Raw genomic sequence first — 56618 nt, forward strand, 5'->3', positions numbered from 1 at the left:
CCTGGCCATGCGCGCGGCGCCCTTCGGGGTGTTCGCCGCCGGGCGCCCCGCGGAGGCGGCCCGGCTGGTGGCGATCGACGGCTCGATCAGCCACGAGGGCGAGGGGATCTACGGCGGACAGGCGGTCGCGGCGGGCGTGGCGGCGGCGATGGCGGGCGCGCCGGTGGCGGTCGTGGTCGCCTCCGCCCTCGCGGTCGTGCCGGACGACTCCTGGACGGCGCGTTCGCTGCGCCGTGCGGTGACGGTGGCCCACCGCGGCGAACGCGCGGTGCGCTCTGCGGTCGTCATCGGCGGCTATCCCTGGACCGACCTGGCCCCCGAGGCGGTCGCCCTCGCCTTCGGCGCGTACGCGGCGGCCGACGGCGACTTCCGCGAGGCGGTCCTGACGGCCGTCAACATGGGCCGTGACGCGGACACCACGGCGGCGGTGGCGGGCGCGCTGTCCGGCGCGGCCCAGGGCCTCGCCGCGATCCCGCCGGCCTGGGCGTCCGCCATCGGCCCCGTCCGCGGCCGCTGCCTGCCCGCCATGGCCGGTCACCACATCCTGGACGTGGCCGAACTCCTCGTACCGGACGAGCCCACGAAGTGGCCCACGCACACCACCCTCCCGGCGGCCGCGCCGACGGAAGTGCCGGCCGGGGGCGAGGCCGGGAAGGGTGAGGCGATCGGCGCGTCGCCGGAGACCCTGTCCGCCGAGCCGCCGACGGCGGGCACCGGCGCCGGTGGCGCAGTCGTCACGCCGCAGCCCCCGGCCCTGACACCCGCCCCCGTGGCACCCGAGCTGCCCCCGACCCCGGCGTCCGCCTCCCGGTCCGCGGTGAGGCCGCTCGTCGGGGCCCGTGACCGGGGGCACGGCGAGAGCGAGCCGGTGTCATGACGGCGCGCCGTATCGAGGGGCTCCTGCTCGGCCTCGCCGCCGGAGACGCCGCCGGCTGGCCCGCCGCACGACACCGCGCCGCCCGCATGCCCGAGTGGACCCGCCGCCTCACCCGCGAACTGGACACCTTCGCCGAGCAGAACACCACCACCCTCCCCGTACCGATCGCACCCGAGCTGCCCCCGACCCCGACGTCCGCCTCCCGGTCCGCCGCGAGGCCGCTCGTCGGGGCCGGTGACCGGGGGCACGGCGAGAGCGAGCCGGTGTCATGACAGCGCGCCGTATCGAGGGGCTCCTGCTCGGCCTCGCCGCCGGAGACGCCGCCGGCTGGCCCGCCGCACGACACCGCGCCGCCCGCATGCCCGAGTGGACCCGCCGCCTCACCCGCGAACTGGACACCTTCGCCGAACACAACGCCACCACCACCCTCCCCGTACCGATCGCCCTGAACCAGCCCCCCGAGCCCCTCCGCCTCGGCCCCTCCGACGACGCCGAGTGGGCGGTCTTCGCCGCCGAGGCGGTGCTGCGGGCCGGTGACGACGACGTCCTCGGCGACCTCAGCCGGGAACGCCGTATGCGTGCCGCGATCGACCTCACCTGGACGGCCGTGGCCTGCGAGGTCGCCGCCGCGGCGGACCGCGCCCCGGAGATCGAGTCCGCCGTCCTCCCGCTGCGCGCCCGCATCTCCGTCCGCGCCGGCCTCGGCAACCTCGCCGCCGGTCTGCGCCCGCCCGCCACCGGCCACGACAACCCGCACTACTTCGACGACGCCGCCTGCGTCCGCGCCTGCGTCCTCGCGGTCGCCCACCCCGGAGACGCCCGACGCGCCGCCGAACTCGCCGAGTTCGACGCCCGCTACACCCAGGACGGCGACGGCGTGCACGGCGCCCGCGCGATGGCCGCGGCCCTGGCGCTGGCCCTCGCCGACGCGGACACCGACACCTGCGTGGCCGCCGCGCTCGCCGAACTCCCCGCGGACACCGAGATCGGCCGCAACGCCCGCCACGCCCTCGCCCTGGCGCGGACCGGCGACTCCGCCTTCGCCCTGGTCCCGCTCCTCGAACACCAGATCGTCGACCACGTCTACAGCTACGGCATCGCCGCCGCCGAGACCGTTCCCGTCGCCCTCGCCCTGGCCACCGCCGCCCGCGGCCGCATCGCCGAGGCCGTGCCGGCCGCAGCCTGTCTGTCCCGGGTGGCGGACTCCGCCCCCGCCCTGGCGGGCGCGCTGACCGGCGCCCTCGGCGGCGGCGACGCCGTCCCGCACACCTGGCGGGACGCCTGCCGCACCCTGTCCGGCTGCGCCCTGCCCCGCCTCACCGGCACCGACCTGGTGGAACTCGCCGGGCTGCTGGAAGCCGCGCAACCGGCCGACCCAGGAGGATGATTCGGGGCATGACGCCCGAAGTAGTCGAACAGTCGCAAAAGGCTGGAGAAGCAGACGGCCACGGCGGCCCGGCGCCGCATCCGCTCGCCGAGCGGATCACCGGCGCGCTGGTCGGAGCCGCCGTCGGCGACGCCCTCGGCGGCCCGGTCGAGGGCTACTCCCCCGACCAGATCGCCGAGCGCCACGGCGGCCGCGTGCAGGGCATCGTCGGCCCCTGGCACGGCGACGACTGGCGCACCGCCCGCCCCATCGCCCCGTACCACAAGGGCGACGGCCACGTCACCGACGACACGTTGCTGACCCACGCCCTGATCCGCGTCTACGACCGTGTCCGCGACCATCTCGACGCGTACGCGATCGCCGAGCACCTGGTCCCGGACCTGATGACCGAGCCCCGCTGGATCCCGGAACTCCAGGCCGAGGCGCTGCCGCTGCACCGCGTCTTCCTCGCCGAGAAGTGGCTGGTGGCCCGGCTCGCCTACGGGCACGTCGACCCCCGGGAGGCGGGCGTCGGCAACATCGTCAACTGCGGTGCGGCGATGTACATGGCACCCGTCGGACTGGTCAACGCCGCCGCCCCGGAAACCGCCTACGCCGAGGCGCTGGACATCGCCGGGGCGCACCAGTCGTCCTACGGCCGGGAGGCGGCCGGCGTCTTCGCCGCGGCCGTGGCCGCCGCCACCACGCCGGGCGCGACCCCGGACTCGGTCGTGGCCGCCTGTCTGTCCCTGGCCAAGGACGGCACCCGCACGGCGATCGAGGCCGTCTGCGAAGTCGCCGCACGGCACCGGGACTTCGAGTCGGCGCTCGGTCCCCTGCGCGCGGCGGTGGCCCCCTACGACACGGTCGGCCCGGACTACCGCGCCCCCACGCTGGCCGCGCGCCGCCCCTCCCGGCTGCACTCCATCGAGGAACTCCCCATCGCCCTGGGCATGCTGCTGGTCGCCGGCGGGGACTTCCGGCACGCGGTGCTCGGCTCGGTCAACTACGGCCGCGACTGCGACTCGATCGCCACGATGGCCGGCGCCCTCGCCGGCGCCCTCGGCTCGCCCGTCCCCGAGGACTGGTCGCAGACGGTCGCGCGGGCGAGCCGCCTGGACCTCTGGGAGCCGGCCCGCGCGCTCACCGAGGTCACCCGCGAGGTCTTCGCCCGGGACGTCCGCCGCCGGCGCGCCCACGAGCTGGCGTTCACCGCGCTCGGAGGCCGCCCGTGCTCCGGCTGACCTGGGTCCAGCCGGAGGACCTGCTGGGCCACGAACTGAACCAGGCCCGGCTGGACGGCCGGGAGCCGTCGGCGATCGAGGCGCGCTGGCGGGCGGCCGGCGGCCCGGCGGCCCCGGAGCGGGCGGGAGCCTCCCCGCACCGCGTGTCGCGCTATCTGCGCCTCCTCGCCGAGGATCTGCTGGACGAACTGGCCGAGCTGCCCAGCGTCCTGGCGGAGGACGAGCCGACGGAACTGCCCCGGATCCGGGCCGCGTGCCCCGACTGGCCCGCCGTACGGCTGCCCGCCGACCCGGGCCCGGCCGCCCTGGAGGCCGCCTGGCTCGGCCGGGCCATCGGCTGTCTGCTGGGCAAGCCCGTCGAGAAGCTTCCCCTGGACGGCATCCGTGCCCTGGCCCGGGCCGCCGGCAACTGGCCCCTGACCGGTTACTTCACCGCCCGGGGCGTTCCCGCCTCCCTCCTCGAGACGTATCCGTGGAACCGCCGCTCGGCCACGACCTCCCTCGCCGAGAACATCGACGGCATGCCGGAGGACGACGACCTCGACTACCCGCTGCTGGGCCTGCTGCTGCTCCAGCGCCACGGCAGGACCTTCACCACGACGGACGTGGCCCGGCTCTGGCTGGACGAACTCCCGCCGGGCCGTGCCTTCACCGCCGAACGGGTCGCCTTCCGCAACCTCCTGGCCGGCGTCGAGCCGCCGCACACGGCACGCCACCGCAATCCGTTCCGCGAGTGGATCGGCGCCCTGATCCGCGCCGACGTGCACGGCTGGACCAACCCGGGCGACCCGGCCGCCGCCGCCGAACAGGCATACCGCGACGCGGCGCTGACCCACACCGCCAACGGCGTGTACGCGGCGATGTTCACGGCCGCCGCCATCGCCACCGCCGCCACGGGCACCCACGACGTCCACGCCTGTCTGCGGGCCGGCCGCACGGTGGTACCGCCCCGCTCCCGCCTGGCGCGGGCGATCGACCACGCCGTCCGGCTGGCCGGGACGACGGCGGACTTCGACGACGTCGTGGACGCGCTGCACGCGGCGCACGGACCGACGTACCACTGGGTGCACGCCCTTCCCAACACCGCGCTGATCGCCGCCGCCCTCACCCACGCGGACGGCGACTTCACCGGCTCCGTCTGCCGGGTGGTGTCGGGCGGCTGGGACACCGACTCCTGCGGTGCCACGGCCGGCAGCATCGCCGGCCTCCTCGCGGGCGCCCCCGACGCGCTGCCCGACCGCTGGCGGGCCCCGCTGAAGAACCGGCTCGCCACCACCGTCGCCGACTTCGACGGCACCGGCTTCGACTCCCTCGCCCACCTCACCCACCTGGAGGCGACCCGCTCATGACCCATATCGCCGTCCTCGGCAGCACCAACATGGACCTCGTCACCTATGTCACGAAGGCCCCACAGCGCGGCCAGACCGTGACGGGACGGGAGTTCCGCACGATCCCCGGCGGCAAGGGCGCCAACCAGGCGATCGCGGCCGCCCGGGCCGGAGCCACCGTCTCGATGATCGGCGCGGTCGGCAACGATTCCTTCGGCCTCCGGCTGCGTGACACCCTGGAACACTCCGGCGTCGACACCGACTTCCTGCGCACCGTCGAGGGCCCCTCGGGCACCGCGCACATCGTGGTGGACGACGAGGGCGGCAACTCCATCGTCGTCATCCCGGGCGCGAACGGCACCGTCGACCACCTCTCCCCCGGCGACGAGGGGCTGATCACCTCCGCCGACACCCTGCTGCTCCAGCTGGAGATCCCGCTCGCCGCGGTCGTCGCGGGCGCCGAGGCGGCCCGCCGGCACGGGGTGCGTACGGTCCTCACCCCGTCCCCGGTCCAGCCGCTGCCCCCCGAACTCCTCGCCGTGACCGACCTGTTGGTGCCCAACCAGTACGAGGCGATCACCCTCACCGGCCGCACCGACCCGCGCGAGGCGGCCACCGCCCTGCTGGAACTGGTCCCGGAGGTCGTCGTCACCCTGGGCGCGACGGGCAGCCTCTACCTGGCCCGGGGCGTCGACCCGCTGATGGTCCCCGCGCCCCGGGTGACCGCCGTCGACACCACGGGCGCGGGCGACACCTTCGTGGGCACGCTCGCGGTGGCCCTCGCCGAGGAGAAACCGGTCCACGAGGCGCTGTCCTGGGCAGCCGCCGCGGCGGCCATCTCCGTCCAGCGGGCAGGGGCGTCGGTGTCGATGCCGTACCGCCCGGAGATCGACGCCCGGTACACCGCGTGAGGGCGCCGCGCGGGAGGGAGCCGGGGCCCACACCCCCCGCCCTGGACGGCCTGCGGGTGCTGGACCTCGCGACCCTGTTCGCCGGACCGTTGGCCGCCACGCTGCTCGGTGACTTCGGGGCCGAGGTGATCAAGGTCGAGCATCCCCGGCGGCCCGACCCCTCCCGCGGTCACGGCCCGGCCAAACGGGGCGTCGGCCTGTGGTGGAAGGTGCTCGGCCGCAACAAGCGGACCATCACCCTGGACCTGTCCACACCCGGCGGCCGCGAGACCCTGCTGCGGCTGGCCGCCACCGCCGACGTGGTCGTCGAGAACTTCCGGCCGGGCACCCTGGAGAAGTGGGAACTGGGCTGGGAGGAACTGGCCGCGGCCAATCCGGGGCTGATCCTGGCCCGCGTGACCGCCTTCGGCCAGTTCGGTCCGTACGCCCACCGCCCGGGATTCGGCACCCTCGCCGAGGCGATGAGCGGCTTCGCCGCGATCACCGGGGAGCCGGCCGGACCCCCGACGCTCCCGCCCTTCGGGCTCGCGGACTCCGTCGCGGGCCTGGCGACCGCGTACGCCGTGCTGACGGCGCTGGCCGCCCGGGAACACACCGGCACCGGCCAGGTGGTCGACATGGCGATCATCGAGCCGATCCTGTCGGTCCTCGGACCCCAGCCCACCTGGTACGACCAGCTCGGCTACGTGCAGGAGCGCACCGGCAACCGGTCGGCGAACAACGCCCCGCGCAACACCTACCGCACCGCGGACGGCACCTGGGTCGCCGTGTCCACCTCCGCGCAGTCGGTCGCGGAACGGGTGATGTGCCTGGTGGGACGGCCGGAACTGACCGAGGAACCGTGGTTCGCCACCGGCGCGGACCGGGCGGCACACGCCGATGTACTGGACGAGGCGGTCGGTTCCTGGATCGCCGTGCGCACCCGCGACGAGGTGCTCGCGGCCTTCGAGAAGGCGCAGGCGGCGGTGGCGCCGGTCCAGGACGTCCGGGACGTCCTGACGGATCCGCAGTACCAGGCCCTGGACACGGTCACCACGGTCGCCGACGCCGAGCTGGGCCCGTTGCGCATGCAGAACGTCCTCTTCCGGCTCTCCGCGACCCCCGGCGCGATCCGCTGGGCCGGCCGGCCGCACGGCGCCGACACCGATGCCGTCCTCGCCGAGCTGGGACTCGACGCGGCCGACATCGCCGCCCTGCGCGCGGAGGGCGCCCTGTGACCCGGCCCCCGCTCACCTGGCTCTACGTCCCCGGTGACCGACCGCACGTCGTCACCAAGGCGCTGACCGCGGGAGCCGACGTGGTGGTGATCGACCTGGAGGACGCGGTCGCCCCGGACCGCAAGGAGTACGCCCGCACGGCCACCGCCGAACTGCTGCGCGCGCCCCAGCCGGTGCCGGTGCACGTCCGCGTCAACGCCCTGGACGGTCCCTGGGCCGCCGCCGACCTCGCGGCGCTGGCCACACTGCCGGGCGTGTCCGGGCTGCGGCTGCCGAAGGTGACCTCGCCCGAGCAGATCAGAGGGGTCGCCGTGAGCACGCCCGTCCCGCTGTACGCCCTGCTGGAGTCGGCTCTCGCGATCGAGCGCGCCCACGCGATCGCCGGCGCCCACCCGGCCCTGCGGGGCATCTCCCTCGGTGAGGCCGATCTCCGGGCCGACCTGGGCGTACGGGCCGACGCGGGCCTGGACTGGCCGCGCTCACGGGTGGTCGTCGCCGCCCGCGCGGCGGGACTCGCCCCGCCGCCCCAGTCGGTGCACCCCGACATCCGCGACCTGGACGGCCTCGCCCGGACCTGCGCCCACGGCCGCGCCCTGGGTTTCCTCGGCCGCGCGGCGATCCACCCGCGGCAGCTCCCGGTCATCGAGCGGGCCTATCTGCCCACTGCGGCGGAGCTGGAACAGGCCGAGACGATCATCAAGGCGGCGGCGACGGACCAGGGCGCCCAGGCTCTGCCCGACGGCCGCTTCATCGACGCGGCGGTGGTCGCCATGGCCCGGCGGACGCTGTCCCTGGCCCGCAGGCACTGACCGGGCGGCGGCCCGCCGCACACGACGAGGGCGCCCGGGGATCCCCCGGGCGCCCTCGGTGTCGTCGCGATCGGCCGTCAGCTCTTCCCGGTCACCGACCCGGCGCCGTCCTGGGCATCCCCGGCGGCGTCCTCGGCGTCCTCGGCGTCCTTGCCGCCGGTCTCGGCCTCCCGCTCCGGGCCGGTCTTCCGTTCCCCCTCGGCCGCGGTCCGCACGCCGTCGGAGTCACGGTCGACCGTCTCGTCGGAGACACCGGGGACGCCGTCGGCCGAGCCGTCCTGGAGGTCGTCGGCCGCGCCCGGTTCCACGACCGCCTCGCGCCCCGGCCGCTTCTTCGACGACACCACCATGTACGTCACGGCCAGCAGGAAGACGATCAGCGCGGTCCAGTCGTTGAGGCGCAGACCGAGGATGTGGTGGGCGTCGTCCACACGCATGTACTCGATCCAGCCGCGGCCCACGCAGTACGCGGCGACGTACAGGGCGAAGGCCCGGCCGTGGCCCAGCTTGAAGCGGCGATCGGCCCAGATGACGAGGAAACCGACGCCGACGCACCACAGGGACTCGTAGAGGAAGGTCGGGTGGTAGTAGCCCGGCACCCGGCCGCCCTCGGCGGAGGTGATGTGCAGCGCCCAGGGAACATGCGTCTCGCGGCCGTACAGCTCCTGGTTGAACCAGTTGCCCCAGCGGCCGATGGCCTGCGCGAAGGCGATACCCGGCGCGACGGCGTCGGCGTACGCGGGCATGGGCACGCCACGGCGCCGCGCGCCGATCCACGCGCCCAGCGCGCCGAGGGCGATCGCGCCCCAGATGCCCAGGCCGCCCTCCCACACCTTGAAGGCGTCCACCCAGTCACGGCCGTCGCTGAAGTACAGCTCGTAGTCCGTGATCACGTGGTAGAGCCGGCCGCCGACCAGGCCGAACGGCACGGCCCAGACCGCGATGTCGGCGACCGTGCCGGACCGTCCACCGCGGGCGATCCAGCGCTTGTTGCCGAGCCAGACGGCAACGAAGACGCCGATGATGATGCAGAAGGCGTAGCCGCGCAGCGGGATGGGGCCGAGATACAGCACCCCGTGCGACGGGCTGGGAATGTAGGCAAGTTCCATGGCAGGTCCGACGCTACCGTGCCGGGCCGCGGGGACGGTAAGCAGCCGGGCTACGGGTCCATAACAGGGGCGTGGGAAACGCTCACCCCTTGTCGGCGTCCTCCACCATCTGCTTGAGCTTGGCCGGGGTCATCGTCTGGTCCTGGTAGATGTTCTTGCCGCCGAGCAGGACCGTCGGCGTGCCACTGAAGCCGCCGGACTGGAACGCCTTGTGGGACTTGTCCACCCAGCTGTTGTGGGTGCCGTCGCGCACACACTTCCGGAAGGCCGGCGTGTCCAGGCCCTTCACCTTGCCGGCCAGCTCGATCAGCTTGGCGTCGTCGCCGAAGGTGTCGTCGGTCTCCTTGGGCTGGTTCGCGTACAGCAGGTCGTGGTAGTCGCGGAACTTCCCCGCGTCCTGGGCGCAGGCAGCGGCGTTGGCCGCGCGCAGGGAGCCGCTGCCGCCGAGGTTGCCGTCGATCAGCCGGACCAGGTGGTAGTCGATCCTGAGCTTTCCGGCGTCGACCAGTTCATGCAGCGTCGGCCGGTACGCCGTCTCGAAGGCCTGGCAGGCCGGGCAGCGGAAGTCCTCCCAGACGGTGAGCGTGGACTTGGCGCCGTCCTTGCCGACCGGGATGGCGAGGCTGTCCTTGCCCTGTGCCCCCGAGGGCGCCACGACCGGGCCCGCCTTGTCGCCGCCCTTGTGCTTTCCGGAGTTCGCGGCGACCACGCCGATCACCGCCGCGAGGCCGAGGACGCAGACGACGCTCGCGCCCACGATCAGGGTGCGGCGCCGCTTCTCCGCCGATTTCTGCTTCTCGCGCTCGACCGTCAGCCGCTCCCGGGCCGTGCGCTTTCCGTCACGGTTCTTCTCGCTCACACCCCCAGAACGAACCGGGGAGGCGCAGCGCGCCTCCCCGGTCCGAGGTCCACCCCTTCGGGTGACCGGGTCGTCCGTCGTGAACGCCGACGGACGACCATCGCGTCACGCCTGTCCGCGCACGCCCTTCGCCAGCTCGCCGGCGAGCCGGCGGACCCCCGCGATGCCGGCGGCGTGGTCGGGGGCGTCCAGCATCAGCTTGACGAACGCCGAGCCGACGATGACGCCGTCGGCGAAGCCGGCGACCTCGGCGGCCTGGGCCGGGTTGGAGACGCCGAGGCCGACGCAGACGGGCAGTTCGGTCCCGGTGCGGCGGGTGCGCTCGACCAGGTCCTGCGCCTGCGCGCCCACCGACTCGCGCGTGCCGGTGACGCCCATCAGCGAGGCGGCGTAGACGAAGCCGCTGCCCGCCTCGGTGATCCGGGCGAGCCGCTCGTTCTTGCTGCTGGGGGCGACGACGAAGACGGTGGCGAGACCGTGCTTGTCGGCGTGCTCGCGCCACAGCGCCGATTCCTGGACCGGCAGGTCGGGCAGGATGCAGCCCGCGCCGCCCGCCTCGGCCAGCTCGGCGGTGAAGCGCTCGACGCCGTAGCGGTCGATCGGGTTCCAGTACGTCATGACGAGCACGGGCTTGCCGGTGGCCTCGTGGGCCTCGCGGACCGTGCGCATGACGTCCGCGATCTTCACGCCGCCGCGCAGGGCGATGTCGTCGGCGGTCTGGATGACCGGGCCGTCCAGGACCGGGTCGCTGTGCGGCAGCCCGACCTCGACGACGTCGGCGCCGCCGTCGAAGACGGCCTTGATGGTCTCGATGCCGCCGTCGACGGTCGGGAAGCCGGCCGGGAGGTAGGCGATCAGCGCGGACCGGCCCTCGGCCTTGGCGGCCGCGAGGGTGTCCGTCAACAGCCGGATGTTGCCGCTCACTTGGCGTCCCCCTCGATCTCGGCGGTGTCGGCCGCGTCGGCGGCCACCTCGGCGTCGGTGTCGTACAGGTCGAAGTAACGGGCGGCGGTGTCCATGTCCTTGTCGCCGCGGCCGGACAGGTTGACGACGATCAGGCCGTCCTTGCCCAGTTCCTTGCCGACCTCCAGGGCGCCGGCCAGGGCGTGGGCGCTCTCGATGGCCGGGATGATGCCCTCGGTGCGCGACAGCAGGCGCAGGGCCTGCATGGCGGCGTCGTCGGTGACCGCGCGGTACTCGCCGCGCCCGGAGTCCTTCAGATAGGAGTGCTCGGGGCCGATGCCCGGGTAGTCCAGACCGGCCGAGATCGAGTACGGCTCGGTGATCTGGCCCTCCTCGTCCTGGAGGACGTAGGAGCGGGAGCCGTGCAGGATGCCGGGTTCGCCCGCGGTCAGGGTGGCCGCGTGCTCGCCGGTCTCGATGCCGTGTCCGGCGGGCTCGCAGCCGATGAGCCGGACGCCCTCGTCGGGGATGAACGCGTGGAAGAGGCCGATGGCGTTGGAGCCGCCGCCGACGCAGGCGACGGCCGCGTCCGGCAGGCGTCCGGCCCGCTCCAGCAGCTGGCGGCGGGCCTCGACGCCGATGACCCGGTGGAAGTCGCGGACCATGGCCGGGAAGGGGTGGGGGCCGGCGACCGTGCCGAACAGGTAGTGGGTGTGGTCGACGTTGGCGACCCAGTCGCGGAAGGCCTCGTTGATGGCGTCCTTGAGGGTGCGGCTGCCGGACTTCACGGCGACTACCTCTGCGCCGAGCATGCGCATGCGGGCGACGTTGAGGGCCTGGCGCCGCGTGTCGACCTCGCCCATGTAGATGGTGCAGTCGAGGCCGAAGAGCGCGCAGGCGGTGGCGGTCGCGACGCCGTGCTGGCCGGCGCCGGTCTCGGCGATGACCCGGGTCTTGCCCATCCGCCTGGTGAGCAGGGCCTGGCCGAGCACGTTGTTGATCTTGTGGGAACCGGTGTGGTTGAGGTCCTCGCGCTTGAGGAACACCCGGGCACCGCCGGCGTGTTCGGCGAAGCGCGGCACCTCGGTCAGGGCGCTGGGCCGGCCGGTGTAGTGGACGAGCAGGTCGTCCAGCTCGCGGGCGAACTCGGGGTCGGCCTTGGCCTTGTCGTACTCGACGGCGACCTCGTCCACGGCGGCGACGAGGGCCTCCGGGATGAACTTGCCGCCGTACGCGCCGAAGTAGCCCTCGGCGCTGGGCACCTGGCCGGTGGGATCGGGGATGAAGAACTCGCTGGGCATGCGGAAACCTCACGGTGAGTGCGGAAGAAGATCACGAATCGCCGTGGGGCGGAGGATGTCGAACGGCCTCAGCCGATGTGTGGCCGGCCGCGCGGCTCCCCGCGCCCCTTGGGGGCGCGCTGCCATCGGCGGCCGTTCACCTGCCCGGGTTCGTCGCCGATGACGTACCGCACACGCCGGCCGTGGACGCGCCTCGCCGGGGCGCGGCAGCCACGCGGCCGGCAGCCGCGCGCGAGGCGGGCGTACCGGTCCACGGTCGTCATGGTGGGAGTCATCGGGACCAAGCCTAGCGGGGGATCAGCCGCGCCCGTGCCGGAGCGCGGGGTGCTCGCCCGCGGCGACCAGGTCGGACACGGCGGCCTTCGGGTCGCGGCCGGTGACGAGGGACTCGCCGACCAGCACCGCGTCGGCGCCGGCATTGGCGTAGGCGATCAGGTCGTGCGGTCCGCGCACCCCGGACTCGGCCACCGTGACGATGCCCTCCGGGATCTCCGGGGCGACCCGCTCGAAGGTGCCGCGGTCCACCTCCAGCGTCTTGAGGTTGCGCGCGTTGATGCCGATGACCTTGGCGCCCGCGTCCACGGCCCGCTCGAGCTCGTCCTCGTCGTGCACCTCGACGAGGGGGGTGAGCCCGATGGACACGGCCCGCTCGATCAGCGACTCCAGGGCCGACTGGTCGAGGGCGGCCACGATCAGCAGCGCGAGGTCGGCGCCGTAGGCGCGGGCCTCCCAGAGCTGGTACGACGTGACGATGAAGTCCTTGCGCAGGACCGGGATGTCCACCCGCGCGCGCACGGCCTCCAGGTCGGCGAGCGAGCCGCCGAAGCGGCGCTGTTCGGTGAGGACGGAGATGACGGCCGCGCCGCCCGCCTCGTAGTCCGCGGCCAGCCCGGCCGGGTCGGCGATCGCGGCCAGCGCGCCCTTGGAGGGGCTGGAGCGCTTGACCTCGCAGATCACCTTGACGCCGTCGCCCTTGAGCGCGGCCACCCCGTCCTTGGCGGGCCGGGCCTTGGCCGCGCGCTCCTTGAGCTCTTCGAGGCTGACGCGCGCCTGCCGCTCCGCGAGGTCGGCACGGACTCCGTCGATGATCTCGTCGAGCACACTCACGCGAGCGGCCCCCTTCCTGGCGGTGGTTCCTTCAGGTTTTCCTTCAGGTTTTCGCAAACCCGCGGTCACTGCGATGGTATCCGCAGGAGCGGGTCGGCCTCGCATCCGGTGGACCGCGGTCCCATCGACTGGACATCTCACCGGTCGGTCAGGGGTGCAGCCAGGCGCCGAACGGCAGGTTCCGGACGATCGTGAAGGCCAGCAGCAGCACGCCGGCCGCCCACAGGTGCGCCGGCCCCGGGTCCAGCCGCGGCGGCCGGTTGCCTACCGTGCGGATCACCCAGACGGTCCACAGCACCGCGCAGGCCAGAGAGGCCGCCACCCCGAGCGCGTTGTCCCGCAGGGCGGTGAGCACGTCGCCGTGCAGGAGGGCGTGGGTGGCACGCAGCCCGCCGCATCCCGGGCAGTACAGGCCGGTGAGCCGGTACAGCGGGCAGACGGGGTAGTGGCCGCCTTCGCCGGGGTCGACGACGCCGACGTAGGCGAGGGCCCCGGCGGCGAGCGCGAACAGTCCGCCGGGCACGGCCAGCCGTCGTGCGGGCCCGGTGGGAGCGGCCCGCGAAACCGGCGTCGGGGGCGGGGGCGGGGCCGTACGGCGGTCGGCGGTCACGGCCGCATCCTGACCCGCCGGGCCGTCTCGCGCCCGTCCGGGATGTCCGGCCGGGTGACGGTCCACGCGGGCGCCGGACCGGCCGGACCCGCGCCCGGGGGGGCAGGGGCGGCCGGTCCGCGCCGCGTACGCGACGAGGGGCGGACCGGCGCCCCTGGGGGCGCCGGTCCGCCCCTCGTGGGCAGGCGTGAGGGGTGAGGCTCAGCTCTCGGCGCCGGCCGGCTCGCGGGTCGCGAGGGGGGTGTTGTTCGGGGTGGCGTGGGCCTGCTGCTTGGGCATACCGAGGCCCATGGCGCGCATGATGGCGCCGACGACGCCGCCGAGGACCACGATCACCATGCCGGCCCAGAAGCCGAGCGGCTGGGCCATCACCATGAAGGCGCCCGCGACGCAGAAACCGATGAAGGCGATGGTGACGCCGGTCCAGGCGGCCGGGGTGTGACCGTGGCTGCTGCCCGCCATGACTTTGCTCCTCGTTGCTGTGTACGTGTGGTGTACGTGTCCGTACGGGGCCGTACGGCTGCGAGTCCGCCCGTCACCGTGCGAGCCGGACGCTCACCGTCCATTGTCCCGTACGCGCACGCGTGCCGGACGCGGGGGTGGCGTCTGGTTCACCACACCGGGTCAGGCGCCGGTCGGGTCCTCGCCGCGGTCCAGCGCCTTCCAGATCTCCTCGGGCCGCTCCGGGTCGACCGGCCGGGCCTTGCGGCGCGGACGGTCGGTGCCGCGCTCGTAGCGGCCGGACATGGCGGGCCACAGGCTGCCGTAGCGCAGGGCGAGCAGCCCGGCGAGCAGGATCAGGGCGCCGCCGACGGCCGCGACGTAGGGCCAGCCGGTGTGGCTGAGCGCGCCGACCGTGGCGGAGGTGTCGCCGCTCACCTTGGCCGCCTGCTCGTCCAGCGAGGAGCCGTCGGAGGCGCTCACCAGGGCGGTGGCGACGATGCCGGCACCGGAGAGCGCGAGCAGGGCGGCCACCAGCAGCCGGCCGGCCTTGCGGACGGCGAAGACGGCGACGAGCGCGGCGAGGCCCACTATGGCGAGGGCGGCGGGGACGCCGGTGACGTCGCTGCCCTTCGCGGACAGCGGGAACGCGCCACCGGCCACGGTGGCGGTGCCCTCCGCCCAGCGCTGGCGGCTCGCGAGCAGCGCGACGGCCGCGCCGAGGGCACCGCACAGGAGGGCCACGGCGAGGCTCCGCCGGCCGGACCGGGCGGGAGCGGCGGCTTCGGAACGAGGGTGCGGAACAGCAGTCACGTACTCCACTATCGCCTGAACCCCGGGCGAAGCGTCACCCGGGGCTCGTATGAGAAGCGCCCTACCGGCCCAGCCGGTTGGCGGTGTGCACCGCCCGCAGGACCGCGGCCGCCTTGTTGCGGCACTCCTGGTCCTCGGCCACCGGGTCGGAGTCGGCGACGATGCCGGCGCCCGCCTGCACGTACGCCGTGCCGTCCCGCAGGAGGGCGGTGCGGATGGCGATCGCGGTGTCGGAGTCGCCGGCGAAGTCCAGATAGCCGACGCAGCCGCCGTACAGGCCGCGCCGGGACGGCTCCAGTTCGTCGATGATCCGCATCGCGCGCGGCTTGGGGGCGCCGGAGAGGGTGCCGGCCGGGAAGCACGCGGTGAGCACGTCGAAGGCGGTGCGGCCGGCGGCCACCTTGCCGGTGACGGTGGAGACGATGTGCATCACGTGCGAGTAGCGCTCGATGGACATGAAGTCGACCACCTCGACCGATCCGGGCTCGCAGACCCGGCCGAGGTCGTTGCGGCCGAGGTCCACCAGCATCAGGTGCTCGGCGCGTTCCTTGGGGTCGGCGAGCAGTTCCTCGGCGAGGGCCTGGTCCTCCCGGGGCGTGGCCCCGCGCGGCCGGGTGCCGGCGATGGGGTGCACCATCGCGCGTCCGTCCTCCACCTTCACGAGGGCCTCGGGCGAGGAGCCGACGACGTCGAACCCCTCGAAGCGGAAGAGGTACATGTACGGCGAGGGATTGGTCGCCCGGAGCACCCGGTAGACGTCCAGCGCGCTCGCCGTGCAGGGGGTCTCGAAGCGCTGGGAGGGCACCACCTGGAAGGCCTCGCCCGCGCGGATGCGCTCCTTGACGTCCTCGACGGCCGCCCGGAAGTCGGGGCCGCCCCACAGCGCGGTGTACTCGGGCAGCTCGGAGGGCGGCAGGACGGCCGGGGGCTGGGCCACCGCGCGCGTGAGGTCGGCCTCCATGGCGTCGAGGCGGGCCACCGCGTCGGCGTAGGCCTCGTCCACACCGGTGTCCAGGTCGTTGTGGTTGATCGCGTTGGCGATCAGCAGGACCGAGCCCTCCCAGTGGTCCATGACCGCGAGGTCGCTGGTCAGGAGCATGGTCAGCTCGGGCAGTCCGAGGTCGTCGCGTTCCCCGGGGCCGATCTTCTCCAGCCGGCGGACGATGTCGTAGCCGAGGTAGCCGACCATGCCGCCGGTGAAGGGCGGCAGGCCCTCCTGGTGGGGGGTGTGCAGGGTCTGGATCGTGGCGCGCAGGGCCTGGAGCGGGTCGCCGTCGACGGGGACACCGACCGGCGGGGTGCCGAGCCAGTGGGTCCGTCCGTCACGCGCGGTCAGCGTGGCGGCGCTGCGGACGCCGACGAAGGAGTACCGGGACCAGGAGCGGCCGTTCTCCGCCGACTCCAGCAGGAAGGTGCCGGGGCGCTCGGCGGCGAGCTTGCGGTAGAGCGCGACCGGGGTGTCGCCGTCGGCGAGGAGCTTGCGCGTGACCGGGATGACACGCCGGTCGGTGGCCAGCTTGCGGAAGGTCTCGAGGTCCATGGCCGCGACCCTACTGATCCCGACCGGCGGGACCCGAATCGGCGTCCTTCAGCAGGACGTCCTCGTCGAAGCAGGTGCGCGCGCCGGTGTGGCAGGCGGCGCCCACCTGGTCGACCTCGACCAGCAGGGTGTCGGCGTCGCAGTCCAGCGCGACCGACCTGACCCACTGGTAGTGGCCGGAGGTGTCGCCCTTGACCCAGTATTCCTGGCGGCTGCGCGACCAGTAGGTGCAGCGTCCGGTGGTCAGGGTCCGGTGCAGCGCCTCGTCGTCCATCCAGCCGAGCATGAGCACCTCGCCGGTGTCGTACTGCTGGGCGATGGCGGGGAGGAGGCCGTCGGCGCCGCGCTTGAGGCGCGCGGCGATCTCCGGGTCGAGGCTGCTGGGCCGGGGGGTGCCGGTCGTACGGGTCATGGGTGCCATTGTGCCGCGCCGCACCGGTACGGCCGGGGCCGTGTCCAGGAAATGGTCGCGGCGTCCGGGGCGCCCGCGCGGAGAGGGCCATCGGGGGGTGGTGGCCGGGTGGCGGGTGGGCGGACCGATCATGTGGTCGTAGGCTGACCTCATGTCGACCTTCGCCAAGCGTGAACGGCTTTTGCTGGCTGACCTCTTGGAAACCGTCGGTCCGGACGCCGAGACCCTCTGCGAGGGCTGGCGGACCCGGGATCTGGCCGCGCACGTGGTCGTGCGCGAGCGCCGTCCGGACGCGGCGGGCGGTGCGCTGATCAAGCAGCTCGTGCCGCGCCTGGAGCGGGTGATGGCCGAGTACACCGCCAAGCCGTACGAGGAGCTGATCCAGCTGATCCGTACCGGCCCGCCGCGGTTCTCGCCCTTCCAGCTCAAGCAGGTGGACGAGGCGGCCAACATCGTCGAGTTCTACGTCCACACCGAGGACGTCCGCCGTGCCCAGCGGGACTGGAGCCGGCGCGAGCTGGACTCGGTGTTCCAGGACACGCTGTGGTCCCGGCTGGAGCGCACCGCCCGGCTGGTGGGCCGGGGGGTGCCGACGGGGCTGGTGCTGCGCCGCCCGGACGGCCAGACCGCGGTGGCCCACCGGGGTACGCCGGTGGTCACGGTGACCGGCGAGCCGTCGGAGCTGCTGATGTTCGCGCTCGGCCGGCAGGACGCGGCCGAGGTGGAGCTGGACGGTGACGCGGAGGCGATCGCCCGGCTGCACGAGTCCAGGCAGCTGGGCATCTGAGAGGGGCTCCTGCCGTGATCAAGGTCGCGATGACCGGTGTGTACGTGGACGACGTGGCGACGGCGCACGCGTTCTACACCGGCATCCTCGGTTTCGAGACGCGCCTGCACATGGACCTGGGCGACGACACGCTGTTCGTGACGGTCGGGGCGCCCGAAGGGGCCCAGCCGGACCTCCAGCTGCTGCTGGAGCCGGGCCAGGGCCCCGTCGCCGAGCCGTACCGCCGGGCGCTGTACGAGGCGGGCATCCCGTGCATCGTCTTCTCCGTGGACGATCTGTGGGCGGAGTACGAGCGGCTGCGGGGCCTGGGTGTGCGCTTCACGCACGAGCCCCGGGAGCAGGGGCCGGTGCTGGCGGCGGTGTTCGACGACACGGTCGGCAATCTGGTGCAGCTGGTCCAGCCGAGGCAGTGAGCCTCAGCCGGGCAGTTCCGCGCGGCGCAGGGCGGGGACGACCAGGGCGACGACCCCGCCGAGGCCGCAGACGACCGCGCTGACCAGGTAGACCGGGCCGAGGCCCCACGCCCCGATCGCGGCGGCCGCGAACGGCATGCCGAGCGGGGCGAGGCCGAGGCTGACCAGGCCGGCCACGGCGGAGACCCGGCCGAGGCAGGCGGGGTCGGACTGGGTCTGGAGCAGGGCTCCGCACAGGGCGCCGCTGAGCCCGGTGAGCAGGCCGACGGCCAGGGCCGCCCCGACGGCGGCGGCGAGCGTGGGGACGAAGGCGAGGGCGCCGACGGCCACGGAGCCGGCGACGCACGAGCAGCCGGTGACCAGCCCGGCCCGGGGCACCCGGCCCCGCACGGTCAGCACCAGGGCGGCGGCGCCCGCGCCGACGCCGAACCCGGCGAGCACCCAGCCCATACCCGAGGCGCCCCAGCCGCGGCGGTCGGCGAGCAGGGTCAGGCCGACGTTGAGGGGGCCGACGAAGCCGAGGTCGCCGAGGGCTATGGCCAGCATCAGCGGGGCGAGGACGCGGTGGCCGCGGATGTAGCGCAGACCGGTGGCGAGGTCGCCGAGCGGGGTGCCGGGCCCGGCGTCGGCGGAGTCGTCCCGGGGCAGGTCGCGTGTCCGTACGGAGACCAGCAGCGGTACGGAGACGGCGATGAGCAGCCCGGCGAGGCCGAAGGCGGCCGCCGGTCCGCCGACGGCCACGCCGAGGCCGCCGAGCGGGGCGCCGAGGACGGTGGAGAAGCGGATGGCGAGGCCGCGCATGCCCTGGACCCGGGCGAGCTGGCCCTTGCCGGTGAGGCGGACCGGGAGGGCGCCGACGGCGGGCATGAAGACCGCGTCGACCGTGCCGAAGACCAGCGCCAGCGCGGCGAGCGGCCAGAGCCCGGGGCTGGTGAGGAAGAGCAGGGCGGCCACGGCGAGGACGGCCGCGCAGCGCACGGCGTCGCTGCCGATGACGACCGCGCGCGGGCCGAGCCGGTCGGCGAGGACGCCGCCGCCGAGCATCAGCAGGGCGCGGGGCAGGGCGCTGACGGACATCACGACACCGGCCTGGGCCGGGCTGCCGGCCTGGACGGCGGCCCAGGACAGGGCGAGGAAGTAGACGCCGTCGCCGAGCATCGAGGAGGTGTAGGCGGTGAGCCAGCGCAGGACGTTGGGGTCGCGGTGGGCGGGGCGGTCCTCGGTGAGCGGGGTCGCGGGCGAGATGAGCGCGGCGGTCACGGAAGTCCTCTCAGAACTCGGACACGGAACTCGGACACGGAACTCAGACACGGAACGGGAAGCCGTACTGGATCAGCGCGACGTGTTCGCGCCCCTCGGTCTCACCGGCGGCCTCCGCGGCCCGGCTCCGCTCGTCGTACCGCTGGAGGAGGGCCCGCAACTCCTCTTTGAGGGCGGTGAGTTCGGCCGGGGTCAGGCGCATCCAGGACTCGACGTCCAGGTTCGCGGCGTTCCACTCGGCGCTCCAGGTGGCGCGTTCGTCCAGGTAGCGCCGGTAGCGGTCGGCGCGCTGGTCGTGGAAGAGCCGGGTGGCCGCCAGGTGCGCCGCGGACTTGCCCGGGTCGTCGCGGAAGTCCGCGTCCTGGATGCTCACGCCGTCGGACGCGGGCCGCCACCAGCGCTCCCGCCCGTCCGCGGTCTGCGGTTCGGCCTCTTCGATGAGCCCGTGCCCGGCCAGCCTGCGCAGGTGGTAGCTGACGAGGGAGACGGCCTCGTCCACGTGCTCGGCGAGCTGGGACGCGGTGGCGACGTCCTGGACGCACAGCAGCCGGTACAACTCGGCCCTCAGCGGGTGGGCGAACGCCTTGAGGGTGCCGACATCGGTGATCCGCCGGTTCTCTCTGCCTGCCATGCCCATGACTGTAGATACGAAAGAAAAGTTGCGCAACGAATCTTGCGCAACTTTCCTTTCGTATCCGCGAGATGGCGTTCGGCGGGGATTCAGCGCACGGGGTGTCCCGCCTCGCGCAGCGTCCGCTTCACCTCGCCGATCCGCAGATCTCCGAAGTGGAAGACCGAGGCGGCCAGCACCGCGTCCGCGCCCGCCGCGACGGCCGGCGGGAAGTCGGCCGCCTTGCCGGCGCCGCCCGAGGCGATCACCGGGACGGTGACGTGCTTACGGACGGCCGCGATCATCTCCAGGTCGTAGCCGTCCTTCGTGCCGTCCGCGTCCATGGAGTTGAGCAGGATCTCCCCGGCGCCCAGCTCGGCGGCCCGGTGCGCCCACTCGACGGCGTCGATGCCGGTGCCCCGGCGGCCGCCGTGGGTCGTCACCTCGAAGGAACCCGACTCGGTGCGGCGCGCGTCCACCGACAGCACCAGCACCTGCCGGCCGAACCGCTCGGCGATCTCCCGGATCAGATCGGGGCGGGCGATGGCCGCGGTGTTCACGCCCACCTTGTCGGCGCCCGCCCGCAGCAGCCGGTCCACGTCCTCGGCCGCGCGGACCCCGCCGCCGACGGTCAGCGGGATGAACACCTGCTCGGCGGTGCGGCGCACCACGTCGTAGGTCGTCTCCCGGTTGCCGGAGGACGCGGTGATGTCGAGGAACGTCAGCTCGTCGGCGCCCTCGGCGTCGTACACCTTGGCCATCTCGACGGGGTCGCCCGCGTCGCGCAGGTTCTGGAAGTTGACGCCCTTGACTACCCGGCCGGCGTCCACGTCCAGGCACGGGATGACCCGTACGGCCAGCGTCATGCGGACCCTCCCCGGAACGCCTCCACCTCGACCTCGACGACGAGGCTGGGGTCCACCAGACCGGAGACGATGATCATGGACGCGACGGGCCGGACGGTGTCGAACAGCTCCTTGTGGGCGCGGCCGACGTCCTCCACGTCCCGGGCGTGCGTGAGGTACATGCGCGTGCGCACCACGTCGTCACGGCCGAGGCCCAGCTGGGCGAGCGCGGCCAGCGCGACGCCGAAGGAGTTGACCGCCTGGTCGTAGGGGCCGCCCCCGGCGATCTGGCCGTCCACGATGGACGTGCAGCCCGAGACCAGCACCAGGCCGTTCGGCAGCTCCACCGCACGGGAGTAGCCGAACTGCTCCTCCCAGGGCGCGCCGGTGGAAACTCGTCGTACGTCGCTCACTGAGCCACCGCCTCCAGGGCCTCTTCCAGGGTGAACGCCTTCGCGTACAGGGCCTTGCCGACGATGGAGCCCTCGACACCGAGGGGGACCAGCTCGGCGATGGCGCGCAGGTCGTCCAGGGACGACACGCCGCCGGACGCCACGACCGGGCGGTCGGTGGCGGCACACACGTTCCGCAGCAGCTCCAGGTTCGGGCCCTGGAGGGTGCCGTCCTTGGCGATGTCGGTGACGACGTAACGGGCGCAGCCCTCCTTGTCGAGGCGCTCCAGCGTCTCGTAGAGGTCGCCGCCGTCCCGGGTCCAGCCGCGGCCGCGCAGGGTCGTGCCGCGCACGTCCAGACCGACCGCGATGCGGTCGCCGTGCTCGGCGATGACCCGGGCGACCCACTCGGGGGTCTCCAGGGCGGCGGTGCCGAGGTTCACCCGGGTGCAGCCGGTGGCGAGGGCCGCGGCGAGGGTGGCGTCGTCGCGGATGCCACCGGACAGCTCGACCTTGATGTCCATCGCCCCAGCGACCTCGGCGATCAGCGCGCGGTTGTCGCCGGTGCCGAACGCGGCGTCCAGGTCGACCAGGTGCAGCCACTCGGCGCCGGAGCGCTGCCAGGCGAGGGCGGCCTCCAGCGGGGAGCCGTAGGAGGTCTCGGTCCCGGACTCGCCGTGCACGAGGCGTACGGCCTGGCCGTCGCGGACGTCGACGGCGGGGAGGAGTTCGAGCTTGGCCATGGTCTACAGGGTTCCGATCCAGTTGGTGAGGAGCTGGGCGCCGGCGTCGCCGGACTTCTCGGGGTGGAACTGGGTGGCCCACAGGGCGCCGTTCTCCACGGCGGCCACGAAGGGCTTGCCGTGGGTCGCCCAGGTCACCTTCGGGGCCGCGATCACCGGGTTGTGCGACTCCAGGGCCCAGTCGTGGACCGCGTAGGAGTGCACGAAGTAGAAGCGGGCGTCGTCGTCCACGCCCGCGAACAACTCCGAGCCGGCCGGGGCGTCCACGGTGTTCCAGCCCATGTGGGGCACCACGTCGGCCTGGAGCGGCTCGACCGTGCCGGGCCACTCGTCCAGCCCCTCGGTCTCCACCGCGTGCTCGATGCCGCGCGCGAAGAGGATCTGCATGCCGACGCAGATGCCCATCACCGGGCGGCCGCCGGACAGCCTGCGGTCGATCACCCAGTCGCCGCGCGCCTCGCGCAGCCCCCGCATACAGGCGGCGAACGCGCCGACACCCGGTACGAGCAGGCCGTCGGCGTTCATCGCCCGGTCGTAGTCGCGGGTGATCTCCACGTCCGCGCCCGCGCGCGCGAGGGCCCGCTCGGCGGAACGGACGTTGCCGAAGCCGTAGTCGAGGACGACGACCTTCTTCGGCGTGCTCATCAGCTCCACACCTCCAGCCGCATGACACCCGCGACGAGGCACATGGCCGCGCCGATGGAGAGCAGCACGATGAGGCTCGCGGGCATCTTCTGCTTGGCGAAGGAGATGATCCCGCCGACGAGGAAGAGGCCGACGACGATCAGGATGGTGGACAGACCGTTCATGGGGTTACAGCGCGCCCTTCGTCGACGGGAGGATGCCGGCCGCGCGCGGGTCGCGCTCGGAGGCGTAACGCAGCGCCCGGGCCAGCGCCTTGAACTGGCACTCCACGATGTGGTGCGCGTTGCGCCCGTACGGCACGTGCACGTGCAGCGCGATCTGTGCCTGCGCGACGAAGGACTCCAGGATGTGCCGGGTCATCGTCGTGTCGTACTCGCCGATCATCGGCGCCATCTTCTCGGGCTCGGTGTGCACGAGGTAGGGACGGCCGGAGAGGTCGACGGTGACCTGGGCGAGCGACTCGTCCAGCGGGACCGTGCAGTTGCCGAAGCGGTAGATGCCCACCTTGTCGCCGAGTGCCTGCTTGAAGGCGGCGCCGAGCGCGAGGGCGGTGTCCTCGATGGTGTGGTGGGTGTCGATGTGCAGGTCGCCGTCCGTCTTCACGGTGAGGTCGAACAGACCGTGCCGGCCGAGCTGGTCGAGCATGTGGTCGTAGAAGCCGACGCCGGTGGCGATGTCCGTCCTGCCGGTGCCGTCGAGGTCTATCTCGACGAGGACCGAGGTCTCCTTGGTGGTGCGCTCCACGCGTCCGGTGCGGCTCATGAACCTGTCTCCTTCTTCAACTCGCGGACGGCGTCCAGGAACGCGTCGTTCTCCTCGGGGGTTCCGGCGGACACCCGCAGCCACCCCGGTACGCCGTTGTCCCGGACCAGCACGCCCCGGTCGAGGATCTGGCGCCAGGTCTCGTGGGCGTTCTCGAACCGGCCGAACTGTACGAAGTTCGCGTCGGACTCGACGACGTCGTAGCCGGTGGCGCGCAGCTCGGCGACCAGCCGGTCCCGCTCCGCCTTCAGCTGCTCGACGTATCCCAGCAGCGTGTCGGTGTGCTCCAGTGCGGCCAGCGCGGTCGCCTGGGTGATCGCCGAGAGGTGGTAGGGCAGCCGGACCAGCTGGACGGCGTCCACCACCGCGGGGTGCGCGGCGAGGTAGCCGAGGCGCAGTCCCGCCGCGCCGAACGCCTTCGACATGGTGCGGGAGACGACCAGGTGGGGGCGGCCCGCCAGCAGCGGCAGCAGCGACGCGCCGTGGCTGAACTCGACGTAGGCCTCGTCCACGATGACCATCGACGGCTTGGCCGCCTGGGCCGCCTCGTACAGCGCGACGACCGTCTCCGCCGGGACCGTGTTGCCGGTGGGGTTGTTGGGGGTGGTGATGAAGACGACGTCCGGCTTGTGCTCGGCGACGGCCCGCTCGGCGGCGGCGAGGTCGATGGTGAAGTCCTCGTGGCGCGGCCCGGAGACCCAGGCCGTGCCCGTCCCGCGCGCGATGAGCGCGTGCATCGAGTACGACGGCTCGAAGCCGATCGCGGTGCGGCCCGGTCCGCCGAAGGTCTGCAGCAGTTGCTGGATGACCTCGTTGGAGCCGTTGGCGGCCCACACGTTCTCGGTGCCGACCCGGTACTTGCCGGTCTTCGTCAGATACGCGGCCAGCTCGGTGCGCAGCTCGACCGCGTCCCGGTCGGGGTAGCGGTTCAGGCCGCGGGCGGCCTCGCGCACCCGCTCCGCGATCCGCTCGACCAGCGGCTCGGGCAGCGGGTAGGGGTTCTCGTTGGTGTTCAGCCGTACCGGCACGTCCAACTGGGGCGCGCCGTAGGGGGACTTGCCGCGCAGTTCGTCGCGGATGGGGAGCCGGTCCCAGGGGGACTCGGAGGGGTTGCCGGTCACTTGCTCTCGGGTACCTTCCAGCCGAACCTCGCCTTGACCGCGGCGCCGTGCGCCGGCAGGTCCTCCGCCTCCGCCAGCGTGACCACGTGGTGCGCGACCTCGGCCAGCGCGTCCCTGGTGTAGTCGACGATGTGGATGCCGCGCAGGAAGGACTGCACGGACAGACCGGAGGAGTGGCAGGCGCAGCCACCGGTGGGCAGGACGTGGTTGGACCCGGCCGCGTAGTCGCCCAGCGAGACGGGGGCCCAGGGACCGATGAAGATCGCGCCGGCGTTCCTGACCCGGTCGGCGACCGCGGAGGCGTCGGCGGTCTGGATCTCCAGGTGCTCGGCGCCGTACGCGTCGACCACCCTGAGGCCCTCCTCGACGCCGTCGACCAGCACGATCGCCGACTGCTTGCCCGCGAGGGCGGGGCGGATGCGGTCCTCGACGTGCTTGGTCGCCGCGACCTGCGGTTCCAGCTCCTTCTCCACCGCGGTCGCGAGCTCCGGGGAGTCGGTGACGAGGACGGCGGCGGCCAGCGGGTCGTGCTCGGCCTGGCTGATCAGGTCCGAGGCGACGTGCACCGGGTCGGCGGTCTCGTCCGCGAGGATCGCGATCTCGGTCGGGCCGGCCTCGGCGTCGATGCCGATCTTGCCGGTGAAGTACCGCTTGGCGGCGGCGACCCAGATGTTTCCGGGGCCGGTGACCATGTTCACGGGCGGGCAGGACTCGGTGCCGTGCGCGAACATCGCGACGGCGGTGGCCCCGCCGGCCGCGTAGACCTCGTCGACGCCCAGCAGGGCGCAGGCGGCGAGGATCGTGGGGTGGGGCAGCCCGCCGAAGTCGGCCTGGGCCGGCGAGGCGAGCGCGATGGACTCGACGCCGGCCTCCTGCGCCGGGACGACGTTCATGATCACGGAGGAGGGGTAGACCGAGCGGCCGCCGGGCGCGTACAGCCCGACCCGCTCGACCGGCACCCACTTCTCGGTCACGGCGCCACCGGGCACCACCTGCGTGGTGTGCGTCGTACGGCGCTGCTCGCGGTGGACCAGGCGGGCGCGGCGGATGGATTCCTCCAGCGCGGCGCGCACGGCCGGGTCGAGCCCGGCGAGGGCGTCGGTGAGCGCCCGGGCGGGGACACGGACGGATTCCAGCCGTACTCCGTCGAACCTCTCGGCGAAGTCGATCAGCGCCGCGTCGCCACGATGATGCACGGCCTCGCAGATCGGGCGCACCTTCTCCAGGGCGGCCGATACGTCGAAGTCGGCTCGGGGCAGCAGGTCGCGCAGGGCGGGACCCTCGGGGAGGGCGTCGCCGCGCAGATCGATTCGGGAGATCACGGTTCCAATTCTCTCAGACCGGTGTAGGGAGTCGTCCGCGCGTATCAATGGCTGATACAGAGTGTGGGCCAATCGCCGGTACATAGGGTGGCCGGAACCCGGAAGATCGCCTTCACGTGCTGTGTTCGGCACGTCACGCACCGGGCATGAACGCCAGTACGACACAGGTGACTCACGAGTAGCCCGAACGGGCCAGGGAGAAGGAACAGCGGTGACCGAGGGGACCGGCCTGCGCGCCGGGGACCTGCCGGACGACCTGACCGCGGCCGAGGCGGGCATGTGGCAGGCCTTCCGCAACGGCAGCGTGTACGACCTGAGCAGCGGTGACACCGTGGTGGACGATCCGCACGGCGGCCACCCCTGGGGGCCCGAGCGGACCGTACGGGCGCGCATCGTGTGCTGGCTGCTGCTCGACGGGCCGCCCGCCCTCCCGGGCCGGGTGGCCGCGCTGAAACTGGTCGGCGTGCGGATCACCGACCCGCTGGATCTGTCGGGCGGCACGGTCACGCCCTACGTCGAGCTGCGCGGCTGCCGCTTCGACGAGGAGGTCCGGCTGCCGGAGGCCCGGTTCACGACCGTGCGCCTGGTGGACTGCTCGGTGCCGCGCCTGGAGGCGGCGCGCCTGCACACCGAGGGCGACCTGCATCTTCCCCGGTGCCGCTTCCAGAACGGGGTGCGGCTGACCGACGCGCACATCGGCACCGATCTGATGCTCAACCAGGCGATCGTGTACCGCGACCGCAGCGGGCGGTCGATCGCGGCGGACGGCATGAGTGTCGGCCAGGACCTGCAGGCGGAGCTGCTGGAGTCGCACGGCGAGCTGAGCCTGCGCGGCGCCAAGGTCGGCGTGTCGCTCAGCCTGCGCGGCGCGAGACTCCTCAACCCGTACTCCCGGCTCGCCCTGAACGCGCCCCAGCTGACGGTCGGGCGCACCCTGTACCTGACCCCGGCCGGGGTGGGCAGCCCGCTGCTGAGCGGCACGACACCCGCGCGCGGGACCCGGATCCAGCCGTTCGAGTGCCGGGGCGGGGTGCGCCTGGACGACGGGCGGTTCGGCGACGCCGTCGACCTGGAGCGGGCCCGGTTCACCCTCACCGAGGACCAGGAGCTGTCGCTGCGCCGGGTGCAGACGCCGGAGCTGCGCTTCCTCGGGGACAAGCCGCAGCGCGGCAAGGTGGCGCTGTCCGGGGCCCGGATCGTAACCCTGGTGGACCGTGCGGGCAGCTGGCCGGACGCCGGCAATCTGCACATGGCCGGGTTCGCCTACGAGAACCTGGTCCCGCAGGGCCCCTTCCCGCTGACCCGGCGCCTGGACTGGGTGGCGGCGGCCACCGCCGAGTACGCCCCGGAGCCGTACGAACGGCTGGCCTCGGTGCTGCGGGCGGCCGGGGAGGACGAGGACGCGCGCGAGGTGCTGCTCGCCAAGCAGCGCCGGCGCCGCGAGACGCTCCCGCTGGCCGGGATGTTCTGGGGCTACCTCCAGGACTGGACGGTCGCCTACGGCTACCGCCCCGGGCGGGCCGCGGTGTGGATGGCGGTGCTGTGGGCGGCGGGCACGCTCGCTTTCGCGCACGCCGACCATCCGCCGGTCAACCATGACGGCCATCCGTCGTGGAGTCCCGCCCTGTTCACCCTGGACCTGCTGCTGCCGGTGATCGACCTGGGCCAGGCCGGGCAGTGGCAGCTGCGCGGCGGCTGGCAGTGGCTGGCGGCCGCGCTGATCCTGCTCGGCTGGATCCTGGCCACGACGGTGGCGGCGGGGGCGACCCGACTGCTGCGGCGGAGCTGACCGGCACACCGCACACACCGGCCACACCGGTCCCTCACAAGTTGAACATTCACCCTTTACTGTTCCTTGACCGCTTACCGTACAACCTTACGTAACTTCCCCGGACCCTCTGGCGCGGGCTCGACCTGCGGACTTTCAATGGTCGACACCATGGCTCTGCTGCCCTCGTTCATCCGCCCCACCCGGATGACCAAACGCGCCGCGCGCCCGTCCGGCCGGCCACCGGCCGGCGACGAGGCCGTGCTCGACGCGCCCGACGACCGCCTCTCCCCCGCGCTGGTAGCGGCCAGCCGGGGCGAGTACGCCGCCGCCGCCGAACTGCTGGCCGCCACCCGCGCCGGCGCCGAGTGGGAGAACCGCGACCGGTACGTCGGCCGCCTCGCCGCCTTCGCCCGATCCCGCCCGGAGTGGTTCGAGGAGTGGCGGACGGCGGCCCCGCGCGACCCCGACGCGCTGGTCCTCGGCGCCCAGCTCGCCGTGGACCGCGTCTGGCCCTCCCCCGCCCGCGCCGAGCTGCTGCGCGAGGTGAGCCCGCTCATCACGGCCGCCGCCCGCGCCGACGACCGCGACCCGGTCCCCTGGCGGATCGCGCTCGACCACGCGCGCGGCTCGCGGGCCGGGCACAAGTACTTCGGGGAGCTGTGGGAGGCGGCCGTCCGGCGCGCCCCGCACCACTACGGCTGCCACGTCGCCGCCCTGCGCTATCTGGCCGCGCTCTGGCACGGCGCGCACCACGAGTGCTTCGACTTCGCCGACCGGGCCGCGCAGGACGCCCCGGCCGACTCCCTCGTACAGGCCCTGCCGGCCCGGGCCGCCTTCGGCTATCTGACCGACGGCTGCGGCCCCGAGGTGCCGCGCGGCCGGCTGGAGGCGGCGGCGGACCGGGCGGTGGCGTTCTCCGGCCGGTTCCCCGCGGCCGACCCGTGGCCCGCCGAGGTCCGCAACAAGCTGCTGTACGTCCTCATGCGGCTCGACCGCTGGGACGACGCGCGCGGCCAGCTCTCGCTGATCGGCCCGTACGCCACGTCCTTCCCGTGGGACCGGTTCTCGGACGACCCGCTCGGCCACTTCCTGCGGCTGCGCGAGCACCTCCTCGCGGACGGCTCCCGGACCGTCCCGGCCGGGCTGATGACGGTGCCTTCGGACCCCGGTGGCGAGCACCGCGGACACGTCCGCGCCGACGACCACTAGGCTGGGGCGCCGTGACCACCGCCCGTCTCCCGCTCTTTCCGCTGAACTCGGTGTTGTTCCCGGGGCTCGTGCTGCCGTTGAACGTCTTCGAGGAGCGTTATCGCGCCATGATGCGCGAGCTGCTCAAGACGCCCGAGGACGAATCGCGCCGATTCGCCGTCGTGGCGGTCCGCGACGGCCACGAGGTGGCGCCGAGCGCCCCGGGCATGCCGGATCCCATGGCACAGCCCGAGCGGGGCCCGGCCGCGGGCTTCGGCCCCGACCCCCTGAAGTCCTTCCACGGGGTGGGCTGTGTGGCGGACGCCGCGACCATCCGGGAACGGGCGGACGGCACGTTCGAGGTGCTGGCCACCGGCACGACCCGGGTGCGGCTGCTGTCCGTGGACGCGTCGGGGCCGTTCCTGACGGCGGAGCTGGAGGAGCTGGCCGAGGAGCCCGGTGACGAGGCCGGCACGCTGGCCGAGGGGGTCCTGCGGTCCTTCCGCCAGTACCAGAAGCGGCTGGCTGGCGCCCGCGAGCGGTCGCTGACCGGGGCCGAACTGCCGGACGACCCGAGCGTGGTGTCGTACCTGGTGGCCGCCGCGATGGTGCACGACACCCCCACCAAGCAGCGGCTCCTGCAGGCTCCGGACACCGCGTCCCGGCTGCGGGACGAGCTGCGGCTCCTCCGCGCCGAGACGGCCATCATCCGCAACCTGCCGTCGCTGCCCGCGTTCGAGCTGACCCGCGCGCCGACGAGCCTGAACTGACGAAGACCGCGAGAGCGGGAAGACCGGGAAGACCGAGGCCGAGAGACCCCGATGGCGAAGAAGCCGAGGAAACAGCAGTCCGGGGGCACCCCCGCGACGGTGGCGCTGACGACGGCGGGCGTGGACTTCACCGTCCACGCCTACGACCACGATCCCGCCCACCCGTCCTACGGCGAGGAGGCGGCGCAGGCGATGGGCGTCAGCCCCGAGCGCGTCTTCAAGACCCTCGTCGCCGACGTGGACGGCGCCCTGGTCGTCGGCGTGGTCCCGGTGGCCGGTTCCCTGGACCTGAAGGCCCTCGCGGCGGCGGTGGGCGGCAAGCGGGCCGCCATGGCCGACCCGGCGCTCGCCGAGCGCACCACGGGCTACGTCCGCGGCGGCATCTCCCCGCTCGGCCAGCGCAAGAAGCTGCCCACAGTCCTCGACGACTCGGCCACGGCCCACCCGACGATCTGCGTCTCGGCGGGCCGCCGGGGGCTGGAAGTCGAACTGGCCCCGGACGAACTGGCCCGTCTCACGGCGGCCGTACTGGCCCCGATCGGCCGAGCCTGACCCACCCCGCCAACACGCCCGCACCACGGCCCACCCGGCGATCCGCGTCTCGGCAGCCCGCCGGGGGCTGGAAGTCGAACCGGCCCCGTACGAGCCGACCCGTCTGACGGCGGCCGTACTGGCCCCGATCGGCCGAGCCTGACCCACCCCGAGCCGCTAAGCACGCCCGAGCCACGCCCCACCCGACGATCCGCGTCTCGGCGGGCCCCCGCGGGGCTGGAGGTCGAACCGGCCCCGGACGAACCGGCCCGTCTCACGGCGGCCGTACTGGCCCCGATCGGCCGAGCCTGACCCACCCCACCCCGAACCCGCGGAACATGGCTGCCGCGGGCTTTCGCGGTACGGCGGCTACGGCTGCTGCGGGTACGGCGGCTCGGGGTCGCGCGGGCCGAACAGTGCCGTGAGCCCGAGGTGCATCAGCAGCGCACCCAGCGGCCACGCCAGCAACGCCCCCTTCGTGCCCAGCTTCAGCGGCGCCGAGAACGTCACGCCCTTGCCCACGGCCTTCGCGTGCGCCAGCACGTCGGACTCGGGGCCCAGCCAGACCCCCAGCCGCCAGGCCAGCAGCGACCCGAGCAGCCCGCCGAGGCCCAGCGCCACGACGAGCGGCACGCCCCCGCGCCGCCGCAGCAGGAAGACGACGACCGCGCTGAGCAGTCCGAAGCCCAGGCCCAACAGGGTGAACGTGCCGTCCACGCCGACCGCCTGCTCGCCCTCGGAGTCCTTGAGGTAGACGACCCAGCTCCTGCCGACCTCGTCGCCGACCAGCGGCACGTGCGGCGCCAGCCACCACCACAGCAACCCCAGCAGCACCCCGCCGAGCGCCACCGCGACCGCGATCACCGCGGCCTCCCGCACTTCGGTCTTCATCCCGGGGCCGTCCTGTTCGTACGCGGCCACGCCGGGCACCCCGGGTTGCGGGGGCGCCTGCCGGACCTGGTGCGCGGAATGGTCGTGCGGCGGCGGAGGCGGAGTCAGCGGTGCGGTCACCCTGACATCGTGCCAGGTCGCGCTGTGCGCCGCGTCACCGGACGGCGGCCCGGCGGTACGCCCAGGCCGCCACGGCCAGCGAGAGCACGCCGACCCCCGCGCACACCCCCAGGTCAACGAGGACGACGGGCCAGTCCGGGTGCGCCCCGAACGTGCGGGCGTACGCCTCCACGCCATAGGTCGAGGGCAGCAGATCCCGCGCCAGCCGGACGACCTGCGGCATCCGGTCGGCCGGCAGCACCCCCAGCAGCAGCGCCGCGGACATGCCCAGCTGCCCGAGCAGCGTGGCCAGTTCCGGCCGGGGCGCGAGCAGCCCGCAGGCGGCGCCCAGACCGGCCAGCGCGGCCCCGGCGAGCGGGATCACGGCCAGCAGGATCCACAGATTGGCCAGCGGCAGCCCGAACAGCACACAGCCGAAGACCGCGGTCACCAAGGTGCCCGGCACGGTGAAGGAGGCGTACGCCGCCGCAGCGCCCAGCACCACCGCGGCCGGCGGCACCGGCAGGGTGGCGTAGTGGTCGAGACCGCCGCTGGCCCGCAGCTGCCCGAAGTACTGCGACAACAGGTTCAGGGCCACATAGGCGACGACCAGCACGGACGAACCGGCCACCACGGACTGGGCCTCACCGCCGCTGTCGACGACACCCCGCATCATCACGGTGATGCCGACCGACTGGAAGGTCGCCACGAACAGCAGCGGGATGCGGGCTACCCGGGCCCGCGACAGCTGTGCCCGGTAGACGGCCACCAGGGAAGGCCACAGCCGCGCGGGCGGGCCGAGTTCGGCGGGGCCCGGTGCCCTCTCGGACGCGGCCCGGGTGCCACCCGGCAGAACCTCCGCGGGTACGACACTCACCACGAACTGTTCCCCTTCGCTACGGCAGTCGCGCACATCCATACGCATTCCGCGGCCCGTGCGCTCATGCCCTCACCAGCCCCTGCCGGGCCGCGCCGCCCAGCTCCAGGTAGACGTCCTCCAGGCTGGGCGCGGCGAGCGTGAAGTCGTCCAGGGCGGCGAACGCGGTCCCGCCGGTCACGGTGGCGACGACGGCGCGGGCCTCCTCGGGCGCGAGCCGCAGCGTCCAGCGCCGGCCCGACTCCACGGCCCGCTCGCGCAGCACGGCGACCTCGGGCACCTCCAGCGGCGCCCGCTCCCGCCACACCAGCTCCACCCGAACCTCGTCGGCGACCCGTTCCTTGAGCCCCGCCGGGGTGTCGCAGGCGATGACCCGGCCCCGGTCCAGGACGGCGACCCGGTCGAGCACGGTCTCGGCCTCGATGACGTTGTGGGTGACCAGCAGCACGGTCGTACCGTGTTCGGCGCGCCGGCGGTCCACGGCCGCCCACACCGCGCGGCGGGCCACGGGGTCCATCCCGGTGGTCGGCTCGTCCAGCACGAGCAGCGGCCGGTGTCCGACGAGGGCGGCGGCGAAGCAGGCGAGCCGGCGCTGTCCGCCGGAGAGCTTCCGCAGCGCCCGTCCGGCGATCGGGGTGAGCCCCAGTTCCTCCAGGACCGCGTCCCGCTCGGCCCGCGCCCGGCGTACCTCAAGGCCGCGCAGGCGTCCGGTGGTCTCGGCGGCCAGGGAGACGGTCAGCTCGTCCAGAGCGGAGGACTCCTGGCCCAGGTAGGCGAGGATGCGGGCGGCCCGCTCCGGGTGCTTGACGATGTCGTGGCCGAGGATCTCGACGCGGCCGGCGTCCGGTCGCAGCAGCCCGGTCAGCTGCCGTACGAGGGTGGACTTGCCGGCGCCGTTCGGGCCGAGCAGCCCGAAGATCTCGCCGCGCCGCACGTCCAGCTCGACGTCGTCGGTGGCACGCACCTCGGGGGTGCCGGGCGATCCGCGGCGGCCCCGGACGGCCGGGTAGGTCTTGCTGAGCCCACGCACGCGTACGACCTCGTCATGCCAAGGTGCCTGTCCCGCGCGCGTACTCACAAGGGACGAGACTACGGGGTCGGGGGCCTTTACTCGCCCTTGGGGCCGCCAGGACGGCGGTGACCGGCGGCGCGCTCAGTCGCCGGCCCCGGCGGGTTCGGCGGCGGCCGGCACGTCGACCTCGCGCCAGAACCCCGCTCGAATGGCGTATCGGTCGTGCTCGTCGATCTGGTCGTCCTTGTGGGCCAGCAGCCCGAAGCGGGCCGCGTACCGCAGCAGCTCCCCGTCGATACGGTGCGGGATACGCGGATACATCTGCGACAGCCGCTGGAGATGGGTCTGGTCGCCGAGCCGGGACATCCAGCGGCGGGCGAACACCTGTCCCACCTCGTACGGGTCGCCGCCGACGGTGGTGATGTCCTCCTCGCGGTCGGCCCACCGCTGCTCGGCCGTGGTGAGCTGGGCCAGGGTCGGCATGGAGGCGACCTCGGGCGGTTCCGGGACCGCGCCCGGCCGTTCCACCCAGCCCTTGTCCGAGGACCAGCGCAGGGTCGCCGTGGTCGGGGGCTGCGCGACCTGGAGGCCCGGTGCGCGCAGGGCGGCGAGGTCCTTGGGGGTGGGGACGCCCTTGGGGCTGGGCAGCCGCTCCGGGGAGCCGTTCTCGGCCGCCCGGCCCGCCGGGGGGCGCGCGGCCGGTTCGGCGGCTTGCTCGGCCGTGCCGGTGAGCGCCGACTCGGGCAGCGGCGCCGAGAGGATGGCGGCGATCTCGGGCCGGGGCTCCGGCGGCTGCGCGCACACGCCGGTGAGTTCCTTGGCGCGGACGGCCTGGGTGATCCAGGCGCGGTCCAGCACCCGTCGCTCGTCCGCCTCGGCGACCAGGTCCTCGGACTGGTTGTAGTCGCCGTCGGCGGCCTGGACGGCCCACAGGTGGACGGCCACACCGTGCTCCTTGGCCGCCATCATGCCCGGCAGCAGATCGCCGTCGCCGGTGACGAGGACGACGTCGGAGCAGGCCCGGTTGCGGGCCAGCTCGGTCAGCTCGGCGTGCATGGCCGCGTCCACGCCCTTCTGCGCCCAGCGTCCGTCGCTGCGGGTGAGGGCGCCCAGCCGGACGGTGACTCGGGGCATCACACGCAGCCTGCGGTGCTCCGGCTGGGGGACGCGGTCGGGGGCGCCGTCGAACCAGTAGATGCGCAGCAGGGGCCGCTCGGTCTCCGCCTCCGCGCGATCGCGCAGGGCCTGGATCAGGGCGGGGTGATCGACGGTGATCCGGGACCGCGAGGGCTCGCCGGCGAGGAGGCTGGCGGCGGCGCCCAGCAGATACCCGGCGTCCACCAGGACGATGCAGCGGTCCACGCGACTCACCCTCTTCCCGGGAGGTTTTGCTCCGGACTTCCTTCGAGTCTGCCCGACCGCGCGGGCGTTAACGGCCCGAACTCGATCTTCGGCGTGGCGTTTGTGGTCCCCGCCGGCCCACCGCCCCTGTCACACACGGTAATTATCCGACATGCGCGTGTTGTCGGCATATGTGAATCTGGTCCCGGCCCTGGCCCCCAAACCCCCTTCAGGAGGCGATCACCATGGCCAAGAACAAGAACCGCAAGCAGGCCGGTCCGCAGAACCGTGCCTCGCAGGCCGAGCAGGCGCACGAGCACGCGCAGCGGACGTCGCCGGAGACCAACGAGTCCCCGGTGGCGCACATCCAGGGCAGTCCCGCGGATGCCGCCCGTAAGAAGCAGAAGAGCTTCGGCCACAACTAAAGGGCAGTTGACAGCCCGGGCATGACGAAGAGGCGCACCCGCCCCGGGTGCGCCCCTTCTTGTTCCCACCGCTCCGCGTCGGCCCGGGGTGCGGTCAGCCCGCCAGGCAGGACGGGCCGAGCAGCACCTTCAGGTCGCCGAAGAGGGCCGGGTCGGGCTTGACCCGGTGGCGGTCCAGGCGCAGCACGGTGGTCTTGCGCGGACCCTGGAGCTTGATCCGGACCTCGCTGTCGCCCTTGTGGTGGCTGAGGATCTCCCCGAGGCGGCTGACCATGGGCGGCGTGACCCTGGTGGCCGGGATGGTGAGGATCACCGGCGCGTTGGTGCCCGCGTTGGACAGGTCCGGGACCATCAGCTCCATGGCGACGAGCCGGGGCACGTCCTCGCGCTTGTCGAGCCGGCCCTTCACGAACACCACCGCGTCCTCGACGAGTTGGGTCGACACCAGCTGGTAGGTGGCCGGGAAGAACATGCACTCGATGGAGCCGGCGAGGTCCTCGACGGTGGCGATCGCCCAGGCGTTGCCCTGCTTGGTCATCTTGCGCTGGAGACCCGAGATGATGCCGCCGATGGTGACGACGGCACCGTCCGCGTGCTCGCCTCCGGTGAGCTGGGAGATGCCCGCGTCGGCCTTGTCGGACAGCACGTGCTCCAGGCCGAAGAGCGGGTGGTCGGAGACGTAGAGGCCGAGCATCTCGCGCTCCTGCGCGAGGAGGTAGGTCTTCTCCCACTCGTCGGTGGTGAACTCCACGTCCAGGCCGAAGCCGGGCTCGCTGCTGGTCTCCTCGCCCATGCCGCCGAAGAGGTCGAACTGGCCCTCGGCCTCCTTGCGCTTGACCGCGACCACGTTGTCGATCATCGGTTCGTACTGCGCGGTGAGGCCCTTGCGGGTGTGGCCCATCGAGTCGAAGGCGCCGGCCTTGATCAGGGACTCCGTGGTGCGCTTGTTGCAGACGACCGCGTCGACCTTGTCCAGGTAGTCGGGGAAGGAGCTGTACTTCCCCTTCGCCTTGCGGCACTTGATGATCGACTCGACCACGTTGGTGCCGACGTTGCGGACGGCGGAGAGGCCGAAGAGGATCACGTCGTCGCCCTGCGCGGCGAAGTTGGACTCCGACTCGTTGACGTTCGGCGGGAGCACCTTGATGCCCATGCGGCGGCACTCGTTGAGGTAGATCGCGGACTTGTCCTTGTCGTCCTTGACCGAGGTGAGCAGCGCCGCCATGTACTCGGCCGGGTAGTTCGCCTTCAGATAGGCGGTCCAGTAGGAGACCAGCCCGTACGCGGCCGAGTGGGCCTTGTTGAAGGCGTAGCCGGCGAAGGGGACCAGGACGTCCCACAGCGCCTGGATCGCCTCGTCGCTGTAGCCGTTCCTGCGGGCGCCGGCCTGGAAGATGGTGAAGTTCTTGGCCAGTTCCTCGGGCTTCTTCTTGCCCATCACGCGGCGGAGGATGTCGGCCTCGCCGAGCGAGTACCCGGCGATGATCTGGGCGGCCTTCTGCACCTGCTCCTGGTAGACGATCAGGCCGTAGGTGACGTCCAGGACCTCCCTGAGGGGCTCTTCGAGCTCCTTGTGGATGGGGGTGATCTCCTGGAGCTTGTTCTTGCGCAGCGCGTAGTTGGTGTGCGAGTCCATGCCCATCGGGCCCGGACGGTAGAGCGCCGACACGGCGGAGATGTCTTCGAAGTTGTCGGGCTTCATCAGGCGCAGCAGCGAGCGCATGGGGCCGCCGTCGAACTGGAAGACGCCGAGGGTGTCGCCGCGCTGGAGCAGTTCGAAGGTCGTCGGGTCGTCGAGCGGGAGGCTCAACAGGTCGATGTCGACGCCCTTGTTGGACTTCACCATCTTGACGGCGTCGTCCATGATCGTCAGGTTGCGCAGGCCGAGGAAGTCCATCTTCAGCAGGCCGAGCGACTCGCAGCTCGGGTAGTCCCACTGCGTGATGGTCACGCCGTCGGTGTGCCTCACCCACACCGGTACGTGCTCGGTGATGGTCTCGCTGGACATGATGACGCCGGCCGCGTGCACACCCATCTGCCGGACCAGGCCCTCGACGCCCTTGGCGGTGTCGATGACCTTCTTCACGTCCGGTTCGTTCTCGTACATCGAGCGGATCTCGCCCGCCTCGCTGTAGCGCGGGTGGGAGGGGTCGGTGATGCCGTTGAGGTCGATGCCCTTGCCGAGGACGTCGGCGGGCATGGCCTTGGTCAGGCGGTCGCCCATCGCGTACGGGTAGCCCAGCACGCGCGCGGAGTCCTTGATGGCGTTCTTCGCCTTGATCTTGCCGTAGGTCCCGATCATGGCGACCTTGTCGGCGCCGTACTTCTCGGTCACGTACCGGATCACCTCGACGCGCCGGCGCTCGTCGAAGTCGATGTCGACATCGGGCATGGAGACGCGCTCGGGGTTGAGGAACCGCTCGAAGATCAGGCCGTGCGGGATGGGGTCGAGGTCGGTGATGCCCATGGCGTACGCGACGATCGAACCGGCCGCCGAGCCACGGCCGGGGCCGACGGCGATGCCCTGCTTCTTGGCCCACATGATGAAGTCGGCGACGACGAGGAAGTACCCCGGGAACCCCATCTGGATGATGACGTCCATCTCGTACTCGGCCTGCTTCTGGCGGTCCTCGGGGATGCCGCCGGGGAAGCGGCGCTCCATGCCGCGGCGGACCTCCTCCTGGAACCAGGTGACCTCGGTGTAGCCGTCGGGGATGTCGAACTTCGGCATGAGGTTGCGGGACTCGAACATGCCGGTGGTGTCGACCTGCTCGGCGACCAGGAGGGTGTTGGCGCAGCCCTGCTGCCAGGCGTCCGAGGAGTCGATGGCGTACATCTCGTCCGTGGACTTCAGGTAGTAACCGGTGCCGTCGAAGCGGAAGCGGTCCGGGTCGGAGAGGTTCTTGCCGGTCTGGATGCACAGCAGCGCGTCGTGGGCGCCCGCCTCGTGCGCGTACGTGTAGTGGGAGTCGTTCGTGACCAGCGGGGGGATGCCGAGCTTCTTGCCGATGGCGAGCAGTCCGTCGCGGACCCGGTGCTCGATGTCGATGCCGTGGTCCATCAGCTCCAGGAAGTACCGGTCCTTGCCGAAGATGTCCTGGTAGTCGGCGGCCGCCTTCAGGGCCTCCTCCTCCTGGCCCAGCCGCAGCCGGGTCTGCACCTCGCCGGAGGGGCAGCCGGTGGAGGCGATGAGCCCCTCCGACCACTGGGAGATCGTCTCCTTGTCCATCCGGGGCCACTTCTGCAGCCAGCCCTCGGCGTACGCGTCCGAGGAGAGGCGGAAGAGGTTGTGCAGGCCCGTGGCGTTCGCCGCCCAGATCGTCTTGTGGGTGTAACCGCCCGAACCGGAGACGTCGTCCCGCTTCTGGTGCGGCTGGCCCCACTGGATCTTGCGCTTGTTGCGCCGGGACTCGGGGGCGACATACGCCTCGATCCCGATGATCGGGGTGACTCCGGCCTTCTTCGCACTGTGGAAGAAGTCGTACGCCCCGTGCAGGTTGCCGTGGTCGGACATGGCGATGTGCGTCATGCCCATCTCATTGCAGGCGTTGAACATGTCCTTGAGCCGCGCGGCACCGTCCAGCAGCGAGTACTGGGTGTGGACGTGCAGGTGCGTGAAGGGCGGCTTCGACACGGTTTCGGCCTCCAAGGCGGACGGGTCGGGGACAGCGTCGAAGTCTATGCCCCGCCACTGACACCCGCCGCTGTTCCCCGCGTACCTTCATGCGGGAACCGGGCACTCCCGCGTGGCGTCGCCCGTTGGAGACGGCGGAAGCGTCGTCGTACCCGTTCACGCACATCCCCGCACCACCAGTCCCGCACCAGGAGGCACCCCGCGATGTCGGTCCCCCAGCTCAGCGACGAGCAGCGCGGCGAGGAGATCCTCGCCGTCTTCGACACCGCCTTCGGCCGGCTCCTGGCCGCCGACCCGGCCGCGTTCCGGGTGAAGTTCCGCAAGATGGCGGCCTCGGCCTTCGCGTTCTACCGGGGCACGGCGTGCCTCTTCTACCACGACCTCGACGCGGAGAAGCGCGGCGGCCCCTACCTGGACGACCGCACCTCGCGGGTGTGGATCCACGGCGACCTGCACGCCGAGAACTTCGGCACCTACATGGACTCCAACGGCCGCCTGGTCTTCAACGTCAACGACTTCGACGAGGCCTACGTCGGCCCCTTCACCTGGGACCTCAAGCGCTTCTCGGCCTCCATCGCGCTCGTCGGGTACGCGAAGGCGCTCAGCGACGAGCAGATCACCGAGCTGGTGACGGTCTACGCGGCCGCCTACCGCGAGCGGGTCCACGCCCTGGCGACCGGCGCCAAGAGCGACGAGGTGCCGCCGTTCACGCTGGACACCGCGCAGGGTCCGCTGCTGGACGCGCTGCGTGACGCCCGCTCGCTGACCCGCTTCGAGCTGCTGGACTCGATGACGGAGATCCGCGACTTCGAGCGCCGGTTCGCGCCGGGCGGCGGTTCCATCGAGCTGGACGCGGCGACCCGCTACAAGGTGCTGGCGGCCTTCGACGGCTACCTGGAGACGCTGCCGGACTCCTCGCTGGCCCGCCCGGACTCCTACCGGGTGAAGGACGTCGTGGGCCGCCGGGGCATCGGCATCGGCTCCGCGGGGCTGCCGTCGTACAACATCCTGCTGGAGGGGCACAGCGACGCCCTGGAGAACGACGTCGTGATCTACATCAAGCAGGCCCAGACCCCGGCCGTCTCCCGGCACATCACGGACCCGGCGATCGCGGAGTACTTCCAGCACGAGGGGCACCGCACGGTGATCTCCCAGCGTGCCCTGCAGGCGCACGCCGACCCCTGGCTGGGCTGGACCGAGCTGGACGGAGCCGGCCAGCTGGTCGCCGAGATCTCGCCGTACGCGGTCGACCTGGACTGGGGCGACATCGACGACCCGGAGGAGATCGCGGCGGTCGTCGCCGACCTGGGCCGGGCCACCGCCACCATGCACGCGGCGGCGGACGACCAGTCCGGCGAGTCCCTGGTGCCGTTCTCCACCGAGCGGGCCATCGACGCGGCGCTCGCGGCCGACGAGGACGGCTTCGCCCCGCTCCTGGTCGACTTCGCGCACCGCTACGGCGCCCGCGCGCGGGCCGACCACCAGATCTTCCTCGACCTGTTCCGCAACGGCCGGATTCCAGGGCTGTGACGACCCGGCCTCACAGGCATCCTTTAGGGGTCCCTTACCGGCCGACGTGACAGACTCTCCTCTCGCTATGGACATATCCGGAACCCAGCTCAGAGCCGTGCGCGCGGCGCTGTTCACGGCCGTCGTCGTGACGCTCGGCACCGCGTCGCACGTGCTGCTGTCCCGGGCTCCGCTGCCGGCGGCGACCGTGGGCGCGGTCGCCGCCGCGGTGTTCGCCACCGCCTACGCGCTGGGGGGCCGCGAGCGCGGCTTCGGCCGGATCGCGGCCCTGCTGGTCCCGCTGGAGCTGGCCGCGGACACGGTGTTCACCACCGGCCAGCACGCCTGTTACGGCCGCGCGGGCGGCCCGATAGCGGGCCCGCTGCACGCGATCGGCCTGGACGTGCTGTGCGAGGGCCGGGTGGGCACCCCGCTGGCCCAGGTGACCGGCGGCCCGGACCGCGCGGCCACCCTGCTCGCCCACGCGAGTCCCGCCGCCGCCTGGCTGCTGCTCGCCGCGCACGTCGGCGTGGGGCTGCTGGCCGCCGCCTGGCTGCGCCGGGGCGAGCGGGCGCTGACTCAAGCGCTGCGCGCGGTGGCCGCCACGACGTTCCGGCCGCTGCTGCTCGCGGTGTCCGCGGTCGCGGTCCGGCCGGCCCCGCCGCGCGCGGCGCCCCGCCCGGCCCCGGACCGCACCGCCGTCCGCGACCTGCTGCTCGTGCACTCCCTGGGACGGCGTGGACCGCCGTGCTCGCCCGTCGCCGCCCTCGTCTGAGGCGCGGCGAGAGAACGGCTGAGCACGGCCGGTCCCCCACACGTATCCCGCGTACGACCTGTGCGCGTCCCACATGGAGATCACCCACATGAGCAAGCGGAACAGCCAGACGGCGAAGACGGCGGCCCGGGAGCGGCTGCGCCAGGAGCGCGAGCGGCAGGCCAAGCGCGACAAGGCCAGGCGGCAGGTCGTCGTGGCCGCCTCGGTCGTGGCCGTGCTGGCGGCGGCCGGCGGCATCGGTTACGCGGTCGTCCAGATGAACAAGCCCGGCTACTGGGAGGGCCTGAAGGACGCCAAGGTCACCGCCCCGGCCAACACGACGGGCGACAAGGGCACCACGGTCGTCATCGGCAAGGCCGGCGCGAAGAAGACCCTGAAGCTCTACGAGGACTCGCGCTGCCCGGTCTGCGCCCAGTTCGAGCAGACCGTCGGGGCGACCGTGAAGAAGGACGTCGACGACGGCAAGTTCAAGATCCAGTACATCGGTGCCACCTTCATCGACAACCACGACAACGGGGTGGGCTCCAAGAACGCCCTGAGCGCCCTGGGCGCCGCGCTCAACGTCGGCCCCGAGGCGTTCCTGGAGTACAAGTCCGCGCTGTACTCCGCGAAGTGGCACCCGGACGAGCAGACCGACAAGTTCAAGGACGACAGCTACCTCATCAAGGTCGCCGACACGGTGCCCGCGCTGAAGGGCAACTCCAAGTTCCAGAGCGCGGTCAGGAACGGCACCTACGACGCCTGGGCCATGGCCATGTCGAAGACCTTCGACGACAACAAGGACGGCGTCGCCGGCACGCCGAGCCTCGTCATGAACGGCAAGAAGCTCACCGCGGACGCCCAGGGCAACGCCCCCATGACGGTCGAGCAGTTCAACACGGTGGTGGGCGCGGCCCTCAAGGGCTGACACAGCGTCGGAGTGGATAGATCCGTGAAGAGCGGGCGAACTTTCGGAGTTCGCCCGCTCTGGCGCATACCGATCAGTAACCTGATCGGTCGTGACCAGTCGATACAGAGAGTCCGAGACGCCCACAGGTCTCGGCATCCTTACCCCCCGCCGCCGTACGGTCGTCAAGGCCGCGGCGGCGGCCGCTGTCCTGGCCGGCCCGCTGGCCGCCGCGCTCCCGGCCCGCGCCGCCACGGACGCCCCCGCCTTCCTGCACGGTGTCGCCTCCGGCGACCCGCTGCCCGACGGCGTCCTGCTGTGGACCCGGGTGACGCCCGTGCCGGAGGCGATACCCGGCTCCGGGGTCGGCCCGGACACCGTCGTGAGCTGGGTCGTCGCCACGGACAGGGCGCTGACGAACGTCGTCGCCAAGGGCTCCACCACCGCCACGGCCGCCTCCGACCACACCGTGAAGGCCGACATCCGCGGTCTGGCGCCGGCCACCGACTACTGGTTCCGGTTCTCCGCCGACGGCACCGACTCCCCGGTGGCGCGCACCCGCACCGCCCCGGCGGCGGACGCGGCCGTCTCGGGGCTGCGCTTCGGCGTGGTCTCCTGCGCCAACTGGGAGGGGGGCTACTTCGCCGCCTACCGCCACCTCGCGGCGCGCTCCGACCTCGACGCCTGGCTGCATCTGGGCGACTACATCTACGAGTACAAGTCCGGCGAGTACGCCGCCCGCGGCAAGGTCGTACGGCCGCACGCCCCGGCCAACGAGATCCTCACCCTCGCCGACTACCGGCTCCGGCACGCCACGTACAAGACGGATCCCGACCTGCAGGCACTGCACCTGAAGGCGCCGGTCATCGCGATCTGGGACGACCACGAGTTCGCCGACAACGCCTGGTCCGGCGGCGCCGTCAACCACACCGAGGGCGCCGAGGGGACCTGGACCGCCCGTCAGGCCGCCGCCAAGCAGGCCTACTTCGAGTGGATGCCGGTCCGCCCCGCGATCGCCGGCACCACCTACCGGCGGCTGCGCTTCGGCAAGCTCGCCGACCTCTCCCTGCTGGACCTGCGCTCGTTCCGCTCCCAGCAGGCGGCCACGGCCAGCGGCTCGGTGGACGACCCGGACCGCACCATCACCGGCCGCGCCCAGCTGGACTGGCTGAAGGCCGGCCTGAAGGCGTCCGACACCAGGTGGCGGTTGGTCGGCAACTCGGTGATGATCTCGCCGTTCTCCTTCGGCTCCCTGCCCGCCGACCTGTTCAAGCCGCTCGCCAAGCTGCTCGGACTGCCGCAGGAGGGCATCGCCGCCAACACCGACCAGTGGGACGGCTACACCGACGACCGCCGCGAACTGCTGGCCCATCTGCGGTCCAACGCCATCGGCAACACCGTCTTCCTGACCGGTGACATCCACATGGCGTGGGCCAACGACGTGCCGGTCGACGCCGGGACCTACCCGCTCTCCGCCTCGGCGGCCACCGAGTTCGTCATCACCTCGGTGACCTCGGACAACCTCGACGACATCGTGAAGGTGCCGGAGGGCGGGGTCTCCGCGGTCGCCGCGCCGGTCATCCAGGCCGCCAACCGGCACGTCCACTGGGTGGACACCGACCGGCACGGCTACGGCGTGCTGGACGTCACCGCCGACCGTGCGCAGATGGACTACTACGTCCTGTCCGACCGCACCGACCCCGACGCCACGTCCAAGTGGGTGCGTTCGTACCGCACCCGCAGCGGCACCCAGCGGGTGGAGCGGACCTACGACCCGGTGTGACGGCCGGCCGGGGTGACCCGCTCAGCGCGATGTCACGCGCGCGCCGTCACTGCGGCCGAAGGGATTCAAGGAAGCCGAGCGCCACCCGCCAGGTGGCCTCGGCGGCCTCCGCGTCGTAGTCGGGCAGCTCGGGATCGGTGTAGAGGTGCCCGGCGCCGGGGTAGCGGTAGACCTCCACGTCGGCGCCCGCCCGGCCCATGCTGAGATACCAGGCGGTCAGCCAGTCGTCCGTCTCGAACGGGTCCGGCTCGGCCACGTGCAGCTGCACCGGCAACTCCTCCACTCGCGCGTTCGGCGCCAGGTCGGACGTGCCGTGCAGCAACAGCAGCCCGCGCGCCTTGTCGTCACCGAGGGCGAGGGTCTGGGCGACGGAGGCGCCGAGGGAGAACCCGGCGTATACCAGGCCCCGGTCCGTGTACGGCGCCACCGCAAGCACGGCCCGCTTGAGCAGTTCCTCCTTGCCCAGCTCCTCCTTGTACGCCATGCCCTCCTCGACGGTGTCGAACGTGCGCCCCTCGAAGAGGTCCGGCGTCCACACCACGTGGCCCGCCGCGCGCAGCCGGTCCGCGGCCGCGCGCACCGCGGGCCCGAGCCCGTAGGTCGAGTGAAAGAGCATGATGTCCATGAGGCCATGGTGCCAGCCGGGAACGGCACCGCCGGACCGCGGCCCTACCCAGACGAGCCGGGAACACACATGTTCATCGACCCGCGAGCCGGGTTAGGCGCCCTGTCATGGAGAACGTACTCCGCCCCCTGATCGTCCTCGGCGGCTCGGTGCTGCTCACCGTGGCCATCGGGTGGGCCACCGACCGACTGCTGCGCAAAGCCGACGAGAGCAATACCGAGTCACCGCTGTGGGAGCTGCTGCGGCGGGGCCGCATCCCCTATCAGCTCGTGCTGTGCGCCGCCCTGCTCAGAGGCTCCTACGACCAGGCGAAGCTCCTGGAGGCGCATCGGGCCGGCCTGGGCCAGACCCTGACCCTGGTGCTGATCGGCTCCGCGGCCTGGCTGGCGATCCGGATCGCCGCCGCGGTCGTCGAGACGTCGTACTCCCGCTACGCGCGCGCCCACCGGGACGCCGCCCGGGTCCGCCGGGTGCGCACACAGGTGGAGCTGATCATGCGGGTGGTGTCCGCGATCGTCATCGTGGTGGCGATCGCGTCGATGCTGCTCACCTTCCCCGCGATGCGCGCGGCCGGCGCCTCGCTGCTGGCCTCGGCGGGCATCCTGGGCATCGTGGCGGGTGTCGCCGCCCAGTCGACGCTGTCCAACATGTTCGCGGGCCTGCAGATCGCCTTCGGCGACATGGTGCGCATCGGTGACACGGTCGTCGTGGACGGCGAGTGGGGCACGGTCGAGGAGATCACGCTGACCTTCCTGACCGTGCGGACGTGGGACGAGCGCCGGATCACCATGCCGGTGTCGTACTTCACGTCCAAGCCGTTCGAGAACTGGTCCCGCGGCACCCCGCAGATGACCGGCATCGTCTTCTGGCACCTCGACCACAGCGCGCCGGTGGAGGCGATGCGCGAGAAGCTGCGCGACATCCTGCGCACGTGCCCGGCCTGGGACGGCCGCGCCTACAACCTGGTGGTGACCGACACCACCGCGAACACCATGGAGGTCCGGGCGCTGGTGACCGCGAAGGACGCCGACGACATATGGACGGTGCGCGTCGCGGTCCGCGAGCAGATGATCACCTGGCTGTCGACGGAGCACCCGTACGCGCTCCCCCGGGTCAACACCTCGGAGGCGGTGCTGCCGCCGTACCGCATCCCGTCCCCCGACAGTTCGTCACTGCGCAAGGCCTACGAGTTCCCGCGCACGGGCCACGGCTGATCCCCGGGGGGGCCGTCAGCGCAGGCTCCGTACGTCGAGATGCCGCAGCACCCGGTCCACGATCTCCGGATCCGCGCCGGGCTCGCTGCGCGCCGCCAGCACCTCGTGCCGGGCGGCGCTCAGCATCTCGCCCTGGATGCGCCGCACCCGCTTGAGCCGCTTGGCGCGCTGCTGCTGCGCCTCGCGGCGTTCCTCCTCGGCCACGTCCGGACTGATCCGGAACCCCAGGTCGAAGGCCCGGCGCAGCATCTGCTCGGACAGGTCCTCGGGCAGCTCCTCCACCTGCTCGATCTCCCGCAGCCGGCGCTTCGCCGCCTTCGCGGCCCGCACCGCGAGCTGCTTCTCGAACTCCTTCTCCCGCTCGGAGTCGGCCTGCACCCCGAGCCGCTTCACCAGCCAGGGCAGCGTCAGTCCCTGGAGCACGAGTGTGGCCACGATCACACCGAAGGCGATGAAGATGATCTCGTCGCGGTCGGGGAAGGGCGAGCCGTCCCCGGTCTTCAGCGGCACCGCGAGCGCCAGTGCGACGGAGGCCACCCCGCGCATCCCGGACCACCACATCACGACGGTCTCCCGCCAGCTGACCGGGATCTCCTCCTCGTAGTGCCGGCGGGCGTGCAGCCGCTTGGTCAGCCAGGTCGCGGGCAGCAGCCACACCAGCCGTACGACGATCACCACACCGGCGACCGCGGCCGCCCAGCCGAGCATCTCGCCCCACCGGCCCTCCGCCGTGCGGATGGCGTTGTGCAGCTCCAGACCGATGAGCCCGAAGGCGACGCCGGTGACGAGGGTGTCGATGATGTCCCAGAAGGTGTGCCCGGCAAGCCGGGTCATCACATCGTCGGCTCCGGTCGCGTACTCGGCGAGGAAGAGGGCCGTGGTGAGCACGGCGAGCACCCCCGAGCCGTGCAGCTTCTCCGCGAGCACGTAGGAGGCGTACGGCACCAGCAGCGTCATGCCGATCTGCAGGGTCGGATCGCCCAGCAGGTCCATCAGCTTGTTCGCGCCCCAGCCCAGCGCCAGGCCCACCGCCACCGCGACCACGGCGGACAGCACGAAGTCCAGAGCGGCCTGCCAGGGCGAGAACGCGCCGCTCACGGCGGCGGCGATCGCCACGTGGTAGAGCACGATGGCGGTGACGTCGTTGAACAGCCCCTCGCCCTCCAGGATCGACACCAGGCGGCGCGGCAGCCCGAGCTGCCCGGCGACGCTCGTCGCGGCGACCGGGTCGGGCGGGGCGATCAGGGCCCCGAGCGCGACGGCGGCGGCGATCGGCAGCCCGGGCACGATCGCGTTCGCGACGAATGCCACACACACCATCGTCACGAACACCAGGGCGACGGCCAGCAGGAAGATCGGCCGGACGTTGGCCGCGAACTGCCGCCAGGAGGTGCGCCGCACGGCGGCGTACAGCAGCGGCGGCAGCAGCGCGGGCAGGATCAGGTCCGGCGGGATGTCCACGTTGGGCACGAAGTCGGCCACCGCCAGGACGCCGCCGAACAGCGTCATCAGCACCGGCGCCGGCACCCCGAAGCGGTCGCCCACCGGGACGCTCACCAGGGCTCCGAGCAGCAGCACGAACAGCAGGCTCAACTGATCCACGGACGGCGCTCCGGGGTCGACGATCACACGGCAGGCCCCAAGCCTGCCATCCGGTCCACGGGAAAGCGTGCTGCTACAGGGCGCGGCGCATGGCGCGGTGCGCGATACCCGCGTCCGGGAACTCCGGGCCGTACGCCACGTAGCCGAGGCGCTCGTAGAAGCCCAGGGCGTGGGTCTGCGCGTGCAGGTCCACCGCGGTGAGGCCGCGCGCGCGGGCCGCGTCCTCGATGGCCCGCACCAGGGCCGCGCCGACCCCGAGTCCACGCGCCTCGCGGGAGACCGCGAGCCGGCCGAGGGAGCCGACCGCCGGGTCCCCGCCGGTCTTCCCGGCCGCCGCCGCCCCGTGCAGCAGCCGCCCGGTGCCGAGCGGCAGGCCGTCCTCGCGGATCGCCAGCACATGCACGGCGCCGGCGTCGTAGGCGTCGTACTCGATGTCCTCGGCGACGCCCTGCTCGACGACGAAGACCTCCTTGCGGACCGCGAAGCAGGCCTCGCGGTCGGCGGGATCCTCGGCGATCCGGACGGTGTACGGCGCGCTCACGCGTACGTCTCCTCGCGGACCTGGTCGAGTGCCGCCCGCAGGTCCTCGGGGTAGTCGCTCTCGAACTCCACCCACTGGCCGTCCCCGGGGTGCTCGAAGCCGAGCCGCACCGCGTGCAGCCACTGGCGGGTCAGCCGCAGCCGCTTGGCGATGGTCGGGTCGGCGCCGTAGGTGAGGTCGCCGACGCAGGGGTGGCGGTGGGCGGCCATGTGGACGCGGATCTGGTGGGTGCGTCCGGTCTCCAGCTTCACATCCAGCAGGGAGGCGGAGCGGAAGGCCTCGATGAGGTCGTAGTGGGTGACGGAGGGCTTGCCCTCGGCCGTGACCGCCCACTTGTAGTCGTGGTTCGGGTGGCGGCCGATGGGGGCGTCGATGGTGCCGCTCGTCGGGTCCGGGTGGCCCTGGACCAGGGTGTGGTAGCGCTTGTCGACCGTGCGCTCCTTGAACTGGCGCTTGAGCGAGGTGTAGGCCCGCTCCGACTTGGCGACCACCATCAGGCCCGAGGTGCCGACGTCGAGACGGTGCACGATGCCCTGGCGCTCGGCGGCGCCCGAGGTCGAGATCCGGTAGCCGGCGGCCGCGAGACCCCCGATGACCGTGGGGCCGGACCAGCCAGGCGACGGGTGCGCGGCCACGCCGACCGGCTTGACGATCACGACCACGTCGTCGTCGTCGTGCACGATCTCCATGCCCTCGACCGGCTCGGCGACCACCTGCACCGGCGCGGGCGCCTGCGGCATCTCGACCTCCAGCCAGGCGCCGCCGCTGACCCGCTCGGACTTGCCGACCACCGCGCCGTCGACCTGGACCTTGCCGGCAGCGGCCAGCTCCGCGGCCTTCGTGCGGGAGAAGCCGAACATGCGGGAGATGGCGGCGTCGACGCGCTCGCCCTCCAGGCCGTCGGGCACGGGCAGGGTTCGGATCTCGGGAAGCGTACTCACCCGTCGAGTATGCCGGACGGGCCACGAGGCACCGAACGAGCCTGCTCAGTCCTTGTGGACCGTACCGTCCGGGTCGAGGCCGCGGAAGGACAGCAGCACGATCAGGATGCCACCGCACACGATCGCCGAGTCGGCGAGGTTGAACACCGCGAAGCCCTTGGGCGCGATGAAGTCCACGACCTCGCCCTCGAAGATCCCGGGGGCCCGGAAGACGCGGTCGGTGAGGTTGCCGAGCGCGCCGCCCAGCAGCAGGCCGAGCGCGACGGCCCAGGGGAAGCTGTAGAGCTTGCGGGCCAGCCGGATGATCACCACGATCACGGCGGCGGCGATGAGCGTGAAGATGATCGTGAAGGCCGCGCCGAAGCCGAAGGCCGCGCCCGGGTTGCGGATGGCGTGCAGCTCCAGCCAGTCCCCGACCACCTCGACGGGCGCGTGGTGCTCCAGCTTCGCGACCACGAGCAGCTTGCTGATCAGGTCGACGGCGTAGGCGAACGCGGCCACCGCGAACAGCACGGCGATCCGGCGTCCGCGCCCGGTCCGCACCACCGGCGACTGCGGCTCGCCCGCGCCGGACGCACCGGTCCCGGCGGGCACACCGGATCCGGCTGCCGTGCCGGCCGCCGTCGTCCGCTCGTCGCTGTCGTCCGGGGTGTCCGGCGTACCGATGATGCGCTCCGCCTCTGCCACGTGAGTCCCTCAACCTAGGTGCCTGACAAAGCACGAGAGTACGTCACGCCCCGAGTGGCCCACACGCTCAGGAGCGGCGTTCCTGCTTCTGCTTGCACTCCACGCACAGGGTGGCCCGCGGGAAGGCCTGCATCCTGGCCTTGCCGATGGGGTTCCCGCAGTTCTCGCACAGGCCGTAGGTGCCCGCGTCCAGCCGCTCCAGGGCCCGCCCGGTCTGGGTCAGCATCTCGCGCGCGTTGGCGGCCAGCGCCATCTCGTGCTCCCGCGTGATGTTCTTCGTACCGGTGTCCGCGTCGTCGTCACCGGCGCCGTCCCCGGAGTCCCGCATCAGCCCGACCAGGGCCGCCTCCGAGGAGCTGATCTCCTCGCGCAGCCGCTCCATCTCGGACTGCAGCTCCGCGCGGGCCTCCGCGACCTCTTCCGGGGTCCAGGGGTCCTCGCCCGGGCGCACCGCCAGCTCGCCGGGCTCCGCCGCGCTGATGCGCGCCCTGGGTACGCCCGTCTTGGCCGTGGCCGTGCCAGGAGTCTTCTTCGCAACCACTGTCGTGGCTCCCGTCTGCTTCGCGGCCCGCGCCGCGCCCGCCTTCTTGGCCGTGTTCCTCGCGGCCGCCTCCGTGGAGGCGTGCTCGCCACCCGCCTTCTCACCGGCGGCGTTCCCCGCCACCGGTTGCTCCTCCGTCACCGCCCCTTTCGCCGCCGAACGCTCTTCCGGGACCTCCTGGGCGACCGCCTTCCCGGCCGACGCCTTCTTCCCGCCCACCCCGCCGACGGCGGTCTTCCCGGCCGCTGTCTTCTTGGTCGCGGTCATCTCGGCCGTGGTCTTCTCGACCGCGTTCTTCCTGGTCGTGGTCTTCTTGTCCGCGGTCTTCTTGACCGCTGTCTTCCTGGCGGCCGTCTTCGTCCCCCCGTTCTCCTTCGCCTGCTCCGTCTCCTGGGCCACGGCCTTCTTCACCGCGGCCTTCTTCGGCGCCACCGTGGCCGTCCTCTTCGCGGTGGCCTTCCCGGCCGCGGGCTTCTTGGCCGCCACCCGCGCGGTCGCCGGCTCCTCCCCGGCGTTCTTCCGCGTCGCGTTCTTCCGCGTCGCGTTCTTCCGCGTCGCGTCCTTCTGCGTCGTGTCCTTCTCCGTCGCCGCCTTCTCCGCCGGGTTCTTCGGCGGCCCCGCCCGCCCGGTCGAGCCGGTGCCCGCGCGTGTGGTCCTCTTCCCGGCCGCCCCCTTCGCCTCGCCACCGGAGCCACCGGAGGTGGCCGTCCCTCCGGAGGCGGCCGCGCCACCGGGCCGGCCGGTCGCCGGCTGCTGTACGGCGGTCTTCTTCGCCACCATGCCGCGACCCCTTCACATATTGTGATATTGCACGTGAATCGTGCTGGGACGATAAATCGACTTGAGCCGCTCGGCAACGGGGCACACCGCCCGATTCGCCCGCCCGCACCCCAGTGCCGCGGGCATGCATCCGTTGTGCCCCGCTCCCCGCCGGGTAATCCGCCGGGAGATCCGCCGGCCCGGCCCTCCCCGGACCCGAGTGCGCGTCCCCTGACCATTCGGGTCACCGCGGCCGGTCCCGGGGGCCGCCGGGCCCGTCCCGGGAAAAGCGGTCCGCCGCTGTCCGTGCGGCGCCGTACACTGGGCGGAGCGAGAAGCGTGGATGGGGACGAGTAGCGGCGTACGCAGCCCAGAGCGACCCGGGGACGGTGTGAGCCCGGGGGCCAGCGCGACGTGAAGATCACCCCGGAGCCGCCGGAGGAAAGCCGCAGCGAACGAGCAGCGGCGAGTAGAACCGGCTTCGCGACCCCAATGAGGGGGCTCACCGGCGCCTACGGCGCGGCGGGGAGCCAAGGAGGGTGGTACCGCGGGAGCGCGCCGCACACGGCGTAAGCAGGAACGAAGGCTCTCGTCCCTCCGACGGAAGGCAGCAAGTCCGTTGGAGGATGCCCGCAGATGACAGCGCCGACGTACCGCCAGGTGCCCGCCCAGGTCGACCTGCCCGCGCTTGAGCACGCCGTGCTCGACTTCTGGCGCGACCAGAAGATCTTCACCAAGAGCCTGGAGCAGTCCGAGGGCCGCCCCGAGTGGGTGTTCTACGAGGGCCCGCCCACCGCCAACGGCATGCCGGGCGCCCATCACATCGAGGCCCGCGTCTTCAAGGACGTCTTCCCCCGCTTCCGCACCATGCGCGGCTACCACGTGGCCCGCAAGGCGGGCTGGGACTGTCACGGCCTGCCCGTCGAGCTGGCCGTCGAGAAGGAGCTCGGCTTCTCCGGCAAGCAGGACATCGAGGCGTACGGCATCGCCGAGTTCAACGACAAGTGCCGCGCCTCGGTGACCCGGCACACCGACGCCTTCGCCGAGCTGACGGCCCGCATGGGCTACTGGGTCGACCTGGACGACGCCTACCGGACCATGGACCCCGAGTACATGGAATCGGTCTGGTGGTCGCTCAAGGAGATCTTCGACAAGGGCCTGCTGGTCCAGGACCACCGCGTCGCCCCCTGGTGCCCCCGCTGCGGCACCGGCCTGTCCGACCACGAGCTGGCGCAGGGCTACGAGACGGTCGTCGACCCGTCCGTGTACGTCCGCTTCCCGCTCACCTCCGGTCCGCTCGCCGGCCAGGCCGCGCTCCTGGTGTGGACGACGACCCCGTGGACCCTGGTGTCCAACACGGCGGTCGCCGCGCACCCGGACGTCACCTACGTCGTCGCGACCGACGGCGAGGAGAAGCTCGTCGTCGCCGAGCCGCTGCTCGGCAAGGCGCTCGGCGAGGGCTGGGAACCCACGGGCCAGAGCTTCACCGGCGCCGAGATGGAGCGCTGGACCTACCAGCGCCCCTTCGAGCTGGTGGAGTTCCCGACCGTCGGCGAGGGAACCGATGGGCAGAGCCCGCAGCCGGCGCACTACGTGGTCAACGCCGACTACGTCACCACCGAGGACGGCACGGGTCTGGTCCACCAGTCCCCCGCGTTCGGTGAGGACGACCTGAAGGTCTGCCGCGCCTACGGCCTGCCCGTGGTCAACCCGGTCCGTCCCGACGGCACCTTCGAGGAGGACGTCCCCCTCGTCGGCGGCGTCTTCTTCAAGAAGGCCGACGAGAAGCTCACCGAGGACCTGGCGCAGCGCGGCCTCCTCTTCCGGCACCTGCCGTACGAGCACAGCTACCCGCACTGCTGGCGCTGCCACACCGCGCTTCTCTACTACGCGCAGCCCTCCTGGTACATCCGCACGACGGCGATCAAGGACCGTCTCATCCAGGAGAACGAGAAGACCAACTGGTTCCCGGAGACGGTCAAGTACGGCCGCTTCGGCGACTGGCTGAACAACAACATCGACTGGGCGCTGTCCCGCAACCGCTACTGGGGCACCCCGCTGCCCATCTGGCGCTGCGAGGACGACCACCTCACCTGCGTCGGCTCCCGTGCGGAGCTGACCGAGCTGACCGGCACCGACCAGTCGAACCTGGACCCCCACCGTCCGTACATCGACGAGGTCACCTTCGCCTGCCGTCACGACGGCTGCGGGAAGACGGCCACGCGCGTGCCGGAGGTGATCGACGCCTGGTACGACTCGGGCTCGATGCCGTTCGCGCAGTGGGGTTACCCGTACAAGAACAAGGAGCTGTTCGAGAGCCGGTACCCGGCGCAGTTCATCTCCGAGGCGATCGACCAGACCCGCGGCTGGTTCTACACGCTGATGGCCGTCGGCACGCTCGTCTTCGACAGGTCGTCGTACGAGAACGTCGTCTGCCTCGGCCACATCCTGGCCGAGGACGGCCGCAAGATGTCCAAGCACCTGGGCAACATCCTGCAGCCGATCCCGCTCATGGACCAGCACGGCGCCGACGCGGTGCGCTGGTTCATGGCGGCCGGCGGTTCCCCCTGGGCGGCCCGCCGGGTCGGCCACGGCACCATCCAGGAGGTCGTCCGCAAGACCCTGCTGACGTACTGGAACACGGTCGCCTTCCAGGCGCTGTACGCCCGCACGTCGAACTGGGCGCCCGGCGCGGCGGACCCGGCGCCGGCCGACCGCCCGCTGCTGGACCGCTGGCTGCTGTCCGAACTGCACGCGCTGACCGACCAGGTCACCCAGGCGCTGGAGGCGTACGACACCCAGCGCGCCGGCAAGCTGCTGTCCGCGTTCGTCGACGACCTGTCGAACTGGTACGTCCGCCGTTCGCGCCGCCGCTTCTGGCAGGGCGACAAGGCCGCGCTGCGCACCCTGCACGAGGTGCTGGAGACGGTCACCAGGCTAATGGCGCCGATCACCCCGTTCATCACCGAGCGGGTCTGGCAGGACCTGATCGTCCCGGTCGACCCGGGCGCGCCGGAGTCGGTGCACCTGGCGTCCTGGCCGGAGGCGGATCTCGGGGCGATCGACCCGGAGCTGTCGCGGCAGATGGTCCTGGTGCGCCGGCTGGTGGAGCTGGGCCGTGCCACGCGTGCGGAGTCCGGCGTCAAGACGCGTCAGCCGCTGTCCCGCGCGCTGATCGCGGCCGCCGGCTTCGACTCCCTCGACCGGGAGCTGCACGCGCAGATCACGGAGGAGCTGAACGTCTCCTCCCTGGCCTCCCTGTCCGAGGTCGGCGGTTCGCTGGTCGACACCACCGCCAAGGCCAACTTCCGTGCGCTCGGCAAGCGGTTCGGCAAGCGGGTGCAGGACGTGGCCCGGGCCGTCGCCGCCGCCGACGCCGCGGCGCTGTCCCTCGCCCTGCGGGAGGGCACGGCGTCCGTGGAGGTCGACGGCGAGACGGTCACCCTCGCGCCCGACGAGGTGATCATCACCGAGACCCCGCGCGAGGGCTGGTCGGTGGCCTCCGACTCCGGTGCCACGGTCGCCCTGGACCTGGAGATCACCGAGGAGCTGCGGCAGGCCGGTCTGGCCCGTGACGCGATCCGGTTGATCCAGGAGGCCCGCAAGAACAGCGGCCTGGACGTGGCCGACCGGATCGCGCTGCGCTGGACCTCGACCGACCCCGCGGTGATCGCGGCGCTGACCGAGCACGCGGGGCTGATCTCCGACGAGGTCCTGGCGACCGACTTCCGCCAGGGCGAGGCCGACGACAGCTTCGGCGAGCCGTTCACCGACGAGGGACTGTCCCTCACGTTCCGGCTGCGCAAGGCGTAAGCGCACGGCGTAGGTACACGCCGTCAGCGCACGGCGTCGGCACGAGGCGTGGACGCGAGTCGTACGCGTCGGCTTCGCTCGAAGGGCCCGGTCTCCTCCTGGAGACCGGGCCCTTCCGCTGGGCACTGGCTGTACGGCGGCGGCCACTCGGCACTTGCTCCGCAACCCGCGTAAAAAGGGCGGGACCCCGGATGGTGATCCGGGGTCCCGCCCTGAACGCTGCCGACGCCTATGGCGTACTACTCACCGTGCCCGGTGCTCAGTTGTCGTCCTCGTCGATCAGGAACCCGCGCATCGGCGAGGGAGCCTGGCCCATCGGGGACGGGCCCTGCGGCCGGACCGGGGCCATGGGCTGGGTCATGGCCGGGGACATCTGCTGCTGACCGCCGTAGGACGGGCCGGCCGGAGCGGACGGGCCACCCATTCCCTGGTTGCCGCCGTAGGACGGGGCGCTCGCGCCGGCCGGGGCCATGGAGGGCGCCGGGGACGGCGGCAGGGACGCGGTGGCCGGAGTGCGCGGCGGCGCCAGGGAGTCGTCGGCCTGGGTCTCCAGCTGACGGAGCTGGGACTCCAGGTACGACTTCAGACGCGTGCGGTACTCGCGCTCGAAGCCGCGCAGGTCCTCGACCTTGCGCTCCAGCGTGGCGCGGGCGGACTCCAGGGAGCCCATCGCGACGCGGTGCTTCTCCTGCGCGTCCCGCTCCAGGGCGTCGGCCTTGGCACGGGCGTCACGCTCCAGACCCTCGGCGCGGCTGCGGGCCTCGCCGACGATCTTGTTGGCCTCGGAACGGGCCTCGGCGATCGCCTGGTCGGCGGTCTGCTGGGCCAGCGACAGGACACGGGCGGCGCTGTCGCCACCGGGACCCTGACCGGGGCCACCCATCGGGCCGCCCATGGGACCGCCCATCGGGCCGCCCATCTGCTGCTGCATGGGCGGCTGTCCGCCCATGGAGCCCTGACCCATCGAGCCCTGACCCATGGGGCCCTGACCCATCGAGCCCTGGCCCATGGAGCCCTGGCCCATCGGACCCTGACCCATCGGACCCTGGCCCATGGGGCCCTGACCCATCGGGCCGGGACCCTGCGGGCCGCCCTGTCCACCGGGACCGGCGGGCAGCTGCGGGGCGCCGCTCGGCAGCTGGGGCGGGCCACCCATGGGGCCGCCCATCTGCTGCTGCGGCGGGCCCGATATCCCGGCGGGCACCGGCTGGCCGGGACCTCGCATGCCCTGCTGCTGCTGAGGGTGCTGCTGGTCCTGCTCCGGGGGCTTGCGCATGTTCTGCTGGTTCTGCGCGGCGGCGCGCGTGGCCGCGGCGAGCTTGGCGCGCAGGTCCTCGTTCTCGCGGAGCAGACGGGTCAGTTCGGCTTCGACCTCGTCGAGGAAGGCATCGACCTCGTCCTCGTCATAGCCTTCTCGGAGGCGGACGGTCGTGAACTGCTTGTTCCGCACGTCCTCGGGGGTCAACGGCATCTCTTCACCTCAACGTAGTCATCGGCAGTCGGCAAGACCGTATCGTCCATATTCATCTCGCCAGGCTTGTCAGGGAGATGAGGATGTAAACGATGATCATCAGTACGAAGAAGGACAGGTCGAGCGCCACGCCCCCGAGACGCAGCGGCGGGATGAACCGCCGCAGAAGCTTCAGCGGTGGATCGGTGACAGTGTAGGTGGCCTCCAGTACGACCACCATCGCCTTGCCGGGTTGCCACGAGCGGGCGAACTGGAAGACGTAGTCCATGACCAGCCGGAAGATGAGCACCACGAGGAACACCAGCAGCGCGGTGTGGACCACCAGTGCGAACACGCTCATGGTCTGCGCTTCCCTCTCCCCTGCTCCGTGCTCTTCCGTACTTCGATCCGGTTGTGCTTCTCAGCTCTGGTTGAAGAACCCGCCCTCTGCGATGCGGGCCTTGTCCTCCGCCGTGACATCGACGTTAGCAGGAGACAACAGGAACACCTTCTGCGTCACCCGCTCGATACTGCCGTGAAGACCAAACACCAAACCGGCCGCAAAGTCGACAAGTCGCTTCGCGTCTGTGTCGTCCATCTCAGTCAGATTCATGATCACCGGGGTGCCCTCACGGAAGTGTTCCCCGATGGTACGGGCCTCGTTGTAGGTCCGCGGGTGAAGTGTGGTGATCCGGTACGGCTCTCGTTCCGACACGACCTTGGGCATGATCACCGGCGCGTTCTTCTCCAGGGACTGACGTTCTTGTGTGATGGATGCCACGGGCGCGATCCGCGCGGGGCGCCCCGATTCCGCGGCGAGCGAAGTCGAACGGGCCACCGGTTCGCGCGGTGCGGGCGGCTGCACGATTCGCACCTCTTCGTCCCTTTGGGACTGATGCGCGCCATGCGACTGGTGTGACGACTCGTGCCGTCGGTGGTCCCGCTCGGGCTCCGGGTCCAGTTCGGGCTCGAAGTCGTCGTCGGGGTCGAATCCGCGGCCGTCGTACCCATCGTCCTCCACGAGGCCGAGGTAGACCGCCATCTTGCGCATCGCGCCGGCCATGCTCTGAGTCCTCCGCTCTGTGGTGGATCGACCGACTACTGCCAAGTGCCCGCGATCCACGAGGTCGTTGCGCCCGTCTTCACAGGCATTGACCATATTTTCTGCTGTGGTCCGACTTCTTGGCGACGTTACCCGAGCCTGGG

Annotated in this window: 57 protein-coding genes (2 of these 57 only partly in view); 21 read left to right on the plus strand and 36 right to left on the minus strand. The window is 72.4% G+C overall.

Annotated elements, in window-relative coordinates:
• The 8 genes in view from ACIBA9_RS13485 to ACIBA9_RS13520 are tightly spaced (at most 8 nt apart) and all read left to right on the plus strand, a layout consistent with a single transcriptional unit that may run on beyond the window.
• A protein-coding gene (locus ACIBA9_RS13485) for an ADP-ribosylglycohydrolase family protein (RefSeq protein WP_399362534.1) crosses the window boundary here: on the plus strand, positions 1-877 show its 3' portion. 419 nt of this gene lie to the left of the window's left edge; 877 of the gene's 1296 nt are visible here — the last part of the coding sequence; its start codon lies beyond the left edge, outside the window; the stop codon is at positions 875-877.
• Positions 874-1149 carry a hypothetical protein gene (locus ACIBA9_RS13490; protein WP_399362536.1) on the plus strand — a complete coding sequence of 92 codons (276 nt, stop codon included), beginning with the start codon at positions 874-876 and terminating at the stop codon, positions 1147-1149. The genes ACIBA9_RS13485 and ACIBA9_RS13490 overlap by 4 nt, the downstream gene beginning before the upstream one ends.
• Positions 1146-2264 carry an ADP-ribosylglycohydrolase family protein gene (locus ACIBA9_RS13495; protein ID WP_399362538.1) on the plus strand — a complete coding sequence of 373 codons (1119 nt, stop codon included), beginning with the start codon at positions 1146-1148 and terminating at the stop codon, positions 2262-2264. Before ACIBA9_RS13490 ends, ACIBA9_RS13495 begins: the two co-directional genes overlap by 4 nt.
• 8 nt (positions 2265-2272) lie before the next feature.
• Positions 2273-3487: an ADP-ribosylglycohydrolase family protein gene (locus tag ACIBA9_RS13500; protein ID WP_399362540.1), complete on the plus strand. Its 1215-nt coding sequence runs from the start codon at positions 2273-2275 to the stop codon at positions 3485-3487.
• On the plus strand, positions 3475-4836 hold the full coding sequence (locus ACIBA9_RS13505) for an ADP-ribosylglycohydrolase family protein (protein WP_399362542.1): 1362 nt from the start codon (positions 3475-3477) through the stop codon (positions 4834-4836). The genes ACIBA9_RS13500 and ACIBA9_RS13505 overlap by 13 nt, the downstream gene beginning before the upstream one ends.
• Complete coding sequence (gene rbsK / locus ACIBA9_RS13510; RefSeq protein WP_399362544.1) at positions 4833-5726, plus strand: ribokinase; 894 nt, start codon at positions 4833-4835, stop codon at positions 5724-5726. The genes ACIBA9_RS13505 and rbsK overlap by 4 nt, the downstream gene beginning before the upstream one ends.
• Entirely contained in the window at positions 5723-6943 is a 1221-nt protein-coding gene (locus tag ACIBA9_RS13515) for a CaiB/BaiF CoA transferase family protein (RefSeq protein WP_399362545.1), read from the plus strand. The genes rbsK and ACIBA9_RS13515 overlap by 4 nt, the downstream gene beginning before the upstream one ends.
• Positions 6940-7752: an HpcH/HpaI aldolase/citrate lyase family protein gene (locus ACIBA9_RS13520; protein ID WP_399362547.1), complete on the plus strand. Its 813-nt coding sequence runs from the start codon at positions 6940-6942 to the stop codon at positions 7750-7752. The genes ACIBA9_RS13515 and ACIBA9_RS13520 overlap by 4 nt, the downstream gene beginning before the upstream one ends.
• A 77-nt stretch (positions 7753-7829) precedes the next feature.
• Here ACIBA9_RS13520 and lgt read toward each other — a convergent pair whose 3' ends face one another.
• From lgt to hisI, 11 genes are all read right to left on the minus strand, one after another.
• On the minus strand, positions 7830-8861 hold the full coding sequence (lgt, locus tag ACIBA9_RS13525) for a prolipoprotein diacylglyceryl transferase (RefSeq protein ID WP_399362549.1): 1032 nt from the start codon (positions 8859-8861) through the stop codon (positions 7830-7832).
• 82 nt (positions 8862-8943) lie between these two features.
• Positions 8944-9720 carry a DsbA family protein gene (locus ACIBA9_RS13530; protein WP_393898660.1) on the minus strand — a complete coding sequence of 259 codons (777 nt, stop codon included), beginning with the start codon at positions 9718-9720 and terminating at the stop codon, positions 8944-8946.
• Between the two features lie 105 nt (positions 9721-9825).
• Positions 9826-10644, minus strand: a complete 819-nt coding sequence (trpA, locus tag ACIBA9_RS13535) for a tryptophan synthase subunit alpha (protein ID WP_399362551.1) — start codon at positions 10642-10644, stop codon at positions 9826-9828.
• Complete coding sequence (gene trpB, locus ACIBA9_RS13540) at positions 10641-11924, minus strand: tryptophan synthase subunit beta (protein ID WP_362153820.1); 1284 nt, start codon at positions 11922-11924, stop codon at positions 10641-10643. Before trpB ends, trpA begins: the two co-directional genes overlap by 4 nt.
• A 68-nt stretch (positions 11925-11992) precedes the next feature.
• Entirely contained in the window at positions 11993-12199 is a 207-nt protein-coding gene (gene trpM, locus ACIBA9_RS13545) for a tryptophan biosynthesis modulator TrpM (protein ID WP_399362553.1), read from the minus strand.
• A 22-nt stretch (positions 12200-12221) separates the two neighbouring features.
• Positions 12222-13031: an indole-3-glycerol phosphate synthase TrpC gene (gene trpC, locus ACIBA9_RS13550; RefSeq protein ID WP_399362555.1), complete on the minus strand. Its 810-nt coding sequence runs from the start codon at positions 13029-13031 to the stop codon at positions 12222-12224.
• A 148-nt stretch (positions 13032-13179) separates the two neighbouring features.
• The gene (locus ACIBA9_RS13555) at positions 13180-13641 is read right to left on the minus strand and encodes a DUF2752 domain-containing protein (protein WP_399362557.1); all 462 of its coding nucleotides are present in this window, start codon (positions 13639-13641) and stop codon (positions 13180-13182) included.
• Between the two features lie 201 nt (positions 13642-13842).
• The gene (locus tag ACIBA9_RS13560) at positions 13843-14103 is read right to left on the minus strand and encodes an HGxxPAAW family protein (RefSeq protein WP_362153829.1); all 261 of its coding nucleotides are present in this window, start codon (positions 14101-14103) and stop codon (positions 13843-13845) included.
• A gap of 162 nt (positions 14104-14265) precedes the next feature.
• Complete coding sequence (locus tag ACIBA9_RS13565) at positions 14266-14904, minus strand: TIGR02234 family membrane protein (RefSeq protein WP_399362559.1); 639 nt, start codon at positions 14902-14904, stop codon at positions 14266-14268.
• Between the two features lie 52 nt (positions 14905-14956).
• The gene (locus tag ACIBA9_RS13570; protein ID WP_399362561.1) at positions 14957-16435 is read right to left on the minus strand and encodes an anthranilate synthase component I; all 1479 of its coding nucleotides are present in this window, start codon (positions 16433-16435) and stop codon (positions 14957-14959) included.
• Between the two features lie 10 nt (positions 16436-16445).
• The gene (gene hisI, locus ACIBA9_RS13575; protein ID WP_393898665.1) at positions 16446-16847 is read right to left on the minus strand and encodes a phosphoribosyl-AMP cyclohydrolase; all 402 of its coding nucleotides are present in this window, start codon (positions 16845-16847) and stop codon (positions 16446-16448) included.
• Between the two features lie 151 nt (positions 16848-16998).
• Between hisI and ACIBA9_RS13580 the strand changes: the two genes are divergently transcribed.
• Together ACIBA9_RS13580 and ACIBA9_RS13585 are read left to right on the plus strand one after the other, a co-directional pair.
• Entirely contained in the window at positions 16999-17634 is a 636-nt protein-coding gene (locus tag ACIBA9_RS13580; RefSeq protein ID WP_399362563.1) for a TIGR03085 family metal-binding protein, read from the plus strand.
• A 14-nt stretch (positions 17635-17648) separates the two neighbouring features.
• Positions 17649-18047: a VOC family protein gene (locus ACIBA9_RS13585; protein ID WP_399362565.1), complete on the plus strand. Its 399-nt coding sequence runs from the start codon at positions 17649-17651 to the stop codon at positions 18045-18047.
• Between the two features lie 3 nt (positions 18048-18050).
• On the opposite strand, the gene ACIBA9_RS13590 is transcribed toward ACIBA9_RS13585, so the two are convergent.
• The 10 genes from ACIBA9_RS13590 to hisD all read right to left on the minus strand — a co-directional run bounded on the left by ACIBA9_RS13590 (position 18051) and on the right by hisD (position 25747).
• Positions 18051-19307, minus strand: coding sequence for an MFS transporter (locus ACIBA9_RS13590; RefSeq protein WP_399362567.1), 1257 nt, complete (start codon positions 19305-19307; stop codon positions 18051-18053).
• A gap of 43 nt (positions 19308-19350) precedes the next feature.
• Complete coding sequence (locus ACIBA9_RS13595) at positions 19351-19938, minus strand: ArsR/SmtB family transcription factor (protein ID WP_399362569.1); 588 nt, start codon at positions 19936-19938, stop codon at positions 19351-19353.
• An 89-nt stretch (positions 19939-20027) separates the two neighbouring features.
• Positions 20028-20783, minus strand: coding sequence for an imidazole glycerol phosphate synthase subunit HisF (hisF, locus tag ACIBA9_RS13600; RefSeq protein ID WP_399362571.1), 756 nt, complete (start codon positions 20781-20783; stop codon positions 20028-20030).
• Entirely contained in the window at positions 20780-21175 is a 396-nt protein-coding gene (locus ACIBA9_RS13605; RefSeq protein WP_399362573.1) for a Rid family hydrolase, read from the minus strand. The genes hisF and ACIBA9_RS13605 overlap by 4 nt, the downstream gene beginning before the upstream one ends.
• A complete protein-coding gene (priA, locus tag ACIBA9_RS13610) occupies positions 21172-21897 on the minus strand; it encodes a bifunctional 1-(5-phosphoribosyl)-5-((5-phosphoribosylamino)methylideneamino)imidazole-4-carboxamide isomerase/phosphoribosylanthranilate isomerase PriA (RefSeq protein ID WP_362153852.1) in 726 nt (241 codons plus the stop codon). The genes ACIBA9_RS13605 and priA overlap by 4 nt, the downstream gene beginning before the upstream one ends.
• Positions 21898-21900: 3 nt before the next feature.
• Positions 21901-22542, minus strand: coding sequence for an imidazole glycerol phosphate synthase subunit HisH (gene hisH, locus ACIBA9_RS13615; protein ID WP_399362576.1), 642 nt, complete (start codon positions 22540-22542; stop codon positions 21901-21903).
• Positions 22542-22706, minus strand: a complete 165-nt coding sequence (locus ACIBA9_RS13620) for a hypothetical protein (protein ID WP_362153857.1) — start codon at positions 22704-22706, stop codon at positions 22542-22544. Before ACIBA9_RS13620 ends, hisH begins: the two co-directional genes overlap by 1 nt.
• Before the next feature lie 4 nt (positions 22707-22710).
• Positions 22711-23304 carry an imidazoleglycerol-phosphate dehydratase HisB gene (gene hisB / locus ACIBA9_RS13625; protein WP_362153859.1) on the minus strand — a complete coding sequence of 198 codons (594 nt, stop codon included), beginning with the start codon at positions 23302-23304 and terminating at the stop codon, positions 22711-22713.
• Positions 23301-24425 carry a histidinol-phosphate transaminase gene (locus ACIBA9_RS13630; RefSeq protein WP_399362578.1) on the minus strand — a complete coding sequence of 375 codons (1125 nt, stop codon included), beginning with the start codon at positions 24423-24425 and terminating at the stop codon, positions 23301-23303. Before ACIBA9_RS13630 ends, hisB begins: the two co-directional genes overlap by 4 nt.
• Entirely contained in the window at positions 24422-25747 is a 1326-nt protein-coding gene (hisD, locus tag ACIBA9_RS13635; protein WP_399362580.1) for a histidinol dehydrogenase, read from the minus strand. Before hisD ends, ACIBA9_RS13630 begins: the two co-directional genes overlap by 4 nt.
• Before the next feature lie 211 nt (positions 25748-25958).
• Between hisD and ACIBA9_RS13640 the strand changes: the two genes are divergently transcribed.
• From ACIBA9_RS13640 to ybaK, 4 genes are all read left to right on the plus strand, one after another.
• Complete coding sequence (locus ACIBA9_RS13640) at positions 25959-27536, plus strand: oxidoreductase (protein ID WP_399362582.1); 1578 nt, start codon at positions 25959-25961, stop codon at positions 27534-27536.
• 138 nt (positions 27537-27674) lie between these two features.
• The gene (locus tag ACIBA9_RS13645) at positions 27675-28727 is read left to right on the plus strand and encodes a hypothetical protein (RefSeq protein WP_399362584.1); all 1053 of its coding nucleotides are present in this window, start codon (positions 27675-27677) and stop codon (positions 28725-28727) included.
• Between the two features lie 11 nt (positions 28728-28738).
• On the plus strand, positions 28739-29476 hold the full coding sequence (locus tag ACIBA9_RS13650) for an LON peptidase substrate-binding domain-containing protein (RefSeq protein ID WP_399362586.1): 738 nt from the start codon (positions 28739-28741) through the stop codon (positions 29474-29476).
• A 51-nt stretch (positions 29477-29527) separates the two neighbouring features.
• Entirely contained in the window at positions 29528-30028 is a 501-nt protein-coding gene (ybaK, locus tag ACIBA9_RS13655; protein WP_399362588.1) for a Cys-tRNA(Pro) deacylase, read from the plus strand.
• 348 nt (positions 30029-30376) lie between these two features.
• Here ybaK and ACIBA9_RS13660 read toward each other — a convergent pair whose 3' ends face one another.
• The 4 genes from ACIBA9_RS13660 to ACIBA9_RS13675 all read right to left on the minus strand — a co-directional run bounded on the left by ACIBA9_RS13660 (position 30377) and on the right by ACIBA9_RS13675 (position 34248).
• On the minus strand, positions 30377-31018 hold the full coding sequence (locus ACIBA9_RS13660; RefSeq protein WP_399362590.1) for an AAA family ATPase: 642 nt from the start codon (positions 31016-31018) through the stop codon (positions 30377-30379).
• A gap of 34 nt (positions 31019-31052) precedes the next feature.
• Positions 31053-31874, minus strand: a complete 822-nt coding sequence (locus tag ACIBA9_RS13665; protein ID WP_399362592.1) for an ABC transporter permease — start codon at positions 31872-31874, stop codon at positions 31053-31055.
• A 64-nt stretch (positions 31875-31938) separates the two neighbouring features.
• The gene (locus ACIBA9_RS13670; RefSeq protein WP_399362594.1) at positions 31939-32952 is read right to left on the minus strand and encodes an ABC transporter ATP-binding protein; all 1014 of its coding nucleotides are present in this window, start codon (positions 32950-32952) and stop codon (positions 31939-31941) included.
• 75 nt (positions 32953-33027) lie between these two features.
• Positions 33028-34248 (minus strand): NYN domain-containing protein, encoded by a 1221-nt coding sequence (locus ACIBA9_RS13675; protein WP_399362596.1) that lies wholly within the window; start codon positions 34246-34248, stop codon positions 33028-33030.
• 224 nt (positions 34249-34472) lie between these two features.
• On the opposite strand from ACIBA9_RS13675, the gene ACIBA9_RS13680 reads away from it, so the two are divergent.
• The gene (locus tag ACIBA9_RS13680) at positions 34473-34652 is read left to right on the plus strand and encodes a hypothetical protein (protein ID WP_362153885.1); all 180 of its coding nucleotides are present in this window, start codon (positions 34473-34475) and stop codon (positions 34650-34652) included.
• 94 nt (positions 34653-34746) lie between these two features.
• Here ACIBA9_RS13680 and dnaE read toward each other — a convergent pair whose 3' ends face one another.
• A complete protein-coding gene (gene dnaE, locus ACIBA9_RS13685) occupies positions 34747-38286 on the minus strand; it encodes a DNA polymerase III subunit alpha (protein WP_399362598.1) in 3540 nt (1179 codons plus the stop codon).
• 204 nt (positions 38287-38490) lie between these two features.
• Between dnaE and ACIBA9_RS13690 the strand changes: the two genes are divergently transcribed.
• The 4 genes from ACIBA9_RS13690 (at position 38491) to ACIBA9_RS13705 (ending at position 43239) form a co-directional block, all read left to right on the plus strand.
• Positions 38491-39816 carry a DUF2252 domain-containing protein gene (locus tag ACIBA9_RS13690; RefSeq protein WP_362153890.1) on the plus strand — a complete coding sequence of 442 codons (1326 nt, stop codon included), beginning with the start codon at positions 38491-38493 and terminating at the stop codon, positions 39814-39816.
• Between the two features lie 67 nt (positions 39817-39883).
• Entirely contained in the window at positions 39884-40570 is a 687-nt protein-coding gene (locus ACIBA9_RS13695; protein WP_399362600.1) for a hypothetical protein, read from the plus strand.
• 88 nt (positions 40571-40658) lie between these two features.
• Positions 40659-41477, plus strand: coding sequence for a thioredoxin domain-containing protein (locus ACIBA9_RS13700; protein WP_399362602.1), 819 nt, complete (start codon positions 40659-40661; stop codon positions 41475-41477).
• A gap of 91 nt (positions 41478-41568) precedes the next feature.
• A complete protein-coding gene (locus ACIBA9_RS13705) occupies positions 41569-43239 on the plus strand; it encodes an alkaline phosphatase D family protein (RefSeq protein ID WP_399362604.1) in 1671 nt (556 codons plus the stop codon).
• Positions 43240-43285: 46 nt separating this feature from the next.
• Here ACIBA9_RS13705 and ACIBA9_RS13710 read toward each other — a convergent pair whose 3' ends face one another.
• Positions 43286-43864 carry a dienelactone hydrolase family protein gene (locus ACIBA9_RS13710; protein WP_399362606.1) on the minus strand — a complete coding sequence of 193 codons (579 nt, stop codon included), beginning with the start codon at positions 43862-43864 and terminating at the stop codon, positions 43286-43288.
• 107 nt (positions 43865-43971) lie between these two features.
• Here ACIBA9_RS13710 and ACIBA9_RS13715 point away from each other — a divergent pair, with 107 nt between their 5' ends.
• Positions 43972-45078, plus strand: a complete 1107-nt coding sequence (locus ACIBA9_RS13715) for a mechanosensitive ion channel family protein (protein WP_399362608.1) — start codon at positions 43972-43974, stop codon at positions 45076-45078.
• A 15-nt stretch (positions 45079-45093) separates the two neighbouring features.
• On the opposite strand, the gene ACIBA9_RS13720 is transcribed toward ACIBA9_RS13715, so the two are convergent.
• From ACIBA9_RS13720 to ACIBA9_RS13740, 5 genes are all read right to left on the minus strand, one after another.
• A complete protein-coding gene (locus ACIBA9_RS13720) occupies positions 45094-46680 on the minus strand; it encodes a Na+/H+ antiporter (protein ID WP_399362610.1) in 1587 nt (528 codons plus the stop codon).
• Between the two features lie 73 nt (positions 46681-46753).
• The gene (locus ACIBA9_RS13725) at positions 46754-47221 is read right to left on the minus strand and encodes a GNAT family N-acetyltransferase (RefSeq protein ID WP_399362612.1); all 468 of its coding nucleotides are present in this window, start codon (positions 47219-47221) and stop codon (positions 46754-46756) included.
• Complete coding sequence (locus ACIBA9_RS13730) at positions 47218-48162, minus strand: RluA family pseudouridine synthase (protein ID WP_399362614.1); 945 nt, start codon at positions 48160-48162, stop codon at positions 47218-47220. The genes ACIBA9_RS13725 and ACIBA9_RS13730 overlap by 4 nt, the downstream gene beginning before the upstream one ends.
• 45 nt (positions 48163-48207) lie before the next feature.
• The gene (gene lspA / locus ACIBA9_RS13735) at positions 48208-48849 is read right to left on the minus strand and encodes a signal peptidase II (RefSeq protein ID WP_399362616.1); all 642 of its coding nucleotides are present in this window, start codon (positions 48847-48849) and stop codon (positions 48208-48210) included.
• 67 nt (positions 48850-48916) lie between these two features.
• On the minus strand, positions 48917-50170 hold the full coding sequence (locus ACIBA9_RS13740) for a TraR/DksA C4-type zinc finger protein (RefSeq protein WP_399362617.1): 1254 nt from the start codon (positions 50168-50170) through the stop codon (positions 48917-48919).
• A 615-nt stretch (positions 50171-50785) separates the two neighbouring features.
• Between ACIBA9_RS13740 and ileS the strand changes: the two genes are divergently transcribed.
• Positions 50786-53962 (plus strand): isoleucine--tRNA ligase, encoded by a 3177-nt coding sequence (gene ileS, locus ACIBA9_RS13745; RefSeq protein WP_399362619.1) that lies wholly within the window; start codon positions 50786-50788, stop codon positions 53960-53962.
• A gap of 259 nt (positions 53963-54221) precedes the next feature.
• Here ileS and ACIBA9_RS13750 read toward each other — a convergent pair whose 3' ends face one another.
• The 4 genes from ACIBA9_RS13750 to ACIBA9_RS13765 form a co-directional block, all read right to left on the minus strand.
• Positions 54222-55433: a DivIVA domain-containing protein gene (locus ACIBA9_RS13750; protein ID WP_399362621.1), complete on the minus strand. Its 1212-nt coding sequence runs from the start codon at positions 55431-55433 to the stop codon at positions 54222-54224.
• Positions 55434-55485: 52 nt separating this feature from the next.
• Positions 55486-55773, minus strand: coding sequence for a YggT family protein (locus ACIBA9_RS13755; RefSeq protein WP_353600731.1), 288 nt, complete (start codon positions 55771-55773; stop codon positions 55486-55488).
• A gap of 60 nt (positions 55774-55833) precedes the next feature.
• A complete protein-coding gene (locus ACIBA9_RS13760) occupies positions 55834-56475 on the minus strand; it encodes a cell division protein SepF (protein ID WP_066992671.1) in 642 nt (213 codons plus the stop codon).
• A 128-nt stretch (positions 56476-56603) separates the two neighbouring features.
• Positions 56604-56618 carry the end of a YggS family pyridoxal phosphate-dependent enzyme gene (locus tag ACIBA9_RS13765; RefSeq protein WP_362153921.1) on the minus strand. It continues 705 nt past the right edge of the window, so the window shows 15 of its 720 coding nt (coding positions 706-720); the start codon falls outside the window, past its right edge — the gene reads right to left on this strand; the stop codon is at positions 56604-56606.

Source organism: Streptomyces sp. NPDC051452, assembly GCF_044454765.1.
Classification (GTDB): Bacteria; Actinomycetota; Actinomycetes; order Streptomycetales; family Streptomycetaceae; genus Streptomyces.

Coding starts and splice junctions, on each gene's coding strand:
- rbsK (WP_399362544.1), top strand. CDS start 4,833: ATGACCCATATCGCCGTCCTCGGCAGCACCAACATGGACCTCGTCACC.
- ACIBA9_RS13700 (WP_399362602.1), top strand. CDS start 40,659: ATGAGCAAGCGGAACAGCCAGACGGCGAAGACGGCGGCCCGGGAGCGG.
- ACIBA9_RS13715 (WP_399362608.1), top strand. CDS start 43,972: ATGGAGAACGTACTCCGCCCCCTGATCGTCCTCGGCGGCTCGGTGCTG.
- ACIBA9_RS13645 (WP_399362584.1), top strand. CDS start 27,675: ATGGTCGACACCATGGCTCTGCTGCCCTCGTTCATCCGCCCCACCCGG.
- ACIBA9_RS13580 (WP_399362563.1), top strand. CDS start 16,999: ATGTCGACCTTCGCCAAGCGTGAACGGCTTTTGCTGGCTGACCTCTTG.
- ACIBA9_RS13750 (WP_399362621.1), bottom strand. CDS start 55,433: ATGCCGTTGACCCCCGAGGACGTGCGGAACAAGCAGTTCACGACCGTC.
- ACIBA9_RS13690 (WP_362153890.1), top strand. CDS start 38,491: ATGTCGGTCCCCCAGCTCAGCGACGAGCAGCGCGGCGAGGAGATCCTC.
- ACIBA9_RS13495 (WP_399362538.1), top strand. CDS start 1,146: ATGACAGCGCGCCGTATCGAGGGGCTCCTGCTCGGCCTCGCCGCCGGA.
- ACIBA9_RS13740 (WP_399362617.1), bottom strand. CDS start 50,170: ATGGTGGCGAAGAAGACCGCCGTACAGCAGCCGGCGACCGGCCGGCCC.
- hisB (WP_362153859.1), bottom strand. CDS start 23,304: ATGAGCCGCACCGGACGCGTGGAGCGCACCACCAAGGAGACCTCGGTC.
- ACIBA9_RS13620 (WP_362153857.1), bottom strand. CDS start 22,706: ATGAACGGTCTGTCCACCATCCTGATCGTCGTCGGCCTCTTCCTCGTC.
- priA (WP_362153852.1), bottom strand. CDS start 21,897: ATGGCCAAGCTCGAACTCCTCCCCGCCGTCGACGTCCGCGACGGCCAG.
- ACIBA9_RS13595 (WP_399362569.1), bottom strand. CDS start 19,938: ATGGCAGGCAGAGAGAACCGGCGGATCACCGATGTCGGCACCCTCAAG.
- ybaK (WP_399362588.1), top strand. CDS start 29,528: ATGGCGAAGAAGCCGAGGAAACAGCAGTCCGGGGGCACCCCCGCGACG.
- ileS (WP_399362619.1), top strand. CDS start 50,786: ATGACAGCGCCGACGTACCGCCAGGTGCCCGCCCAGGTCGACCTGCCC.
- ACIBA9_RS13695 (WP_399362600.1), top strand. CDS start 39,884: ATGGACATATCCGGAACCCAGCTCAGAGCCGTGCGCGCGGCGCTGTTC.
- hisF (WP_399362571.1), bottom strand. CDS start 20,783: ATGACGCTGGCCGTACGGGTCATCCCGTGCCTGGACGTGGACGCCGGC.
- ACIBA9_RS13710 (WP_399362606.1), bottom strand. CDS start 43,864: ATGGACATCATGCTCTTTCACTCGACCTACGGGCTCGGGCCCGCGGTG.
- lgt (WP_399362549.1), bottom strand. CDS start 8,861: ATGGAACTTGCCTACATTCCCAGCCCGTCGCACGGGGTGCTGTATCTC.
- ACIBA9_RS13560 (WP_362153829.1), bottom strand. CDS start 14,103: ATGGCGGGCAGCAGCCACGGTCACACCCCGGCCGCCTGGACCGGCGTC.
- ACIBA9_RS13760 (WP_066992671.1), bottom strand. CDS start 56,475: ATGGCCGGCGCGATGCGCAAGATGGCGGTCTACCTCGGCCTCGTGGAG.
- trpB (WP_362153820.1), bottom strand. CDS start 11,924: ATGCCCAGCGAGTTCTTCATCCCCGATCCCACCGGCCAGGTGCCCAGC.
- ACIBA9_RS13490 (WP_399362536.1), top strand. CDS start 874: ATGACGGCGCGCCGTATCGAGGGGCTCCTGCTCGGCCTCGCCGCCGGA.
- hisH (WP_399362576.1), bottom strand. CDS start 22,542: ATGAGCACGCCGAAGAAGGTCGTCGTCCTCGACTACGGCTTCGGCAAC.
- ACIBA9_RS13500 (WP_399362540.1), top strand. CDS start 2,273: ATGACGCCCGAAGTAGTCGAACAGTCGCAAAAGGCTGGAGAAGCAGAC.
- ACIBA9_RS13755 (WP_353600731.1), bottom strand. CDS start 55,773: ATGAGCGTGTTCGCACTGGTGGTCCACACCGCGCTGCTGGTGTTCCTC.
- hisI (WP_393898665.1), bottom strand. CDS start 16,847: ATGACCCGTACGACCGGCACCCCCCGGCCCAGCAGCCTCGACCCGGAG.
- ACIBA9_RS13570 (WP_399362561.1), bottom strand. CDS start 16,435: ATGGACCTCGAGACCTTCCGCAAGCTGGCCACCGACCGGCGTGTCATC.
- ACIBA9_RS13680 (WP_362153885.1), top strand. CDS start 34,473: ATGGCCAAGAACAAGAACCGCAAGCAGGCCGGTCCGCAGAACCGTGCC.
- trpM (WP_399362553.1), bottom strand. CDS start 12,199: ATGACTCCCACCATGACGACCGTGGACCGGTACGCCCGCCTCGCGCGC.